Below are 57,671 nucleotides of genomic sequence, written 5' to 3'. Positions count from 1 at the left end.
TGTATCTCCACGTAGACCATTGCTTTGTGCCCAACCTGTGATTCCAGGACGTACATGATGCTTGATCATATACTTTGGAATTTCATCACGAAATTGTTCTACAAAGTATGGACGTTCTGGACGAGGTCCAACTACACTCATATCTCCAAATAATACGTTAAAAAATTGAGGAAGTTCATCTAAGCTTGTTTTACGTATAAAAGCACCAAATTTGGTTTTACGTGGATCATCGGCTGTAGTCCAGCCTGTATCAATCTGCCCTTCAGGAATAATACGCATCGAGCGGAATTTGTACATCGTAAAGTTACGACGATTCAGTCCTACACGTTCCTGCTTAAAGATGACAGACCCCGGTGAAGTCATTCGTACGCCAATCGCTACAATAATCATGATTGGTGATGTAATAATAATCGCTATTAATGCAAAGATAATATCGAATAATCGTTTAAAAATACGATTCGCTGCAATATCGAGTGGAATATCACGTACATTAATCATAGGCATACCCGCAAAGTTATCAAAGTATGGACGGGCAGGTAGATAATCAAAGAAATCTGGAATAATTAAAGTCCGGACGCCTGCTTTTTCACATTCAGCAATAATGCTTGGATATTTATGATGTGCATCTAACGGTAAAGCTAAAATGACTTCATCGATCATCATCGTATGCAAAATCTCACCGAGTTTATCCATTTTACCTAAAATCGGTTTGTACTTATTCGGTTCAGCTTCATTATCTTCTAAATAATCATCTAAAAATCCAACAATTTCATAACCCATTTCTGGATACTGCTCTAGGTTATTGCAAAATCGTTTACCGAGTGAACCTGCTCCAAGAATCAAAACAAACTGTTTATTAAATCCGCGTTGTCTCGCACGTTTTAGACCTTTTTTAATCACGTAGCGATAAGCCATAATAAGCATCAACGTTAGAATCACATAAATAAACAAATAAGAACGAGAAATATTGACTTCTTTTACAAAAAATAAGGCACCTAATAGTACAAAAATACTCACAAGATGCGTTTGGAAAATTTTCAGTAATTCATCAGCAAAACGTTTTTTACGTTTCGGTGAATACAGTGTGCTCATTCCGCCAATCAAGATCGCTATACCACCATATACTATACTCCATAAAGCATATGTCTCGATCGGTAAAGCTCCAAATTCAATAGGAGTATCATAAGCAAACCAGCCACTTTCAAACTTTATAAACCAGGCAAGTAGAAAAGAAAACTGAATGATCAAAAAATCAGCTAAAATATACAGACGAGTTAAAAACCGTTGATTTTTACGAATCATATTTACGTTCTCCTTTCTGCTTCTGTCGATAAAGTAGGTTTAGCAGGTAATAATTTATTTTTTATCAGTGACAACATTAATTTGACTCCAATACCGATAAATACAATACTGTTCGTAATCAAAGAGTACTTTTGCCGATAGTGTTTACGATGAAAGAGCCACATTGCTCGATGAAACTCATAAATGATTTTGAAAGGTTTACGACGACTGCTTGCACCTTTATAATGAATAATTTGTGTATTTCCCCGATAATGAATTTCCCAACCCGCTTCTTTGATGCGGTAACACCAATCAATATCTTCTCCGTACATAAAAAAGGATTCGTCCAGTCCACCGATCTGTTCGATGACTTCACGTCGAACTAACATAAATGCACCGACCAATGAATCAATCGGGTAAGACTCATCTGGATTCAAATATCCGAGTTGGTAACCATTAAAGCGTGGATTATCTGGAAACCATTTCGAAAATCCAAATGCATAATAAAATGACGCTGCCGGTGTAGGGAATCCTCGTTTGCATGCTTTATCAAGTGATCCATCAGGTAATACAATTTTACAGCCTGAAGCTCCTGCCCGTGGATAAGCATCCATAAAAGACACCATCGTCTCTAAAGTATCAGACTGAACGATGGTGTCGGAATTAAGTAGTAGTATATATCGTCCTTGCGCAATCTTCATTCCCTGATTATTCCCTTTAGCAAATCCAACATTATCGGTATTAGCGATAAAACTGAGTTCTGGATAGGCAGCAGGAATCGCTGTTGCGGAACCATCGCTAGAAGCATTATCGATAACAATGATCTCATATGCATATTGAGTCTGCGATTGGTACACAGACTGAATACAATCAAGTGTAAGCTGGCAAGTATTATAATTTAAAATTAAAATGCTAACGTCCATGGTAACGCTCCTGACTAAAATATAAATCTACTGGCATTATAGCATATCTATATCTCAAAAAGATAAATCTGCATAGATTCTATCGTCCTTCTTAAATATAGCCTACCAAAATTAAAAAGCGGAATAATAGTTGCTCCATTAAAGATTGTCTATACAATTTCGATTTTCTTAAATATCCTATTCTACTGATTATATTTTTTCGAGGTTCAATAAACAAATCTAGTTGAATACGTATTTCTGGATTGACAATTTCACTACCATAAAGACGTTTAAATTCCTTCGCTTGTTGCACTAACAGATTTTTATTTCCTTTATGTTTTAAAAAGCTATTCCATTTCTTTTTCAACTTTTGCAAAATAGTCCATTCCCCACCAACCGCATTTCCTCCATGCTGACGATAATAAATAGATGGGGTATGTTCAAAATGAAATTTACCAAAACAAGATACAACTAAATATGCCCACCAATCATGCATTTGAATATCTGCTATATTAACGTTCTTTTTTTTATGCATTAATAATTCTAAAGTAGCACGATTAAAAGTTACGGTTGCTCCTACAGCAATATTTTGAATCAGAGCATTGTAAAAAGAAGGTTTTAAGTGTGGCATTCCTGGCCATATCGCTGTTGGATTTAACTCCCCATCTGTAAGCTGAGTATCTGTACAGATCATAGCTGGAATATTACTTTTAAAGGTTTCATCTTCTTTTTCCATCTCTGCTAGTAGTTGCACTGCACGTTGAGCTTTATGAGGCATCCATACATCATCTTGATCACAAAAACAAAAATAATCTGCTGAAAGATCTGCATGTTGCATAAGTGTCCAAAAACTAGGGACTACCCCTATATTTTTTCCTTCGATAAGACGGATACGCTCTGGATAATTCTGTTTATATTGATTGATGATTATAGGAGTATTATCACTAGATCCATCATCACGAATTAAAATTTGAATCGATTGATAAGGTTGAGATAATATACTGTTCAGCTGTTCTGAAATATATTTTTCTCCATTGTATGTAGACATTAATACTTGCAATAATCCTTGTGCACTCATTATTTTACCTCATTTATTTATAAAAATAATTAATCTTATCTCCAATATAGCAAATTTAACCGATTAATAATAATCTATTCTGTAATACATCACAAATTTATTTCCTAAGTTATTTGAAATACATATCGCTTTACGTCTATTAAACAATATATATAAAAAGCTGAATAATGACCCTATAAAAGATCAAATCCAGCTTTTTACGTAGCTATTTAATTTGAGTTACTTATCATTTTGAGATTCTTGCAAAAAAGCAGTTAAACCTTCTTGCCAAGAACGGATATCTGTAAATCCATTCGTCCGTATAGATAGATGCTCCATCACAGAATTAGCAGGCCTTGGAGCTGGTCTTGGAAATTCATTAGTGGCACATGGTTCTAGTATAGCTTGCATATCTACACCCAGAATATCAACAGCTTGCTTGAATATTTCTTGTGTAAATTCATACCATGTACATGATTCACTATTAGAAGCATGGTAGACACCATATTTCTCAGTTTCCATCAATTCTGTCAAAAATGATGCTAAGTCCACTGTGTAAGTTGGTGAACCTTTTTGGTCATGAACAACTTTAAGCTGTGGCTTTTCCTGACCTAATTTCAGCATCGTTTTGACAAAGTTATTACCATGTAGCCCGTATACCCATGAAGTACGCACAATAAAATAACGTGAGGATAAAGATTGAGTTAACACTTCACCCGCACGTTTAGATTTACCGTAAATACTTTGAGGATCTGTATTATCATATTCGTGATAAGGATGTATACCTTGTCCATCAAATACATAATCTGTACTGATATAGATCACTTTAGCTTGTACTGCTTCTGCTGCTATAACAATATTCCGTGTACCTACAGCATTCACTAGATAAGCTCCATCAATATCCGTTTCAGCTGCATCTACTGCCGTATATGCTGCACAATGAATAATAACTTCTGGCCCAAAAGAAGTGATAACTTGCTGACACTGTTCTAAATTTGTAATATCTAATGTCTGGCGATCACAACCTAATACTTCATGTCCTTTAGCTTGGATGACTTTTACAATATCCACTCCAAGTTGTCCCGAAGCACCCGTTACTAATACTTTCATTGACTAGCTCCTAGACGATCACCATACTGCTGTTGGTAATATTCTTGATACGCTCCAGAAGCAATACGTGTCCACCAGTCTTTGTTATCCAAATACCATTGAATCGTTTCTTTAATCCCTGTTTCGAAATTATGCTTAGGCTTCCATCCCAGTTCATTCATAATTTTAGTAGGATCAATACCATAACGACGATCATGACCCAAACGATCTTCTACATATTTGATCAACGATTCTGGTTTATCCAGTTGTTCCAAAATTGTTTTGACGATATGGATATTTGTACGTTCATTGTTACCACCAATATTGTAGACTTCTCCATTTTTGCCTTCATGAATAACTAGATCGATCGCGCTGCAATGGTCTTCTACATACAACCAATCGCGGATATTAAGTCCATCCCCATATACAGGCAATGCTTCATCTGCCAAAGAACGAGAAATAATCAATGGAATCAACTTCTCAGGGAATTGGAAAGGACCATAGTTATTAGAGCAACGTGTAATATTAACCGGCAAACCAAATGTTTCATGGTATGCGCGTACTAATAAGTCTCCACCTGCTTTACTTGCTGAATACGGGCTATTTGGTGTAATCGGTGTCTCTTCGGTAAAGAGCCCTGTTTCGCCTAAAGAACCGTATACTTCATCTGTAGATACTTGTACAAACTTGGTGATGTTATATTTTTTAGCCACATCCAGAAGGGCTTGAGTACCTACAACATTTGTTTTCACAAAAATTTCAGGTTCCAAAATACTACGATCTACATGCGATTCTGCTGCAAAGTTAACAATGATATCTACACCATCTGCAACTAAGCGATCCATGGTTGCTGTATCTGCAATATCGGCTTTCACAAATGTATGGTTAGGATTGCCTTCAATCGATTTTAAATTTTCAAGATTTCCTGCATAAGTAAGAGCATCTACGTTAACGATCTGGTATTCAGGGTGTTCGCGTAGCATATATAAAACGAAGTTACTACCAATAAAACCGGCTCCGCCAGTAACAAGTAATTTCATAGTTTGCCTCCTGTAAGAATCCAATTTAGATTCTAACTATTTGTTTATCATATTAAAAATTAAGTTCTGCATCTTTGAGTAAAGGATGACGCGTATCTTTATCAGATAATACTGGACTTGATATAGGCCAATCAATATTTAAAGATGGATCATCCCAAGCAATTCCTCGGTCATGCTCAGGTGAGTAATATTCATCTACTTTATAGATGACTTGGGTATTCGCTGCTAATGTGCAGAATCCATGTGCGAATCCTTGCGGAACTAGCAATTGACGTTTATTCGCATCACTTAGAATAAACCCTTGCCATTGCCCGAATGTAGGCGAATCTTTACGAATATCCAAAATCACATCATAAATCGAACCTGAAATTACACGAATCAATTTAGTTTGTGCTTTGGGATTAAGCTGATAATGCATCCCTCTAAGCACACCAGGCTCAGCAGAAAGAGAATGATTATCTTGAATAAAGTTATGCATAATACCATTCTCATGCATTAATTTTTCATTATAACTTTCCATAAAAAATCCACGATGATCGCCATGTACTACAGGTTCTATAAGTTTAGCGCCTTCTAATGTTAAAGATGTGACTTTCATGATGATCCTCCTTACAGTTTGAGCTTACCGAACTCTTCACCAAACACAATTTCTTGTGCTAATTCATTTGCTTTGGCTAAAGAGGCATGTGTCCCCGCATCTGTCCACCAACCTGTAAGGATATCAAATGTTAACTCACCACGTTCAATATACGCATTGTTTACATCTGTAATTTCTAATTCACCACGTTCAGATGGTTTTAATGTTTTAACAATATCGAATACATTGTTGTCAAACATATAAATACCGGTTACAGCAAAATCGCTTTTAGGTGCTTTCGGCTTTTCTTCAATTGAAATAATGCGCTCGCCATCCATTTCAGCTACACCATAACGCTGAGGATCATGTACCTGTTGTAGTAACAATTTAGCACCTTGTTTTTGCTCACGGAAATTTTGTACAAATGGAGCAATATCATCAGCGAATACATTATCGCCTAGAATAACAATCATTTGATCATCCGCTACAAAGTGTTCTGCTAGATCCAAAGCTTGTGCGATACCACCTGCTTCATCCTGCACTTTGTATGTAAATGTAACGCCCATATCACTACCGCTACCTAGTAAGTTCACTACATCGCCCATATGGTCTTTACCTGTAACGATTAAAATATCTGTAATATCAGCTTGTTTTAATTTGTATACGGAATGGAAAATCATTGGATATTTACCAACCGGTAAAAGATGTTTATTGGTTACTTTCGTTAATGGGTACAAGCGCGAGCCTGTACCTCCTGCTAAAATAATGCCTTTCATAATAGAAATCTCCATTCTAAAATTATTTTCTTTAGATTAATTAAGAGTTTAAACACATAGGGTTAATAAGATTACTCAAAAAAATTAAATAATAATCGAACAACTTCATTGATATGTGAATCTTCCATTCTAAAATACAACGGCAACCTTATTAGCCGTTCGCTTTCAAGTGTTGTGTATTTATCTTCGCCAGACATTCGTCCGTATTTTTTACCAGCTTTTGCACTATGAAGAGGCACATAATGGAACACAGCTCCTACTTCATTACTTTTCAAGTAATCTAGTAATGATGTCCTAACTTTCAAATCTTTAACTTTAATATAGAACATATGACCATTATGAGTACAATCATTAGGTACATTACCAAATTCAATATATCCTTCTTCTTTTAATTTCGCTAAATCATTATTATATTTATTCCAAATACGTAATCTATCGTTGTTTATAGTATCTGCTTCTTCTAACTGAGCATACAAAAAGGCTGCGTTCAACTCACTTGGAAGATAAGAAGATCCAAGATCTACCCAAGAATATTTATCAACCTGTCCTCTAAAGAATCTTGATCTATCTGTTCCCTTCTCACGTATGATCTCTGCTCTTTCAACTAGTTCAGGATCATTAATCAGTAGGGCTCCACCTTCCCCACAATTATAATTTTTTGTTTCATGAAAACTGTAACAACCTAGATGACCGATTGTTCCTAAATACTTCTGATTATACTTACTCATAACTCCTTGAGCTGCATCTTCTACTACTTTTAAATTATATTTTTTAGAAATATCCATAATTTTATTCATATCACAAGATACTCCAGCATAATGAACAACTACAATAGCTTTAGTCTTTTCTGTAATGGCTTGCTCAATTAAATTTTCATCCATATTCATTGTATCAGGTCTAATATCTATAAATACAATTTTGGCACCTCTTAAAACAAAAGCATTTGCTGAAGATACAAATGTATAAGAAGGCACGATCACTTCATCGCCTTCTTGAATATCTAACAATATTGCTGCCATCTCCAAGGCATGTGTGCAAGAAGTAGTTAATAATACTTTTTCAACACCAAAATTAGATTCAAACCACTTACTACACTTTTTGGTGAATTCTCCGTCGCCGGATAAATGGCCATTTTTAGCAGCTTGCTGAATATAGTCATATTCTTTACCTGTTACTGCAGGTATATTAAAAGGTATCATACATGTAGACTCCCTATTCCTAATTTTATTTCAAATTATATACAATGACTCCTATAACTATAATAGCAGTACCAATTAATTTTTTAAAAGTAAATTGTTCTTTCAAAAAAATTATGGCCATTATATAAGCTACCAGATAATTACAAGAGATCACAATAGTGAATTCTTTTATATCAATAAATTTAAGTAAAAAAACAGATAAAATAGTGATAACAATAAAAAAAGTATATCCTAAAATAATAAATCTATTTAAAAATTTATTATTTTTATGAGATAAATCAGCACCTTTTTTCAGCAAAATTTGCGAGTAACTATTTAGAAAAATAATAAATACCATACTTAAATATATCATTTATTTCTCCCTTATCGGAATATTAATAATAATTATTCCTATAAGAATGATTATTATCCCGACTATTTCATTCATATATATATGATTGCCAAAAATATAATAACTCCAAAATAGCAAAAATAAATTTACTAATGTCATAGAAGGATAAACACTTGATATTGCATTAACACGTAAAACTTTTTGCCAAAAAAAGCTTGTATTGCTAAAAAGAATATTGAAAGGATATAGAACTTATCAAAAACTAAAAATAACAAAGATTGATTTGAAATTGCTGCTAACTTTGAAAAGACAACAGATATAGATTGACTTAAAATACAAATTAATAAAAAAAAGTAATTTTTGAAACTTTCTGTTTTATTTATATTATACATTGTCTTTTTTCATCCAATAATACCAAGTTTGAATACTCTCCATATAGAAATCATTTTTTATATACAGATTTTGAGCGCTGATATTTTTGCCTTGCGTAGATACCTCAAGTATGGCTACGTTTTTTTGTTTCAAATGAGTTTTAGCCTGTTGAATCAAAGCAGTAGCAATCTTTTGTCCTCTAAAATCTGGATGTACTCCTATAAGACCTATTCGAGCTGAATTATTTTCCAATAATTGTTTAATAGTAATGAAGCCAATAATATGGTCTTCAAACTTATATATTAAACAGTAATCATCCATCAATCCGATAACTGATTTACTTATCCATGTTCGATAAAGTTCTTCAATTTTTTCTAAAGAAAAAAAATGTCTATATGCGTAATACCTACTATCCTTAAATATACCGTGTGCCATTTCTAAAATACTTAAAGTATCTTCTTCAGTAGCCAAAGTAATAAAATCATTGATTGGTAATACACTACTTATACTGCCCCTATAATTCACCTTAAGATCAGCTAATTGGAAACTATTTTTTTCTAAATGATTAATAAATTTCAAGTCATTAATATCACATTTTGCTTGTAAAAAATCAATATTATTATTTAAAACAAAATTTTCAAAAGATATATCATCAAATATTGTTTGTTCTTTTACGTTACCTATTCTTTTTTTAAAAAAGTTTGTATCCCAATCAAGTAATTCAAACATCCTCATTACTCCTCCTAAGTATTCTCGGTTCTTTCATGAGTACAGATCTCTCTTATAATATAAACAGGTCTTTTTTTGGTTTCATCGAATATTTTGCTTATATATACTCCTATTATTCCTGAGACAAACATTAAAATGCCTCCAACTAACCAGATAGATGTAATTAAACTAGGCCATCCTTCAATTCCTTTTATTCCCAAAAGTGCTCTTATAATAATATATAGTGCATAAATAAAAGAAAGCAAAGATATCGTAAATCCTACTTTTACAGTTAGTATCAGTGGTTTATCAGAATAAGAAATAATAGTGTCTAAAGAAAGATCAAGTAATTTCTTTAAAGAATAACTAGATTTACCATGTTGCCTAGAATCGTGTTGAATATCTACAGAAGTAGATTTGTATCCTACCCATTGAGACATTATAGGAAAAAATCTTAATCTTTCTTTCATACTTACTATAGATAAAATAACTTTCCGGTGATAAATACCAAAATTACCTACACTAGCATCCTGTTTAGTATCAGTTAAATAGCTAAATATTTTATAAAAAAGAGTAGAACTTAAACGTTTAAGATAGCTATCTTGTCTCTCTGTTCTTCTCGCTAAAACCATATCATAACCTTCAAGAGCTTTATCTAAAAGTGTAGTTATTTCTTCAGGTCTATCTTGAAGATCACAATCCATTACGACTACCCATTCGTATTGACTTTTGTCTAAACCTGCACTTATAGCATAATGCTGACCAAAATTTCTAGAAAGATCTATTCCTATAACTTTATCATCTTGTTTGACTAACTGCTGAATAATATCCCAAGAGTTGTCTGGGCTAGAATCATTCACAAAAATAATTTCAAATTCATTTACTAAATTGCTAAGATTTTTACATAATCGATCATATAATTCTTGCAGAAAAAATTCACCTTTGTAGACAGGAATGACGATGGACAAACTTGTAGTAGAATTATAATTTTTTATCATTATTCCTCCAACTTTTATTTTTCATTTTTTTCATAAAATATATAAACAATATGATCATTATACTTACTGCTGTTATAAATAATCCTAAATATAAATAAGGAGGCGTATATTTCATCTCTAATTCATACTTTCCTGCTGGCAATGGCAGCGCCATAAATCCAATATTTGCTTTAATTGCTTGAATCTGTTTGCCGTTTGCATAAAAACTCCATCCTTGCTCTGATGGAATAGAGAAATAGGCAATCCCATTTTGTTTGACATTAATTTTTGCAGTCAATTTGTCACCATCGATTTGCTGAATGTCTATATTATTGCGACTCAAAGTATTTAATTTTTGTTGATCCATTTGAAAGTTATTTTCAACGTGGAAATTAATATTATTAATTTCATAATTTCCAGCAGTCTCACCAATATCCATTCGCAAGTGATTAAAATTAATATAATCTAGCGGAAGTTTGTATTCGTGTTTTCCTATATCAATTTGAAATCTAGTCGATTTTTCTTCAGAGAATGTATCCTTAGTTTCTGACCAAAAAAGTTGTCCCATCGTTTTTTCACTACTTTTAAGAGTAAATGAAATTTCAACTTGAGCGCGAGTTTGAACAAATGGAATAACAATTTGGGGATCGGCTCCAGTTGCTTGGAATATCACTTTTTTCGGAAATTTATTTTCAATAATTCTCACATCTGAAAAATTAATGTTTTTACTCGATGGTTGTAAAAATTTAGAATTATTTTTATTTTGTGATAACCACTTTTTGATATTTATTTCTGGAATTCCAAGCTTCTCTATAGAATCTATTTCATCTTGATCAACTACTACCGTATCTAGCAATAATTGTTGCTTTTGTTCCGTGTTTAGCGATTCAAAAGACTTTTTATTAATAACCTGTTGATATACGTATCCCAATGTAAGATACTTTTGATTCTTATAAATATAAACATCGCCTATTTGTTTTAAAAATTTATAACCTGACGGAGTATCACCTTGTTCTTTGGATAAAATATATTTAACTCCAAAAAGATTTTGCAATGTAAGATTAGAATCAAAACCATTTATAAAATTAATGTAAGAGCTACTATCTGGAGGAAGCGCAAAAGGAATATTCATTGTTTTTAAAAATTCTATATATGAAGCTGAATTCAAAGAAGTATAGGCTTTGAGTCCGTTGTAATGCTGAAAAACAGAATCGTTTAGAAAAACAGAATTGTAATTTTTCTGTATTCTATATAGTGAAGGATCAATACTATTTAAATATTTTATAGCAGCAGATGTATGATCAAAATAATAAGTTCCTGCTTCAACAGTTGACTTTTGTAATCGAACACGATGATTTTCTGTAGCATAAGAAGAAAAGAATACATCTACTATAACTAAGATTAACATACAAATTTTTAATGTTTCCAAACTCATTTTGTTTCTGGCTAAAAGCAATAACGTATAACCAATTAAAATAATCCATGAGAATGTTAAAACTTTTGTGGTATTAACAATATTTCCTCTGTCCCATAAAGATTTAAAATCTAGAATAAATATACTGCTCCATAAACATATAGTAATGATACAAAAAGTCCCTATCAAAACTTTATTATTTATTTTCAGTTGATCCACATTTATAGATTGATGTGCTACAAACAAAATGAACAAAATAATGACAAAACTCCACCGATAAGAAGTACCACTAAAACCATTTAGTGCACTGACAAAAAATGGTGACAGAGAGCCAACTGCAAGAAAAACACCTATAAAGGTTACTATATATTTATTTTTTTTAGAAAATGAAGTCCAATATTGACTAAAAATAAGAACACTTAGTAAACCAGAATATAATACGATAAGTTCATAATAATTTTGCGAACCATAAAAGTAATTCCCTGTACCTAATGCATCATTGGAGAACAATCTCAAAACCATTGAAAGGACATCTTGCCAATTAAGAGTGCTGAATATTGGATTATTAAACTGCTCACCTGTTACACGGGGATTAGATAATACAAGATATAAGGAGGGTAAAAATAAAACTGCTCCAAGTCCAAGCCCAAGCACATAATAAGAAGCAAATTTGATGATATACTGACTAGCAGATTTGAAATTAAAAGAATGAAGCATAAAGAAACGTATAATAATATATAACCCTAAGTAAAAACTGAGCATATACAACATATAATAACTATTGATAATGGCACAACCAATAGCGATCGAAAACCATACCCATTGATTTTTTCTTAAACCTCTTTCCAATGTATACATGATCAAAGCAATAAACACTGAAAAAGTAGCAAATTGATAATGCTGTCCCCATAAAATAAAGAAGCCATTAAAAGAATAAAAAATAGCAAATAGCATATTCGTAAATCCTTGTTGAGGTTTAAGCAAATTGAGATACTTTTGGAAAATTATTCCTCCAGTAATAATTTTTATTATAGCAATATATACTAATCCTGATGGTAAACTTTGTTGATTAAAAAAAGAAGAAAAATATTGAAAGGATCGAACAATAACATGTTTACAGCAAAAATGCTATTACCAGTACCCATTTCAAAAGACCAAAAGGAAAAATTTTTATTATGTAGCATATCTGAAAAGAAATTTAAATAAGGAAAATATTGATTAAGTGAGTCTGCTCCAATATCTACAAATATATATAAATTCTCACCAAAAATAAAATCAAAAAAGAGAAAAAATGATATAATCATTAAAATTATTGCTAGTTGAACAGAGCGATTTCTAAAAATACTTTCAAAAGACATTTCCTACTATTCTCCTCCCAATATTTTATTACTTATGTTCAAAATAAATATTTGATATACATAAATTGCAAAATATTTCATATTAATAAAAACTCAACTATCATATTATACTTTTAATCAGTAATTATCACTTACTATTTGGATTAAAAATTAATACAATAGTTGATATTATTTAATGAGAATTCATTTTATATACTTATCTTCTTTTAACTTTTAAAAATAGATGAATACATTTTTTTCCTATATTAAGAAGCCAGTTATTTTCTGATCTTAATTTATTAAGGACTTTCCAACCGATTGAATTACGCATGTTATTCAATTCCTGCTCCATATAATACATTTGATTGTTATAATCCTCCACTGTTAAATTATTATTCACAGGCATATAATAACTAATAGCTTTAATTATTTGTCTGTTCTCAAATTCATTAGCTATACCTGCTAATTTATGTTCTAAAAAAATTGCCTTTTCATTATATATCTCAATATACTGCTGTGCCATTTCTTTTTTAGTTTTAAACCTGTGATTTTTAATATTATCTTTAATTGTATTCCATTCTGATATATCGCTATTCATCACTTCAGTCAGTTTATTAATAATATCTTGTAATTCAACAGAATCAGTTATCCAACCGCCATCTACATCGATTACACGTTCTTTTAAAGCTCCCATCGGAGTAACTAAAGCTGGAATATCATGTAACCATGCTTCAGAGAGAGTGTAAGAGAAAGTTTCGGGCCAAGGAGATAGAAGACACACAAGATCAAGATCAAGGTTTTCTAATATATTACTAAGTTCTTCTCTTTTGTATTCTCCATATTTGATAACATTATTTTGATTTAATATGTTAAGCCTATGATCGCCTAATCCTCCAACAAGATGCCATTTAACATTATTTTTTCGATATTTTGTAATTAACTCATAAATAATATTACTTCCTTTGTTTGGAGCTAATCCACCAAGAAACCCAATATTCCATTCTTTAATTTCTGTTTTTTCCGATTTTACATACGGGATTCTAGAACCAGTCAAATTACTTTCTATCGTCACACCATGTGGGATAGCAGAAATTTTACCTTCTATACTTGAATAACGACTTTCAAAAAATTGTTTTGTGAATGTACAAGGTGTAAGAAAGAAATCTACTTTTTCAATCATTTCTTCTACTTTTTCTCGCCATTTCTTTATAAATTCTGTGTTAAACCCGTATGTTTTTCTTAAACTTTCACTTATTTTTTGATCAGCCACTTCATCGCTATTCTCATCTTTATAAATATATTCGTTATTTTCATCCAGTAAATTTACTCCAGGAGTAAATAAATAATAATCATGAAGTGTGAATAAAACAGGGATATTATTTTGAGCAGCGACATGTGGAATATCAAAAGAATGCCTTATTAAATGATGGATATGAACTAACGAAATATCAAAAGTATTCAAAATTTTCTCTATCAAATCACTATATTCTTGATGATGGAAATGTTGAATTGAGATTGGATCACGCAAAGGAAAATGGTACTTAGCAACAAACTCTCCTTCAAGATACTGCTTTAATACAATTTCTGTTCCATTAGTAACAAGTATGAAAGCATAGTACTCTTTCAATTCAGTCACTATATCTTTAACATGATATTCTGTACCACCAATTGGTTGCGTATAGTTCTCATCAAAAAAATTATGCAATACATATAAAATATTACCTTTAGTTTTACACTGATTAAAAAAATGAGGTAATCGAAGTTGAACATTGTTATGAATAGATTTCAAGGGATTACGAACGATAAAATCATGAACATTTTTATCATAATAAGGATATCTTTCATTTAATATTTTAAGATTTTTATTAAGAAGATTTAATTTTTCTCCTTGAAATGACATAGATCCTTTATGATAAATAAAGGTATGATCATCTATTACGTTACGATATCCATGCTCTATAACTCTACAACAAAAATCATTTTCTTCTGCATAACCTTTACCAAATGTTTCATCATCAAAAAAGCCAATTTCTTCAATAACAGAACGTTTAATATACATACAAAATCCTACGGCAGTCGGAACTTCAGGATACAACTTCAAAGAAATTTTTTCTACAAAGTATGCAAAAGAATCTACAGTATACCCATCTGGAATAGGATTATCTTCTAAAAACAAAGGAATTGAACATATACTACCGTTATTTGTCAGTGGTGTTACAGTAGCTATACTTGTGTCTGAATATGCAACTTCTCTTAATTTTTCCATCCAACGTTTTGTAACTACAGTATCACTATTTAAAAGCACTACATCATTTAAAGAGTACCTCATTCCTTTGTTTACAGTACCTACGAAGCCAAGATTATTTTCATTTTGTAAAACAATGATATTCTTGTGCTTTTCCATAGACATCAAGTATTCATTAACACTAGGGTCAGGACTTTTATCATCAATAATAATGATTCGGTTGTTTTCTAAATCTGTGTGTCTTAACAAAGATGCTACACATTCTTCTAACTCTTCTCTGGCATTGTAGACTGGAATAACAATATCGCATATTTTTTTTGATTCATCAGAAATTGATACTCCTTATTTATGATTTTAAATTACTAAAAAGCTTACGGAAAATAGCCGTTAAGCGCCAAGATTTAGAATTCAATAGTTCATTTAATGTTTTTTCAGTTAAATTATATTTTTTTTCTATTAATTTATATTTTTCTTCCAAGTTCTCCAGATCTATTTTTTTTCTAGAGATTTCAACTTCGAAATCAATAATATTTTTCTCAAGTTCTTTAATAGTAAGTTGATTTATAGAAATAACATTTTCTTTTTCCACAATGATCTTTTTGTTAACATTTACCTCTTGTTTAGCATTATTAATTTTTTCTGTTAAAACGTTTAAAATATATTCCATATTGTTAGTCATTTTCATTTCAATTTCAAGTTTCAATTCATTCTTATAAGTATTTCCTATTTCCTTAAGTATAAGGTTAGGATCTTGATTTAGACTCAGTACTGTTAGCACAGCTGACTTATCAAACTTATATAAATGATTAAGTTCAGTAATTCCGGAAAAATCATTTTGAGGGTTGCTCTCAAAATAGACATTTCCATCATTCTTTAAAAGGCGTATACTTTTTATATCAATAATAGCCATATCATTACACGGATCGATTCTAATATTACCTTCATGTTCAGAAGGTATTAAAAATGTATATGTTTTATATTGATTATCCATTTTTATGGAATGAAGCAAAGAATGTTCTTCTTTATATTCTCCTTGCTGTTCTAAATAGACTTGGCAATGATCCATATCGAGATAGTTACCATTATTTTCCTCGTCATAGTTTACGACTTGCTCAACACTAACTGATTCAGTCTTTTGAGATATTGTTATATATTGATAAACATCCCCGTCTTTTCTTGATTTTAAATAATTTGATAATGCTATAGGGAAATGATCGTAAGATTGTTCAAACTCTGTACTATCTGGTTTACGCATAGTACTAAGCCACTCTACAACCTTTAGATCACATGATTCTAACATTTCAAATACACTTTTACGTGTAAAAAAATGTACATGTGTATCATCTAGTAAACCTGTTGGTTGATAATCAAATTTACCATGTAAAAGCTCCATAATAATTGCATTATGTGAAATGTTAGGGACGGATGTCATGACTATCCCGTCCGTTTCTAAAAAACTTACTGCTGTTTCTAGAACTTTTTTCGGATTTCTTAAATGTTCCAGTACATCTGCAAAAAGAATATAATCATACTTACCTTCTAATTTACCGACCCAATTTTCTAACATTTCAAGGTCGGCTACTATCATAAGATGAGCATAAACTTCTGCTTTTTGAGCAGCTTCTTTATCGATTTCGACACAGGTCACTTCACATTCCAACTCTTCTTTTAAATAACGTGTCATATAACCAGAAGCTGAACCGAACTCTAAGACGCGCGATCTTTTTTTTATACGTTGCAACATTAAAGCATGGGAAGTATTGATATTAATATCCAGTTCAAGATCGTATTTCATATCTGCTACCTCATTTCCCAAGTATGTTTTAAATAAGAAATTCCCTCAGCTATATATTGATCAGAATGAACAGAAAAAGAAGCCACTTTATTTTTATAAGCATACCGTGCCAAACCAGACTTTTCGAAAAACCCAGCATCTATATGATATGTGCCAGGTAAAAGACTTAAATTCTCATAATTACATATCAATTGATGAGATCCTAAAGTATCATTGATTGAAAATTCATCTAACTTAGTATTTAATCCACAAACGTAAGTATCGCGTTGATCAATAATAGCAATTCCCCCGATTAGATGATCAATTTTTTTATGGATTGTATAATTCACTTCAATTTTTAAATTTTCTCCAAAATAAATATCTTTAGTTTTAACATTTTCACTATTTTTAACATTAACGCTATCAATCGTTAACGTCATATCTTTTTCTTGTTGTTCCTCAACAGATGTGTCTTCAACAATTTTGGATTTCATAAAGTCTTCGTATTCATTAGTAATTGCTAGTACATCACCTTGCCGATATACTTCACCATCTTTTAGCCAAACTACTTCATCGCAAAAGTTTTTTACAGAATACGTATCATGACTAACAAATAAAATCGTTTTACCACTTTCTTTAAACTTCCTCATTTTATCCATACATTTCAATTGAAATTGCATATCTCCAACAGCCAATGCTTCATCTACGATAAGAATGTCAGGGTCTACATTAACTGCACATGCGAATGCTAACCTTACGTACATACCTGAAGAGTATAATTTTACAGGTTGATCAATAAATTCTCCTATTTCAGCAAAATCCTCTATTGTCTGCATCCGTTCATTCATTTCTTTTCTAGTCAGACCCATGATACTACCATTTAAATATACATTTTCTCTACCCGTAAACTCAGGGTTAAAGCCACTACCTAACTCTAAAAGTGCAGCTATTCGGCCTTTTATATTTAAAGTACCAGAAGATGGCTTAAGTGTACCCGTTATAATTTGTAAAAGTGTGCTTTTACCAGAACCATTTTTACCAATAATACCTACTGTTTTTCCATTTTTCACTTCAAAAGATACATTTTTCAAAGCTGAGAACTCTTTATGATATGCACGATTTTTAAATATGAATTGTTTTAGTCTATCTTGAGGACTGTTATACATTTTATACACTTTTGAAATATTTTGTACTGAAATCGAACTATTATTATAATACATCAGCGAATCCACCTCTTGTCTTTTTAAACCAATAATATCCTAAGATTGAAGTAATTATTCCAATAACAGTGCCTATTATTATCCAAGAAAAATCAGGAACACGTCCCCAAATAATAATGTTTCGCATATCCTCTACGGTATGACTTAAAGGATTAAGATCATAAAGACCCTTTAATTTTTCTGGTACAGAATCTACAGAATAAAAGATAGGACTTAAAAACATTAATGCACTTGTCATTACACCAATAATATGATTAATATCTCGTATATATACACCTAGTGATGATAAGAACCAGCTTGCGCCCAATGTAATAAGCACAATTGGTAATAGAACTAGCGGTAAAAAGATTATTGTATAATGTATACCTTGACCAAAGAAAATTAAACCCATAAGTAATATTGCAAAACTAATCGCTGCATGTACCATTGCCGTTAATATGGCAGAGACTGACAGTAACTCTAATGGAAAAACAATTTTCTTCACATAGTTACTATTTCCAATAATTAAAGAAGGAGAACGGTTGATGACTTCTGAAAAAAAGTTGAACACTGTAATACCTGAAAATATAATCATAGCAAACTCTAGATGATTATCTGATTGTGCACTCCAACGACCTTTAAATACGACACTAAATACAAATGTATAGACAACTAGCATTAATACAGGAATAATAAACGACCACATTATACCTAAAAAAGATCCTTTATATCTTGAAGCAATATCCCGTTTCACTAATTGTTTCAATAAATAATAATATTGAGATTTCATTTCAACTAACACTCCTGTCTTAATAATAAGTATATCCTAGATTTTCTTTGGTAGAAGCATCAAACTGAATATGATAAAATAATAAAAGCAAAAAAAAGGAGTTTAAAACATTGGCTAATCCAGTATACGGCAAACATTTTAAAGCGTCCACCGAGGACGAAAAACGTGGAAGTATGTTTTGGGTCCTTAATATCTGTATGATTTTGTTTTTATTATGGGCCCCGTTTCAAATTGCATTATTTAATGGTCTAGGCATAAGTTTTGAGAAGCCGCTCTTTTGGGCAATCATGTTGGTATGTATCCTTATGATTCTAGGACTTATTCAGTTCAACAAAAAGGTCCAATTGAATGATCAACGTGATATGGTCGCATTATTAATCATTTTGCTTCCTCTCTCGTATATGATCTCTATGTTTTCGGCTGCCTCTTGGCATTATGCCGTAAATATGGTGCTAATTCAATGGATGTACGCATTTATTTTTGTAATTGGCATCTATCTGTTACGTGATCGTGTCTCCAATAAGATTATTCAGATTACATTGATGGGTTCAGCTTATCTTATTGTCTTCTTTGGATATATCAGTTGGTTCGGTCAAGGTTATCTAGGTGGGCACTTAGTATCCTGGTTCTCTAATGGAGTAACTAACGGCGTCTACACTGATGCTATCATGCAAGATTCCAACGGTTGGCGTTTAACTTCTGTATTCCAATATGCGAATACATATGCAGCTTTCTTGATGGCTATTATGTTTGCGGGGCTGTTTAATGCCAGTCGCCTTAGAACATGGTATGACCAGTTGATTCACGGATTTATGTTAGTTCCTGTTATTTTAGCTTTAATTCTTACTCTTTCTCGTGGTGGTTTAGTTGTTTTACCATTTGTATTACTTATTTTACTTCTATTACTTCGCCCTGCTCAACAGATACTATGGTTTATTAATCTGGTAATTGCAGGTATTGCAACAGCAGTCATTTTGAATCCAGTAACAGCTATTGGACTACAAGTGATCGCTAAGTATGATGGGGCTGTTGCTGCTAAAGGTTGGGCTTATCTATTAATCGCTTCCTTAATCGCAGGCGTACTGATTATGCTTGTTGGACGCTACATTGCACCTAAGCTTGAAGTCGGTGTAGAAGGATGGACAGCACGTCGTGGAGCAAGTCTATGGATTCCTATTGGTTCTGCTCTACTCGGTATCCTTATGCTTGTTTTACTAATTGCGACGAATCTGCGTAATCTATTGCCAGCTAATATTCGTGTGCGTTTTGAGAATATTAACTTCCAGCAAAGTAGTGTACTAGAACGTTTTACTTTTTATCGTGATGCTATGAAATTATTACGTGATTATCCATTGTTCGGCGCAGGTGGCGGAGCTTGGGGTGCTTCTTATGAAGCGTACCAGAATAACCCGTATGTCAGCCGTCAAGCACATAACTTCTTCGTTCAGTATTTAGTTGAAGTTGGTGTGATTGGTTTTATTATCTTTATCTTGTTTGTTGGGTTTATTTTCTACAAATATATTCGTGGTTATTTCAAAACAGATCGTGCCGGTAAAGAATCTCACTTTATTTACTTTATTATCGTTGTATCGATCTTAATGCATAGTTTGCTTGATTTTAACTTAAGTTATGCTTATATGAGCATTTTAGTCTTTCTAGGTCTAGGTGGTATGGCTTCGGCAATGGATTTAACGCCACTCAAACGATTGAAAGCTCCTGCTGGTATGATTCGGGGGATCTATGTATCTTTGATCGGTGTCGTTGCGATTATCGTTGCTTTTACTTCACTTCGCTTCTCAGTCGCTTCTGGAGATGTTATGGATGCTCAGAAAGCTTCTCAAGTGGCAAGTCCAAGCTATGAGGGTATTCGTGCTCCACTCGATAAAGCACTTGCTATACGTAGTACATTCCCTGATGCAGTTGTATTTATGGGTTCCTTATTGACTCAGGTATTACAACAGACTAAAGATGAACAATATTACAACGAAGATATTGCTCTTCTTAATAAAGCACAGGAAAAAGAACCATTTAATAAAAATATTGTGAAACAATTAGTCACCGCTTACCAATTGGGTGGGAAATCAGATGTAGCTTTTGATCTACTTGTAAACAGTATTCCGAAATACAAATGGGATATTGAGTGGTATGAGGGTGTAATCACTCAAGCTTATGCACTGGGTAATCAAGCTTATGAGAAAAAAGATACGGCTGCTCAAGAGAAATATTTCAATGCCGGTCTAAACGCTTATAAAGAAGTACAAGCTGGTGTAGAGTACTTGAAAACATTACCTACAGGACAGTTACAAGGTCGTGCTTTTGCTGTTACACCTACAATTGCTTTGAATATTGGTAAAATTCAATTAATGCAAGGTAAAACAGCTGATGCAGCATCCACATTCAAATTAGGATTAGCTGACGATCTGAATGATCAAACCAATCGTGAAGTTGCTCGTTATTATCTAGCTGCTTTGAAAAAGGACAAACAAAATGATCAAGCCATCTATGATAAGTTAATCAAAATAGATGCAAAAGAAAAAGAACAAATTAATACGATTGCAAATACGGATTATAGCGGTAAATAATAGTAGTTTTGATTTGAATAAAAAAGACTTTCTCTTAATTAGAGAAAGTCTTTTTTTGTTCTTCTTGAAGGAATATGGCTTTTAAGTAACGCAGGGTTTCTTCTCGCAACTCAGGATGCTGTAAGGCATAATGAATCGTTGTTTGGACAAAACCGCTTTTCTCACCAACATCATGACGTAATCCTTCAAATTGATAAGCTAGAATTCTTTCTTTTAATGCCAATTGAGAAATGGCATCTGTCAGCTGAATTTCTCCACCTACGCCAACTTGTTGTTCGCCTAAAATATTAAAAATCTCTGGCGTTAAAATATATCTTCCCATGATCGCAAGATTAGAAGGAGCATCTTCTCTGGCTGGCTTTTCAACCAACCCTTTAGCTTGATACAAGCGATCTGACAAAGGTGAAGAATCGACAATGCCATAACGAGATACATGTTCCCATGGTACTTCTTTGACACCTACAACAGATGATTCGTACTCTTCATAGACATCCATCATCTGCTTCAAGCAAGGTGTATTAGACTCCACAATATCGTCTCCAAGTAAAACAGCAAAAGGTTCATTGCCGATAAATTTACGAGCACACCAGATCGCATGGCCTAAGCCTTTGGGTTCTTTTTGACGAATATAATGAATATCTGCCATTTCAGAAGGCTTACGTACAGCCTCAAGTAATGCCCACTTCTCTTTTTCTGCTAGATTATATTCTAATTCAAATGAAGAATCGAAATGATCTTCGATGGCACGCTTGCCTTTACCGGTAACGATAATAATATCTTCGATACCCGAAGCTACAGCTTCTTCGATAATATATTGAATGGTTGGTTTATCTACAATCGGTAACATTTCTTTGGGCATCGCTTTGGTTGCAGGTAAAAAACGTGTTCCTAGTCCTGCTGCTGGAATAATCGCTTTACGGATTTTCAATGTAATTCTCCTCTATATCTATGATTAGATATAATATACTTCATTCCCCTTATATAAACCAATATACAAAACAAAAGACTTTCTCTTTAGTAGAGAAAGTCTTTTGTTTATTATTTATTTTCTTCTTTTGCCATAATTTCATGCAAATATTCTAATGTAGATTCACGTAGTTCAGGATGCTGTAATGCATAATGGATCGTTGTTTGAACAAATCCACTTTTCTCACCAACATCATGGCGTAATCCTTCGAATTGATAAGCAAAGATATCTTGCTGTTCACCCAATTTGGAAATCGCATCCGTTAACTGGATTTCTCCACCTGCACCTGCATCTTGATTACCTAAAATATCAAAGATTTCTGGAGTCAAAATGTAACGACCCATAATTGCCAGGTTAGAAGGTGCTTCTTCACGTGGTGGTTTCTCTACCAGTCCGTTTGTTTTGTACAAACGATCTGATTCGGTTGTCGGTTCAGCATCAACAAGTCCATAACGAGATACATGTTCCCATGGTACTTCTTTCACACCGACTACAGAAGACTCATGCTTCTCGTAGACATCCATCATCTGCTTCAGGCAAGGAACATCGGATTCTACAATATCATCGCCTAGAAGCACTGCAAACGGCTCATCCCCGATAAATTTACGAGCACACCAGATGGCATGTCCCAAACCTTTCGGTTCTTTTTGACGAATATAGTGAATATCTGCCATCTCTGAAGACTCACGTACAGCATCAAGTAATTTCCACTTTTCTTTTTCTTCTAAATTCTGTTCCAATTCAAACGAATAATCGAAATGATCTTCGATCGCACGCTTGCCTTTACCGGTAACGATAATAATATCTTCGATACCCGAAGCTACAGCTTCTTCAATAATGTATTGGATCGTTGGTTTATCTACGATCGGTAACATTTCTTTAGGCATTGCTTTGGTTGCAGGTAAGAAACGTGTCCCTAGTCCTGCCGCTGGGATAATCGCTTTACGAATTTTCATGATTCAAACTCCTTTTTCTATGCTGTTTTGCATCTATAGATTATATATTATACTTCTTGTTTATTCTGTGTCACTAATCGTTTAAGCAATAAGCGCATATCTTTGACTGATTTCAAACGATAATTGGCATGTGTGTTACCTGTTCCAATTTTAACCGAATATGAATCTTTAGGAAGCGCTGAGAACAAATCTTCATCGGTTGTATCATCGCCTACACCTAAAATAAAGTCATATTCCTGATCACGTAGCAATAAATGTGCTCCATGACCTTTGTTAATACGGTTATCTTTCACTTCTAGCACTTTATTACCTTCGAGTACACCGATAGTCATCGAATTCGTAATCGACAATAATGCTTCTTTCAGCTCATCGCGTTTGAGTCCGATCATATCAGGTTCGCACTGTCTGTAATGCCATGCTAACGAGTATTCTTTTTCTTCAATCAACGAACCTGGCGTACGATCTGTATATTTCTCTAAAATATGACGAATCGTATCTTTCCAATCGTTGTCTACGTTAACGGTCATCATCCAATCTTCGTCTGCTCCTGGCTTACGGAACCATAATCCATGAGAAGCAATAATATGAAGATCCAAATCGCCTAACCATTTTTCCATTACAAAACGATCTCGTCCTGTAATAATAACTACGGTATTACGAGGATCTGCACACAGACCAGCAAGCAACTGCTTCAATTCTTCGTCTGGCTTCGCTTGTTCTGGAGTCGGCTTAAATCCTACCAGTGTACCATCGTAATCTAAGAATAGTAGACGTTTTTCAGAATCACTATATACTTTTTCCATATCTGAATATCCAGATTTAAGATTCAGAAGTGGACGAGTCGGTGTCTGTTCTTCTGTTGTATTTTTAAGGGCTTCTAGGAATTCATCTGCCCAGAATTTCACATTATAACGGGAAAGGCGAACATGTAACATTTTGTTGCGTTCGATTTTCTCATGATCTGGCATATCTAATGCTGTTTTGATACCGGCAGCGATCTCACCATAATCATTCGGATTTACAATAACACCTTCACCTAGTTCACTAGCCGCTCCTGCTGTTTCACTAAGAACGATCATACCTTTGTAGTCTGTGCGAGAAGCAATATACTCTTTCGCTACTAGATTCATTCCATCCCGTAGAGGAGTTACTAATAACACATCACTGTTACGGTAGAAAGCAATCAGATCATCTTGCGTAAATGTACGGAAAAAGAACCATACAGGCATCCAACTGAGTGTACCGTATTTACCATTAACCTCACTAACCAACTCTTCGATTTCACGTTTAAGTGAATCGTAAGCTTCTACACCGACGCGAGAAGGGGCTACGATAAGGTTTAAGCGTACTTTTTCATGATATTCCGGGTATTGCGCCAAAAATTGTTTGAACGCTTTAATACGATCTGGAATCCCTTTAGTGTAATCTAAGCGATCGACCGAGATAATATTTTGTACACTCTTCGTACTTTCGATAAATTCTTGCGCTTCCGAAGACAAGTTTTGGGATTGAGTCGGTGCTGCAAAATAATCATAGTCAATTCCCATTGGGAAGGCATCGACTTGAGTGGTATGTGTTTCTCCATTGATTTTGTACAAATTATGTTCTTTGCCTAAAAGTCTACGTACACTACTTAAAAAGTGACGTACATAATCATAAGTATGGAATCCGATCAGATTTGCACCAAGCAATCCTTGTAAAATCTCTTCACGCCAAATGAGCAAGCGATAAATTTCGAAAGAAGGGAATGGAATATGCAGAAAAAACCCAATTTGAGTATCGGGATATTTTTCTCTGATCATCTGTGGAAGTAACATCAATTGATAATCATGTATCCAGATTGTATCATTTGGTCCAATCTCAGGTTCTAACGCATCAAAAAACTTTTGATTGACATTTTTATAAGCATCCCATGTATCTGTTGTGTATTCCGCTTTGTCGTTGAAATAGTGGAATAACGGCCAGATCGTTTCGTTACAGAATCCATGATAATATTGCTCTATTTCTTGTTCAGACAAAAAGATAGGCAAACAGTTATAGGATTCTTGCAATTCATTACTGATCGTTTGTGTTTCTTCTTCGTTAAGATCGTCTTTAGCTACACCAGGCCATCCAGCCCATAGACTATCCGATTGTTCGTGGTAGCTTTTAAGACCTGTAGCTAGTCCACCTATACTCTTACTATATTCAATCTCTGTTTCACTTTTTTTTACAGTTACAGGTAAACGGTTGGATACAAAAATAATTTTACTCATTGAATCCCCTCTCCTAAACAATAATTGAATAGTTATGTGATTGGTTTACTCTTTACTATGTGTAAATCGCCTGAATAACAAGACAATTTCTTTCATTTGACTTCACCGGCAGTAAAGTCATTGCTTATGCAAATTACCCTTAATTGATATGTACGACTCAACATTCTTAGCGACCCAACACCATGAGAACCTTTTCATCCGCTCCCTATCTGGAAAAATAATCACTACAAAAAGGATGCTCTACGTCCTGAATTTGTCTCTAAATAGACACTTTATCGAATATAAAAAAAGAGAATGCACGAGGCATTCTCTTAAGATTGAATCTGTATTTTTTATAATTATTTGACCAATTGTCCGCGGGTTACGCCTAATTGGTTGGTTGCTTTTAGCGTACGCCATACTTGAGTCCCGTTGATTTCACCACGTAATGCTTTGGTGTACAATTCGATGACTTCTATCACTTGCTCTGGCGTTTCTTCCAAAAACTCAATGCGATAACTAGGTACGCCCAAGTTCAAGAAGTCACTTAGATATTCTGCACCTGATTGCTCGATCGCATTATAAACGGTATTCCGACATCCTTCATCTACACGTACAGGATGAGACATCCCAATGCGGTCTTGCAACGAAACACGTTTCTCTTCACAAGGACGACCACAGTTGGTATAGTCTGTCCCTTCACTCAAGAACGTACAGTATACACAATGCTCTGTATGGAACATCGGCATATGTTGATGAATAACCACTTCTAATTGAGAAGTCTTCGTGCGACTTAATAAATCAACCATTTGTTGAATATTCAAATCGTATGAAGGGGTAATCCGGTCTACACCTGCTTCTAAGAATAGATCCACTGTTTTGTGATTGGCTACATTCAATGAGAAATCGCCGATCAATTCAGGATGGTTCTCTTCTGGGTGTGTCTGACGACGGCTTAAATAGTAATATAATGCTCCTGTATTACGCACCAATACCGCATCGGGTTGTAAACGCAAAATATTCGCATGATATCCATTTTCACCAGGCATATGAATACGAGGTGTAGCTAAAGCAATTTTTTTGCCAGCTGCACGTACAGCTGCCACAGCTGCTGGAAATTGCTTGATAAATTCAAAGTCTGCATAGATCATTTCGATTCCAGCTTGTAGTGCTGCTTCGACTTGCTCTACACTACGACATAATGCTGTTAATGTAGCAGCCGTTCCTTGTACAGGTGCAGATGCCGCCACAGCATCGCTGTAGACTTCGATATCACGTTGAATATATACCGGAGGCTTCGGACGCTCTCCTGCAAGTTGTTCTACCGCCTGACGACGAATATTGTTAAGCTCACGCATCGGGATAATAATATCGCCATGCAATTGAACTTCTAATTGATCCAATTGGAACACAGTTCCTCCCAAACGACCGAATTGTTCTTCCAATAATTCAGAAGTCATCGGACGCTTAGCAGCAATCTCCAGTTCCATTTCAGAGTCGACACGTACTGTGACTCCTTTTTGTACATCAGTCCACCATGTTACTAAAGGCTGACCTACATGACCAACAGCTTTGACATGAACAGGGAATACACGGTAAGGCTTCTCAGTATCAAAACTTTGTCTCATCCGTTTATCCAGTGCAGGATCGTTGGTTTTCCAAACTTTATCGCCTACATGTACACGATGTAGATTGACATCGTTACGTCCTGGAACAATATCGACCATCCATGTCTCATCAGCTTCGCCTTCGATTTTTACGCCTTTACGACGTAGATCATAGACGCGTCCACCCTGCTCTTTTTGCGTAGGATCTCCAGCATCAAATACGATACCATCTCCACGTTTAAGCGGAGCTTCTAAGCGACAGACTACGCCATCACGCAAGACTTGCTCGACACGTCCCATATAAACACCACGGCTTTTCGGGAATGTACCGTCTACTAACTTCTTATTGTTCGTTCCATCTAAGAAACCATGAGTGAATCCACGGGAAAAGCTTTGTTCCAATTCACGAATATCTTCACGTGTAATCGAATCCCGATCACCTTCAAAATAGCGATCGATCGCTTTACGGTATTTACTCACAACGTTGGCTACATATTCAGGTGTTTTGAGACGGCCTTCAATTTTGAAAGAAGTTACTCCTGCTTCGATCAGTTCAGCCATAATATCGATAGCTGCCAGATCTTTAGGAGAAAGCAAATACGTTACATCTCCCATAATCTTCTGCGTGCCATCAACCATTAGATCGTATGGCAAACGACAAGCTTGTGCACATTCGCCACGGTTTGCTGAACGTCCACCCCACATTTCAGAAGTTAGACACTGACCGGAGTAAGATACACATAGTGCTCCATGAACAAATACTTCCATCGGCAGACGTGCTTGCTCACCAATTTTTTTGATTTGTTTAAGGTTATTTTCACGTCCTAGAACGACACGTTCGATATCAAATGGCTTCGTAAATTCAACCGCTTCTGGTGATGTAATTGTCATCTGCGTCGAACCATGAATCGGGAAATCCGGTGAAATTTCACGGATCATTTTAACCAATCCCAAATCCTGTACGATAACTGCATCCACACCTGCCACTACGCAAGCGTCAATCAATTCACGCGCATCGGCTAATTCATTTTCAAATACCAGTATATTAAAGGTTAAAAACCCTTTGACTCCATAACTATGCAAAAAAGACATAATCTCAGGCAACTCATCCATTCGGAAATTATTCGCCCGCGCCCGTGCATTGAACTTCTCCACGCCAAAAAAGACTGCGTCTGCCCCATTGGCTACCGCCGCCCGCATGCAGTCCCAGTCACCCGCAGGTGCTAAAAGCTCCACGTCTTCTCTTCGTAACCCTGTATCACTCATGTAGAATTTATATCCTCCTAGATTGCCTTAGTTCTGGCAATACTTTTTTAATAGTTATCATCATCGTTGTTATCAACAGATCATATGATTTAAATTTATTCTAATTTCAGTGTAACAGACCTAAGAGCGTCTATCTACCTTATTGCTTGAATTTTCAATGAAAATCATGATCTTTTTTCACATTTATTCATAAGAAAAAAGCTACCCGTTAAGGTAGCTCTATTCTTGCTTACATATTTTAAGAGGTTAATTGAAAAGAAGCTAAGACTTTAGCTAAATCTGCTTGATGCACAGGTGTATTGTTAGTATTGTTTACTTCATCACCTAAGATATACGTCATTTTCCCTTTGGTAAATATCGTATACGTGCCTGTATATGGATGAGTAGCATCTGGATAATTAGCTGTAAAGGTATAAGCAGGAACACCTGCAAACGTTGTTGACGTGCCTTCAGATAGTTCTACACCATATACATTATTATCACCTGAACCCTCAAATGTCGCTTTCCATTGAGTGACTGCTTTTTCCAAAGAACTGGTTGTCTTGGTCGAAATATTGAAAGATCCACCGGTATGAGAGAAATACACATAAGAAGATTCGTAATCATTGTCTGTGCTTGTCCAATGACGAGGAACTTGCACACTGTAATGATTCGCTTCCGATGTATGTGTCGCTACTTTGCTACGATCTTGTGAATAGTAGTCAACAGGTAATGAACCAAAGTTCTCTTCCAGTGTAGGGAAATCAATTTCCAACGAATCGATCATTACCTGGAAATCAGCATCTTTCGATGCTTTATCGGATGGCGTACTGTATTCCATATAATAACGATATCCGTCTTTTTGGAATAAGACTTCATATTCAGTCATCCATGTATCACCAAATGTATATTCTAACTTATTCACAGTCGCAGTCTGTCCTGCAATTTCTTTTTGCTCGCTACCCAAGTTACGGTAAGCATCGCTATTGAAATTATCTGCAAACCAGCCTTGAATCTTCTGTAACCATTCTGCTAGCGTACTCCCTGCTGGTGCGCTATAAACATTAACAGCAACGTAAGATCCATCTTTTGCAGAAGCATCTACACTGCTCTCACTAGCTTCAAAATCAGCCGGAAGTTCCATATAAACACCATATTCACTAGCTTCTAACGTTTTGCCTGTGCCTGTATCTTCTTCTTTACTAGCAAGATCTTCCATTGCTTTGTCAGCACTATTGAATGACGTTTTGAACGAATTTAATAATGAAGTTACTTTGGCTTTAGTAAAGTCTTTGTAACTGGTAGCTTCTGAATCAGCATACATCACATAATAAACATGTCCATTCCCTGTATACACACGAGTTTGAGACAAAATGCCATCTGAATCTTTAGAAGTAATATAAGCATAGTTGCCTTTACTGCTATTGACTACTTTTTGATCGACGATCATTTCTCCAGCATCTTGAGCAGAAGAAACCAATTCATCTAATAAATCTTGTAGATCACTCTCACTACCTTGACCTACCATGGCGATCTCAGGATCTACAAAAATTTGCAGATAGTATTTGGCTTCATTGTCCATAAATGCTGCATTTTTGCCGTCCTGTAAACCAAGGTTCGTCAGATCACTTGGATAGTTTATCGACCATTGATATTTACTACTGCCTATTTTCGTTTTACCGACATGTGTAGATTTATCTGTACCACTATCTGTTGTGGCTGGAGCTACCGTGATAATCATTTGACCGGATACTACTTTGAACTTAGCACCGATACTTTTGGCTACAGAGCGAACAGGAACCATTAAGATACCTGACTTCATCACAGGAGCTGCATCCAATGTAAATGTAGAACCATTGAGATAGGCTTTTTTGCTACCGATTGTCATCGAAAGCGTACGTTTGCCATACATCAACTTGATTGAATCATTTTCTTGCAACTTCACTTGTGCTTTGAATGCACGTGTGAATAGACCTAATTGCACCATCGTGATTCCATTACTTTCGTAAGGTTTGACGATCGTTTGCTTTTGACCATTGATCGTTGCAGATGTACTGCCTTTTTTGATCTTCAATTCCAATAGTGCTGCTGCCGATGCTGTTCCTGTTGTTGCATACATGGTGGTCAACACGAGCACAATAGCCAGTAGACTTGAAGCGGTAATCCGCAACCACTTACTCATTCAAGCTCCTCATTTCTGTATCCAAGCTTGCTGGAAATTCCAACAGCGATGTCTGATCTTTACTTTTTGAATGGTACTATTAGATCTAAAAGTATCTTATTCTTTACTTAATTTCACTTGACGATTCACGATATCACCATTCGATTGCATCACAAGTTTGACCTTTTGTCCGGGTACATAAGATTTGAGAATTTCGTTCAAATCGACAACAGTGTGTACTTTTTTACCATTTACACTGTAGAGAATATCGCCTTTTTTGATCCCTGCTTTGCTAGCAATCGTCGAGTTCACTTTTCCTACAGTCAATGCATCGTCTGTAGGCATACCGCTAAGAGCATCTTCACTTTCTTCAAAATCTAGCCCCAGCGAAGCCCGATGAACTTCTCCGTATTTGAATAACTGTCCAATAATATATTGAACGGTATCTGCTGGGATCGTAAATCCAAGATTGTCTACGCCCAATGCTTCATATTTCATAGTGTTGATCCCGATCACTTTACCATCCATATTCACTAAAGGACCGCCGCTATTTCCCGGATTGATTGCTGCATCCGTTTGAAGCAATTTGTACGAAGCATCAACTGCACGATTAACCCCGCTAATAATTCCGGATGTTGCTGAATTGCGTAGTGAAAGAGACAACGGTGTTCCAATCGCTACTACTTGCTCGCCGACAACAGGTTGTTCTTTACTAGACACAAAAGAAGCAACTTTTAGTGATGTAGCATTGATTTTGATAATGGCTAGATCACTTACCGTATCGCTATAAATTTCTTTAACCAAATACGTTTTGCTATTTCCTTTGGCTTCCGATGTAATAACTTTAGCTCCAGGTTCCATACTATCGATCACATGGGCATTGGTTACAATCCATCCATCTGATGAAATGATAACGCCTGAACCGAAAGCAATACCTGTTCCGCCGGGTTCTTCGTCTCCTGAACCGCCTTCAGCAGCAATCGCTTCCGCACTGGCTGTGCCTACAATACCGACAACAGAAGGAGAGATACGTGCAATAATTTTGGAAATATTACTTGTGGTAGAAGCTGCATACTTAGGAGATGAATATGTATAACTTGAAGCGTCGCTTGTATCCGATGCCCATACCGATGGTTGTGCCGGTAACATCAACACAGAAGTTAATAATACAAGTGCAGGTAATTTGGATCGGAATAATTTCAAATTCATCCAGCCTTTCTATAGTTGCGTATACGTTCCTGTAAAATCATCATGTTGTAGGAACAATAGTCTGATTCCAATGTAGCATATGCACAGGTATGACACAATTGCCATGAAGAACTATCTTTCGGTAATCATTGATAAATATAAGCATATTTGGACAAAAATAAGCCAGTACATCTGAATGCGTATCCTTATTCAACATGTACTAGCTATGATTACTTTATTTCATTGTTTAAACCTGACTGCTTTCAAGTTCACGACTACGCTGTGTATCTCGTTCCAAAATAGGTTTGAGATAGTGCCCTGTGTATGAATTCTTCACTTTGACTAATTGTTCAGGGCTACCCGATGCCAGAATCGTACCTCCACCGCTACCGCCTTCTGGACCAAGATCGATCAAATAATCGGCTGTTTTGATTACATCCAGATTATGCTCAATCACCAGTACAGAATCACCAGAATCGACTAGACGATGAAGTACTGTTAATAGACGATCAATATCATCTACATGTAGTCCTGTTGTCGGCTCATCCAAAATGTAGATCGTTTTACCTGTGCTACGACGATGTAATTCAGAAGCCAATTTCACACGTTGCGCTTCACCACCAGATAATGTAGTAGCAGGTTGTCCAAGCTTCACATAACCCAGACCTACATCGAATAATGTTTGCATTTTACGCTGAATACGAGGAATGTTTTGGAAGAAATCTACGCCATCCTCCACCGTCATTTCAAGCACATCCGAGATACTTTTGTTTTTGTATTTCACTTCAAGTGTCTCACGGTTATAACGTTTTCCTTTGCAGATTTCGCAAGGTACATATACGTCTGGCAAAAAGTGCATTTCGATCTTGATAATACCGTCTCCGCGACAAGCTTCACAGCGTCCACCTTTAACATTAAAGCTAAAGCGACCTTTTTTGTAACCACGTACTTTGGCTTCATTGGTCTGTGCGAATAAATCACGAATATCATCGAATACACCTGTATATGTTGCTGGATTAGAACGTGGTGTACGACCGATAGGTGATTGGTCAATATCAACTACTTTATCCACATGCTCTAGTCCACGGATTTCACGATATTCACCCGGACGAACTCTAGCTTTGTTCAGATCACGAGCTAGTGTTTTGTACAGGATTTCATTAACGAGTGTTGATTTACCAGAACCCGATACACCCGTTACAGCTGTAAACAATCCAATAGGGAATTTAACATTTACATTTTTAAGATTGTTTTCTTTGGCTCCACGAATCTCTAACCAACGATCGCTTGCTTCACGGCGCTTCGCAGGGACAGGAATAAATTTGCGTCCACTTAGATATTGACCTGTCAACGAATCAGGATGCGCCATAATCTCAGCAGGTGTTCCTTCTGCGATCACGTGCCCACCATGGATTCCTGCACCCGGTCCGATATCAATAATATGATCAGCCGCCATCATCGTGTCTTCATCATGCTCAACTACGATCAATGTATTTCCTAGATCACGCATATGCTCTAACGTATGAATCAGACGATCATTATCCCGTTGATGTAGCCCAATACTAGGCTCATCCAGAATATAAAGTACACCGGTCAGACTAGAACCGATCTGTGTCGCTAAGCGAATACGCTGTGCTTCACCACCGGATAATGTTCCTGCCGCACGTGCCATCGTCAAATATTCTAGACCTACATTAACAAGGAATCCTAGACGACTACCGATTTCTTTCAAAATTAAGCGAGCAATACTTTGTTCTTTTTCACTCAATACTAGATTTTCAAAAAAAGTAGTTGCATCGCCAATAGGCATCGCTGTCACTTCTGAAATATTCACTTGATTAACGGTAACTGAAAGAATTTCTTTTTTGAGACGATTACCTTTACATACCGGACAAGGCTTCGCACTCATAAAGCCTTCGATATATTCACGCATACTATCTGAAGACGTATCTTTATAACGACGTTCCAAATTATGAACAATGCCTTCGAACAGCACTTGAGCTTCTTTTTTCTGTCCAAAGTCACTTTCATAACGGAAACGAATCTTTTGTTCACCTGATCCTTTTAAAATCAGATTAATCTGCTCTTCTTTTAATTCAGATACAGGTACATCAATCGGAATCTTGTAATGCTCACATACTGATTTTAGAAATTGAGGATAATAGTTCGATAATCCACCACTCCATGCTTGAAAAGCACCTTGATCGATCGTTTTACTTTTATCAGGAATCAGTAAATCTGGATCAACAACCATACGTACACCCAGACCATCGCATTCAGTACAAGCTCCAAACGGGCTGTTAAACGAAAACATACGTGGGGATAACTCTTCCATACTGAATCCACAGATCGGACACGCAAAGTTGGAACTAAAGCGAAGTTCTTCTTTGTCGATAATATCTACCAGCAATTGACCGCCAGACATTTTCAAAGCCATCTCAATCGAATCTGCCAGACGAGTAGCTACATCTTCTTTGACTACAATACGGTCAACCACAACTTCGATGGTATGTTTTTTATTTTTTTCCAATTGAATATCTTCAGATACATCTCTAATCTCGCCATTCACACGAGCACGCACAAATCCTTGCTTAGAGATTTCAGAGAAAATACTTTTGTGTTCACCTTTACGTCCAGAAATGACTGGTGCCAAAATTTGCAGACGGGTACGTTCCGGATATTCCATAATACGATCAACCATCTGCTCTACCGTTTGCGACGTAATCTCAACTCCATGCACAGGACAATGAGGATGACCTACTCGTGCAAACAAAAGACGTAAATAGTCATAAATCTCCGTTACTGTACCTACTGTAGAACGAGGGTTACGACTTGTTGTTTTCTGATCGATCGAAATTGCAGGAGACAATCCTTCGATTGAATCTACATCCGGCTTCTCCATTTGTCCCAAAAACTGACGAGCATACGCAGATAATGATTCGACATAACGACGTTGACCTTCTGCATAAATCGTATCAAATGCCAGTGAAGATTTCCCTGATCCACTTAACCCTGTTAATACCACAAAGCTATCGCGCGGGATACTAATATCAATATTTTTGAGGTTATGTGCGCGTGCACCTTTGACCTCGATAAATTTGTTTGCCAAATAATCCAACCTCCAAGTCCGGTGCTTCCGGAGTAATTGCTACATTTCTGTATATCCACATCTCTAATTGAGTATGTTATCCATTTAGCAGTAAGCTATGATAAAGGTTGTCAAACATCACTGGATACAACACAGGATATTTAACAACCTTCATTATTTATCTATTCATAGATGAAGAGTAACAGGTACTCTGTTTTTGTAGAATCTAGATGTTATTCAGCTTTGAGTTCTAGCACAGCATCTCGCAATTCCGCTGCACGCTCAAACTGTAGATTTTTCGCTGCTTCTTTCATTTCCAGTTCAAGACGACTGATCAGTGCTTGACGATCACGTTTGGAAAGTTTCGTTTTACCGATCTCTTCCATATAACTTGCTTTACCTTCAGCCACTTTGGTCGCTTCGATAACATCACGTATTTTTTTACGGATCGTTTGCGGAGTTATACCGTGTTCTTCATTATAAGCGATCTGAATACTACGACGACGCTCGGTTTCTGAAAGAGCTTTCTGCATTGAATCTGTAATGCGATCACCATACATAATGACTCGACCATCCGAGTTACGTGCCGCACGACCAATAGTCTGGATCAATGAACGTTCAGAACGCAAGAATCCTTCTTTGTCCGCATCCAAAATTGCTACCAGAGATACTTCAGGTAAATCAAGTCCTTCTCGTAGCAAGTTAATCCCGACAAGAACATGGAACGTTCCCAGACGAAGATCACGCAAGATCGACATCCGTTCTAACGTCTTGATATCCGAATGCAGATACCTGACTTTGATTCCTATTTCTTTGAGGTAATCGGTAAGGTCTTCCGACATTTTCTTGGTCAATGTCGTTAACAGTACCCGTTCATCTCGCTCAATACGTAAATGAATTTCTCCAATAATATCGTCGATCTGTCCTTTGGTTGGACGAACTTCGATAATAGGATCAAGCAGTCCTGTTGGACGAATAATCTGTTGCGTCATTTCTTGACAATGTTCCAATTCATAAGGACCTGGTGTCGCTGAAACGAACACAATCTGACTAACTTTATCTTCGAACTCTTCGAATTTAAGCGGGCGATTATCCAATGCTGATGGAAGACGGAATCCGTGCTCAACCAGTACACTTTTACGCGCCTGGTCACCATTGTACATCGCTCTAATTTGCGGCAATGTCACATGTGATTCATCGACAACAATCAACATATCATCTGGAAAATAATCCATGAGTGTATACGGAGTATCTCCGCGTTCACGGAAAGTAAGAGGACCGGAATAGTTCTCAATCCCGGAGCAGAAGCCTACTTCTCTCATCATTTCAAGATCATAATTAGTACGTTGCTCTAGACGTTGTGCTTCCAGCAACTTCCCTTGTTCATTTAACACTTTAAGACGTTCTTCTAGTTCACGTTCAATATTTTTAAGCGCTACTTTAAGCGTTTCTTCTTTGGTAACAAAGTGAGATGCCGGGAAAATAGCAATATGTTCGCGTTCACCGACTAATTCGCCTGTCAGTACATCAATTTCAGTAATCCGTTCAATCTCGTCACCGAACAATTCAATACGTACTGCTTGTTCTCCGCGAGAAGCTGGGAAAATCTCAATCACATCACCACGTACACGGAACGTACCGCGTACAAAGTTAATATCATTCCGTTGATACTGAATATCAACGAGACGAGATAAGATCTCATTACGCGACTTCTCCATACCTACACGCAGTGATAATAACAAACCGCCGTAATCTTGAGGTGAACCCAGACCATAGATACAAGATACACTGGCTACAATAATCACATCACGACGTTCAAATAACGAACTGGTCGCTGAGTGACGTAATTTATCGATCTCTTCATTGATACTGGAATCTTTTTCAATATAGGTATCTGAAGACGGAATATAGGCTTCCGGTTGATAATAGTCATAATAACTTACAAAATAATCGACAGAATTGTTAGGGAAAAAGTCTCTAAATTCACCTGCTAATTGCGCCGCTAATGTTTTGTTATGTGCAATAACCAGTGTAGGTCGTTGCACCTTGGCAATCACTTGTGCCATTGTAAATGTTTTACCTGTCCCGGTCGCCCCGAGAAGAGTCTGATACTTTTCTCCTCGTTCTATACCTTTTACCAACTCATCTATCGCTTGAGGCTGATCGCCTTGAGGAGAGAATTCCGACTGTATTTCAAATTTCTTGGAGCTGACAACAATATCATTCATTGCCCTGCATCACCCTATCGTCTAAAATATAATTACACGTGCCCGATAATAACAAAAGAGACCGTTACTCAAAGTGCCGAATACATTATTCTTTACCCAACATGTACAATGGTGGCACACCATGAATTGACGAATCTCATTTTTGGTTAATTATTCTATAATAAGTTGTCTGTAGATCATACCCTCTATAGCACAGCAAAAATATACCGCTATAGGAATGTTTGTTCTTATATTATACTCTTCCTATTGTATTTATGCAATTGAAACAAGACTGAAATTTTAACTTTTTTTATGTAAATCGTTACATTTACGGTTATTCCCCATACCCAGAACAGGAGATGAACGAATGGATTTAACAACGATTATTGGGATTATTGCAGGACTTGCTGCATTGATTGGGGGCTTTTTATGGGAAGGCGGAGATGCTAGCGGGCTGGTTCAAGGTGCTGCTGCATTGATCGTATTTGGAGGAACAGCTGCGGCTGTCGTCATCAGTTTTCCATTAGCACGATTGAAAAAAATTCCACGTGCGATAGCTTTTACTTTTTCATCAGGTGGTACAGATAATGAACAATTGATTGAAGATATTGTGAATATGTCTACGCATGCACGCCGGGCAGGTGTACTTGCACTTGAACCTCAAGCTTCTTCTCATGATAATCCTTTTCTAAGAGAAGGGATTCAGCAAGTGGTTGATGGTACAGATCGTGAAGTCATTCAACAGATTCTAGAACTTGAAATGACCAAAACCGAATTAGAACATGAACAATATGCCAAAGTATTTGATTCTGCGGGTGGTTATGCACCTACGATGGGGATTATTGGTACGGTTATGGGGCTGATTCAAGTATTAGGCAGTCTAAGCGAGCCCACAGGATTAGGTGGATCAATTGCTGTTGCTTTTACAGCGACGTTGTATGGTGTAGCCAGTGCCAATCTCATCTTCCTACCGATTGCTTCCAAGATTCGTTCACGTAGCGAACTGGATATTCAGACGATGGAAATGTTATTAGAAGGTGTATTGTCTATCCAAAATGGTGAGAACCCTCAATTGGTTCGTAAAAAGCTAGAAACCTTTTTGCCGGAAAGTAATGGGAATCTTATTCGCGAAGCTAGAACAGGGGAGGAATAACGATGGCACGTTATTCTCGGCGCAGTAAAAAAGGAAATGGGCATAACCATCAAGATCGCTGGCTGATTACTTATGCGGATCTAATTACACTATTACTCATCTTTTTTGTGGTCATGTATTCGGTGAGTCATGTTGATACAGAAAAGTATCAGGTGCTTACGGACTCGTTACAGCTTACTTTTCAAAGCGACAATTCAATTCTAGATGGTGGTAAAGGCATTACCGGAACAGCAGGTAAAAATACGAGTAACGGTGGTTCTACTTCTACCAGTAATCAAGCAGGTAATGCTGGCGGTAAAGATACACAAAGTGGATCTACTACACTAACCAATCGCGAAGAAGCTTTCCGTAAGCAGGAAAGTGAACTAGCCAATCTTATGAGTGTAATCGAAACCTATGTCAAAACGAACAATCTAGGCAATCAAGTTGTGGTTGCTGATAAGCCTCAAGGGATCTCGATTACACTAAGCGATCAATTTTTATTCAATGAAGGACAAGCCAATCTCAAATCACCTTCTTTAGCCACACTGGCGCAATTGTCTAGCCTTTTCCAATCGATTGATACGACGGTCAGCATTGAAGGGCATACCGATAATCTGCCGATTGTAAATGCTTCACGTTATCAGGATAACTGGGAGTTGTCAGGTGCTCGTGCATTGTCTGTTCTGCGCTATTTTATTGATACTAAAGGGTTAGACAAATCGAAGTTTCAATATGCAGGTTATGGAGATACTCGCCCCACCGCAAATAACTCAACCGCTGCGGGTCGTCAAAAAAACCGCCGTGTTGAAATCATCGTGTTACGTCAATTGCAAGATTAATGGGCTGCATATAAAAGTTGAAATACAAAAAACACTCCAGCGTACTTCTCTATCTATAGATGAGAAGCTACACTGGAGTGTTTTTATGTTCTAAAATTTATTTTTTGCTAACATTTAATGATTGTTTATTAGGTATTGGGTACACCTATTATTTAGCAACATACTATTTTATGCGCTTTATGACTTACGCCGAGGACGCTTGGGTAATCCATGCTTTTCAATATACTCGGGAGTCAATTCAATTGGCTCTTCCGGTACTTCCGGTTCGGTCACTTGCTCACCTTCTGGTAATAACAAAGCAGAATGTTCATGATAGCTACTAGGCAACTTCTGTACACGCGGTTTGGTTAACAAATGCCATGCCGATAGTCGCTGAATATCTGGCGAAACCACCGCTTGATCGTCTGGCGCGAATATCATTCCTAACTGATGATGATCTCCTGCATAGATCGCCCGTTGCAGAAATTTACTTTCGCCTTCTACATTTAATACTTCCAATTTACAAAATGCAGGATTGATTCGCAATGCCGCATGAAGAGATTGAGGATCATGGATAAGCTGTCCGTTCACTTTATACATACTTTCACCTGCGGTAATGCCTAGTTCTGCCGCAGGGCTATACGGAATAATATCTAAAATTTTGATTCCACGTAATCCACGAATAAATAATGGGCTCTGCTCTGTTTCTTCTCGTCGACTGAAGTACATCACACATTCACGTAATATCACAGCAATAATGACTGCCGGTATTGCAATCGGTGCCCACCATAATGCTAGGGCTGCAAATACTACCATAATCAGACCACTTTGTACTAACCGCTTCGCTATTCGCTGTGCTTTCGCTTGTGGCAAATGGGTCTGTGTTAATACACTACAACCGATCATTACAGGCAATGCCGTTAGCGATACACCGTCTATCCATGATTGTGCTCCATGAAGAGGTGTCCACGGTAAAACGATACCACTTACAGAAGGAATAAATAACCACAGTGGAACAGGCCAGAAAGCTTCCATTGCATATGCACCTACAGGCTTACCACGCTTGCCTTCGATCACTACAGGTGAAGAAAAACGTAACGCTTGCATACGGAATAATAACGCTTCGATCAATTGCAACAATACCGATATCGCTAATAATCCAGGCAAGTCAATATGACGAATACTCGAAATAAATGACCCTATCCCACCGGTCGGTTGCCATGACGGAAATGAAAGTAACACCATATAGATAATCGTAAGTACAGCCAAAGCCATCGTCAAATGAGCGTAACGTAGACGGAATAAGGATAATAGGATCAAAATAATGCCTATACACCAGATTATTTCTGTCTCTATATGTATACCAATAAAAGCCATAACGATCGAGATCAGTAGCCCTGCAATGATCCCGGTAACGACGGTTCGTAACACTCGACCTGCATAGACATAAATACGGATATTAAATAATTTACGTTCAAGAATACCTTGTCTTCTATAGTGCAACAATACACCGATTAGAAATATATAGTAAAAAGGCTGCGTTAATAGCGCCCCTAATGCCCCGCCTATCATACGGAGTGCCTCACCCAATACGTTCAACGGTTGCCACTCTCCTTTGCCATCTATCTTTGCTTCACTATCAGCGTATCATTCATTCGCATATAGACTCAACTCTCTCTATTCTACATAAAAAAAGAAGGCTATAACAGCCTTCTTTTTGGAAATACTTATGAATAAGCGCATTACAGTTTCAAATTACGGGGTCTTCGTGGTAGAAATCTGCTTTTCAACGCCTGCAATCGCTTTGTTGATCTGAACATCATATTGTGGATCTTGGATATGCTCCACTAATGCTACTTCAAGTGCTGTTGCTGTTTTCTCATCAATCGCACCCGTTACTTTTAGCTTTTGCTTGGTCTGGAATGATTTCACTGCTGTTTCGGTATCACGGTCAAAATAACCATCTTTACGATCTACCGTGTAACCAAGACCATCTAACATAATTTGAGCACTCTTAATATCACTATTATTCATATCATATTTGAGTGTTTTCTCTTTGTTGATTGGAGTTACTGTAAAGTAATCCGGTGGAGCAATTTTAACATCTGGTTTGATTCCTTTTTTGTGAATCCAATCTCCATTTGGTGTTAACCATTTGGCAATCGTAATTTTAATTAGACTGCCATCGTTAAAGATATTATCCATACTCGTCTGAACGGTACCTTTACCATACGTCGTCTCACCGTATAAAGTCGCACCAGCAGATTGCTTCAAGGCACCTGCTAGAATCTCAGAAGCACTTGCGCTACCACCATTCGTCACTACAGCAATCGGATATTTAACACCTTTACCTTTGGACTTAGTCTCATCACGTTTACCTGCTTTGTCTTCGACCTGTACAATCAATTTGCCATTCGGAACAAATTGTTCAGCCATATCAATTACAACAGATAGAACACCGCCTGGATTGTTACGAACATCAATCACAAGACCTTTCATACCTTCGCCTTCAAGCTTTTTCACTTCAGCATCAAAACGTTCGGCTGTATTCATCGAGAACTGCGTTACAGTGATTACGCCGATTTTGTCATCCGTCATTCTCGAAGTAACCGTCTCTACATCAATATCATCACGTACAATTTTGAAATCTAACGTATTTGAACTACCAGAACGTTTGATTTCAAGAGTAGCTGTTGTGCCTTTTTTACCACGAATCTTGTTAACCGCGTCATTCAAGTCTACGCCCGCTAACGATTCGCCATTAATCGATACAATAATGTCTTTAGGACGTAATCCTGCTTTTTCCGCAGGCGACCCTTTGATTGGAGAAACAATCACTACATTACCATCTTCTTGCGACACTTCTGCACCAATTCCAGTAAATGATCCTGCGATTGATTCGGAAAATTGAGTCGCTGTCTCAGGAGCCATATAACTGGAATAAGGATCACCTAATGCTTCCATCATTCCATTGATCGCACCATCTACTAGCTTGTTGCTATCTACATCTTGATAATAATTACTTTCAATCAATTTGGCAGCTGTACTTAATTTACTTTGCTGTTGGTCGCTTAGACCACCACCGCTAAGTGCTGCGAGCAATCCTTGTCCGTTGACAGCGTTACGAGCGATTCCTGGCAGACTGGTAAAAGCCAGTGTAAGCACGCTACTCAGCACCATCATGGCAATCACAAGTAGTGCTACGGTGCGTTTTCTCATCATGTGTTACCGCCTCTCTGAGCTTAACGCTATTACAGATAACCCATCGGATCGACAGGTGTATTATTCACACGTACTTCAAAGTGACAGTGAGGGCCTGTAGAGTTTCCTGTAGAACCTACTTCTGCAATCTTCTGTCCCTGACTCACTGTAGCCCCTACAGAAACAGCAATACCGCCATCACGAATATGTCCATATAAGGTTCTGATTCCATTTCCATGATCAATAATCACAGTATTACCGTATCCATTTTGCCATTGAGCGACAATGACTGTACCGCCTTGAGCGGCATGAATATCAGTTCCTTGAGGAGCTGCAAAATCAACACCTGTGTGCATTTTGTATACCCCTTGAATCGGGTGATTACGGTATCCGAATGGAGAAGAAATACGTGCACCATTTACAGGTAGACCCATACTACCATTACCGCTACCTTGATACCCACCTGTACTTGGTGGTGTATAGCTTCCACCTCCACCGGATGATGGTGGATTGTTCGCTGCTGCTTCTGCTCTGGCTTGAGCTTCAGCTGCTGCACGAGCCGCCGCTGCTGCTCTTTCTTGTGCTTCTAGTGCTGTTTTCTCTTGATACAGAGAAGCACGTTTATCAGCTAGATCCCACAACGCTTGTTCTTGCTCGGATGTGATATCATCTGCATTTTCAATCTGTGTATTGTATTTAGAAATAAGTACTTGTTTTTCGCTTTCTTTGGCATCTAATTCGCCTTTACGCTCTGCTTTTTCAGCATATAGACTTTTCGCTTTTGCATACGAAGCAGTCAATTTTTTTTGCGTTACGATTACGAATTGTTTGTCTTTCTCATGTTGAGCCAAAATGTCCTGATCTTGATCTACAATCATACGTAATGAATCGGCACGTTCTACAAAATCAGAAAAATTGGTTGATGCCATTAACACATCCATATAAGAGATTAATCCATCGGTATACATCATACGTACACGAGTATCAATCATACCTTCACGAGCATGAATACGTTCTTTGGTTTCAGCCAGATCTTTTTTCGCTTGACGCAGACCTGATTCGGTTTGTGAAATATCACTAGAAACGCGAGCCAACTGACTGCTCACTTCATTGATCGCTTGCAATACTTTACCTAGATCTTTTTGTGTTCTAGCTTTCAGTACTTGCGATTTTTTCTTTTGAGCAGCAGCTTTTTTCTTCTGTTGGGCTGCTTCCTGTGCTTTTTTCTCCACAGCATTTAATTGACTTTGGATATCACTAACCGATTTGGCGGCGTGTACATGTTGTGGTTGTATCACAGAGACTGCCAATAAAATAACAGCCATAACTGATGCGACTTTTTTCAACTTTTTCTCCCCATCCTTTTACCGTTTGTAGGTTTTTGAAACAGTCGTTTTCCGGCGTTCAGCACTTGCATCAAGTATGATTATCGGCAATATTTTGCAGATATCTTAGCTTTTTTTGCATATTTACGAAAATAATTTATTTTATACTTTAAGGAAGCGACGAATCGAGAGTGTACTACCCCATATTCCGATCAATACTCCAAGTCCAAGCAATAGACTGCCTAATAATGGCCAGATCTGCTGTAACGGAATCAAAGTGATCACAGACGCTATTCCAAATGATCGAACAGAAGCGGCTACCAATTGCTGATATCCGATAAATAAAATTCCAATTGTTACCAGTGAACCAATACCGCCTAATAGTGCACCTTCAATAAAGAACGGCCAACGGATAAATTGATTGGTGGCTCCAACAAGCTTCATAATGCTAATTTCACGACGACGTGCAAGTATAGTGACTCGAATCGTATTGGCAATCAAGAACATCGCCATCAGTCCAAGCGCAGCGACTAAGATCAGACCAATATTACGAATCAATGCAGTAACTTTGAATAACGTCTGTACAGTGTCTCCACCATAACGAACTTTGAGAATAGGTTTCTCAGGATGTTCTGTATTCAGTGCTTCAATCTTCTGAGCGACAAAAGGAACAGTTGTTGGTTCTATCACTTGGATACGTAAAGCATCAGGTAATGGATTGTTATCTTGTGCATATCCTTGTAAAAAGGACTCTCCACCTTCACCCAGACGATCACGTAATTCTTTCAATCCTTGTGCTTTGGGAACAAAAGTGACCGTGCTTACTTCTGTCATTGCACTGATTTCTTGTTGTAGTTCTTGTCGTAACGACTGATCTACGTTGAGTTCTAGAAAGACATTAATTTCAACTTCACTGTCTGCCTGATCAGCTAGTTGATTCACATTTAATACTAACAAAATAAATACACCCAAAATAAACAGAGACACAATAATGGAAGTAATGGATGCGATCGACATCCATCCATTGCGGAATACGCTTCTAAAACCTTCCCGCAAGTGTCGCAAGAAGGTATTAAAATTCATAACCGTACTCCCCTCTAATCTGATCTCTGACGATCATGCCGTCTTCAATCGCTAATACACGACGACGCATCGAATTCACAATATCTCTATTATGAGTTGCCATAATAATTGTGGTACCACGGAAATTAATCTCATCTAGCAATTGCATAATGCCATATGACGTCTCAGGATCAAGGTTACCTGTCGGTTCATCCGCAATAATAACAGCTGGATTATTGACGATTGCGCGTGCAATAGCGATCCGCTGTTGCTCACCACCGGACATTTGTTCAGGGTAACGCCCTGCTTTACTTTGAAGTCCTACTAGATCCAATACTTCCATTACTCTTTTTTTCATTAATTTTCTCGGCGTTTCAATAACTTCCATTGCAAAAGCAACATTATCGTACGCTGTTAACTTCGGAAGCAAACGAAAATCTTGAAAAATAACTCCGATATTACGACGTAATAATGGAATCTTACGTTGTTTTAATTTGCCTAAATTGAATCCATTTACTGAAATTTGACCTTTAGTTGGTGTTTCTTCACGATACATTAGCTTCATAAAGGTAGACTTACCCGCACCCGAAGGACCGACCACATATACAAATTCGTTGCGATCAATCTTCACAGAGATCCCTTGTAGAGCATGTGCTCCATTGGGATAAGTTTTCCATACGTCCTGCATTTCTATCAAATCATCACTTCCTAATAACAAGATCATTCATCTGTACACTATTCGTGTGGCAAGATGAAGTCTGAATTCTTTTATTCGTTACTGCTATTCTTCACATTTCAACAACACTAAGTATAGGTAGGTTGGTTCTTATCAAGTAAACCAATATACGATGAGGTACTTTGTACAGAATGTATCAAAACACCATATGTTTGAAAGACTGATTCAATAATCTCTATTGTAACAAATTCGTTACCATTTGAGTACTATAATAACTCGAAAATCACTCAGTAATCAAAAAAGCCTGAAATCAGCATCATGCTGAAATCAGACTTTCTTCTGCTAACGACCTTAAAAAGCGTCTATATTTAAAAAACATACTGTAACATCACTTTTGATTAGGCTTGTTGGTTTGTAGAGCACGTTCTTTACCCATACACGAAACAGCGATTAATGCCCCGATGGCGGGTAGAACTGCCCACATAAATGTACCGGCGATCGAACTGGTCAAAGCCACTTGAATCATCTCAATAACTTGGGCAGGTAGATTAGCTTTGATATCATCCGATAATAATGCACGTGGATCTAACTGTGTCAGATCAAGTCCCGGAGGTAATGAACTTCCACTACCACTTTGATCGACACCTGCTTGCAATTGATTGCTAAGGATACTGCGCTGAATCAATCCAAATATGGTTACACCCAGTGCCATCCCTAGTGAACGAACAAATGTTAACGTAGAGGTTGCAGCTCCACGTTGGCGGAAATCAAAGTTCTGAATCCCACTGATATTAAGTACAGAGAATGAGAAGCCAATACCGAATCCTGCTGTAGCTAGATATAGATACAATAATAGTGCAGGGGTCTCCGGTGTAATCCTGCTTAACAGTGCCATGCCTAATACAAATAAAAATCCAGAAATCATCATAATACGACGGAAGGTTAATTTGTTAACCAGTATGCCGCCAAGCATCGCAGCAATTACTGATCCGATCGTCATCGGCATCAAAGTCAGCCCTGAATTGACTGCTGTTCCACCGCTAACCCCTTGAATATAGATCGGAATATATAGAGCGACTGTAATAAACGCAGCTCCATAGAAGAAAGCCGCTAATGTACTACTAGTAAACAGACGATCTTTGAACATTGGAAATGAAATAATAGGTTCTGCTGCTTTCTTTTCCGCAAAAATAAAAGCGATCAGTAAGATCACAAAGCTCACAAATAATCCTAAGATCACGCCTGAATTCCACGGATACGTATCTCCGCCTAATTCTAGAGCGAACATTAATGAAACGACAGCACCAATAAGCAGACCTGCGCCCCACCAATCGATTTTTTGTTTCGAACGTTCCATCGATTCATGATAAAAGATCATAATCAATAGAAATGAAATAATACCAAACGGAACATTGATATAAAACACCCAGCGCCAATTCATATACTGAGTAATATAAGCGCCTAATAATGGACCAAACAAACTGGACATTCCGAATACAGCACCCAGCAAGCCTGTCATTTTACCACGCTTTTCCGGTGGAAACGTATCGAACACAATTGTAAAAGCGATCGGTACAAGTGCACCGCCACCTATTCCTTGAATCGCTCGATAAATACTAAGTTGTACAATCGAATCGGCTGTTCCACATAAAATAGAACCGAGCATAAACACAACAACACCAAAAATAAAAAATCGCTTACGACCATACATATCCGAAAGCTTGCCGAAAATAGGGGTTCCTGCGAGAGAAGCAACCAAATAGGCTGAAGTTACCCAGACAAATTGATCAAATCCTCCAAGGTCGCCTACGATTGTAGCAATCGCTGTAGCCACAATCGTATTATCTATCGCTGCAATAAAAATACCGAGCAACAATCCTGCGACGATCCAGCCTGTTTTCGAAGCTCCTTTGCTTTTTTCAGCAACAGATGCCGACATATACTCACTCCTTTTTCGTAATCATAACATGATCCTTCTGAGAAGCATCTGTTTGTTACTGACCCATTGGTCACAATGGAATGAGTATAGCATATTATTGAATTGAAGACGACAAACGCCTATTTACAAAGTAACTCCACTTTTAAATATCGCCAATTCACGGAACTTATTTTTTTCATTATTGACCCAGCGTCCACTGGCGACTTCGATAATATACTCGATAAAATCACGCAATCCATCTTCCATCGTTACACCTTCTACTAAAGTGCCTGCATTATAATCAATCCAGTGTGGTTTATTAGCAAATAAAGGTGAATTGGTTGATACTTTCATAGTGGGTACAAACGAACCGAAAGGCGTACCCCGTCCTGTGGTGAAAATGACCAACTGACAACCTGCTGCTGCTAATGCAGATGAAGCCACTAGATCGTTACCCGGTGCACTCAGCAGATTTAATCCGCGTGTCTGTAATCGTTCTCCATATAATAGAACATCTTGTACAGGAGAAATTCCTGATTTTTGCGTACAACCCAGTGATTTATCTTCTAACGTAGTAATTCCGCCCGCTTTATTACCCGGAGACGGATTCTCATATACAGGCTGTTTGTAATCCATAAAATACTGCTTGAAGTCATTGATTAGATGAACAATTTTGCCAAATACCTGTTCATCTGCTGCACGCTCCATTAAGATCTGTTCAGCACCAAACATTTCCGGTACTTCTGTTAATACTGTGGTTCCACCCTGTGCCGCCATATAATCAGACAGTTGACCTAATAGGGGGTTAGCTGTAATCCCTGATAATCCGTCAGAACCACCACATTTAAGTCCGATTTTGAGATCAGCTAACGGTATTTCTTCCCGATGGTCACCTTGTACATGTTCAAAGATTTCTTTAAGCAATTGCACACCTGCTTCGACTTCGTCAGATACCATTTGCGAGACAAGGAATTTGACCCGTTGTTCATCATGTTCACCGATCGCAAGCTTAAATTGATCCATTTCATTATTTTCACAGCCAAGCCCAAGTACCAGTACAGCGCCTACATTTGGATGCTTCACCGCGTCTGCCAGAATCGTACGTGTATATTGATGATCATCTCCAAGCTGAGAACAACCGTAACTGTGCTTAAGCACCAATGTATTTTCAAAAGGAGCGATATCGCCTACTTCACGCTCGAACTCACTTAAGATCAATTCAGCGATTCCGTTGACACAGCCCACTGTCGGTACGATCCATAGTTCATTACGGATACCCACATCTCCATTGCTACGTCGATACCCTTGAAATGTACGATTTTCGAGCGTATATGGATTGAATAATGTTTTGGGATCATAATGATATTCTTCAATACCAGTTAAATTGGTTTTGGCATTATGAGTATGAATATGACTACCGACGGCAATCGGCTGAATCGCATGTCCAATCGGATAGCCGTATTTGATAATATGTTGATGGATTTCTATCGGTTGTAGTGCAATCTTATGTCCTCTTGCAATATCTTCAGTTAACGTAATTGATTGTGCCGTAGCTGTTGTGGTATCTAGTGTAATCACTTCACCTTGCTGATAATCACGTAGCGCCACAGCCACATTATCTTGCGGATGAATCTGTATATATTCCAACATGATTCGGTATGCCTCCTTATAAAAGGTCTCTTTATCGTAAATAATGCTTATAGTCGATTACACAGTAGGTGTTACCGATGGAGCCATCAACTCTTGCAAAGCAACAACCATTCCTTGGTGTTGAATATGGTACAAATTAGTCGTCACTTGCTCAGTTAAACCTGCATAAGAATTTAAGTTCATTCCCCAGAATGAAACTTCACCGAGTACAGCAGTCACCAACTGATACAGGCTTGATTGACTGTTATCACAGTTTTTCCATAGTTCAGCTAATTGTTGTAACACAGCTTCATCATCATTTAATAAGATACGTTCTCCGCTACGATCGCCTTTATAGAAAGCAATCAAAGCCGCAAGCGAAAATACTAATTTGGCTGGTAATTGATGTTGTTGTTCGATATAAGAAGTAAGCGTAGGTAGATCACGGGTTTTGAATTTGGAAATACTATTAAGTGAAATACTCATTAGAAAATGCTCTACATATGGATTGCGGAAACGTTCCATCACAGCAGCAGCGAATTGCTCTAGTTCATCAGCAGGCAGATCCAAAGTCGGTATAATCTCATCCTGAATAAGAGACTGGACAAAAGCACCTGTGATCGGATGTTCTACTGCTTCTGCTACTGTATTGAGACCATATAGATACGCAACAGGAGTCATTGCGGTATGAGCGCCATTCAAGATACGTACTTTACGAGTGCGATAAGGCGCCATATCTGACACCACTTTGATATGCAAATGAGCTTGAGCAAAAGGTAATTCTTGTTCGATCCATGCGGGGCCTTCAATCACAAGCAAGTGAAATGGTTCACCTACTACAACAAACTGATCTTCATATCCAAGCTCAGCTGTAATCTCAGGCATACGCTGTTTAGGATAACCCGGTACAATTCGATCCACCAGAGTGCTACAAAATGTATTCGCTTGATGTACCCACGCACCAAATTCAGGCTCCAAGTTCCACAACTCTGCATATTGCAAAACAATTCGTTTCAACTCATCTCCGTTATGATCAATCAACTCACAAGGAAGAATAATAAACCCTTTGCTCTCTTCTCCATGAAAATGACGGAAACGGCGATACAATAATGATGTTAATTTACCAGGATAACTTTGCTGTGGACGATCTGCTAATTGATCTGTGCTGTTAAAAGCAATGCCAGCTTCAGTCGTATTAGAAATAATCCAACGTAATTCAGGTTGATACGCCAAAGCTTCATATTGTTCGTAATGCTCATAAGGATTGATTCCGCGTGTGACGCACTCAATTACTTCATGAGTTCGAGAAGGTTGTCCTTCTTGAATCCCTTCGAGATACACCGTATATAATCCATCTTGTTCATTCAGTCGTTCAGCCATCCCTGTAGCTAGTGGTTGTACGATGACCACTCCTGCATCAAAATTCGATTTTTGGTTCATCTGATGAATCTGCCAATCGGTAAATGCTCGCAAAAAATTGCCTTCCCCAAATTGCAGTACTTTTTCAGTATAGGTTGAAGCTGGATAAGTGGTTCGGTTAAGTGCTGGCATGATCATATCCTCCTGATCTTTATTTTAAAATAGGAATAGCTAACTTATGTTCTGGATACTATTTGTGTTCTTATCAATAATTATAATTTTATGCACACGTTAACAAAGTGAATTAGATCACAATCTTATCATTTATTAAAAAGAGAATTCCTGCGCATAGTAGTAAGCTCTGGAATCCTCAATCTATAACGATCTTATTTAGCAACTTGAACAATTGGTGGCTTCAATAAATTACTCTGAATAAACAGCTGTTGATTTACGCTGAATCAATTCAGTTTCAACAAAGATCAATTCTTGTTGTGTTTCTTTTTCACGAATCTGTTCTAATATTTTTTCTGCCCCGCGCGCACTGATGTCTTCGATCGGACGCTTCACTGTCGTTAATGCAGGATTGGTATACATGGAGAAATTAATATCATCAAACCCGACAATCGACAGGTCTTGTGGCACTTTGAGCCCTTGTTCAAATGCGGCATTCATCGCACCTATCGCCATATCATCATTGGAGCAAAATACAGCGGTTGGTGGTGTTGATAAAGCTAGCAATTGTTGCATCGCTTGATAACCACTTTCTGTATCATACTCTCCGCCTACAACATATTGGGATGGGATCGATAATCCATTTTCCTCCATCGCTTGAACAAACCCTAATCGGCGTTGTTCTGTAGACTTAAAGCTTTTGATCCCTTCGATAATAGCAATCTGTGTATGCCCTTGCTCAATCAGAAATTGTCCAGCATGATAAGATCCTTCTTTATCGTTAGAGACAATATTGACTAGATTTGCACCGGGAAGAAGACGATTCAACACCACAATCGGAATTTCTTGCTCTAATGCATGATGAATAAAATCATTATCCGCTTCACTTTGACTCATCAAAATAATGCCATCAAACCGTTTACGATGAATCGAACTGTAATCTAGATAATCGTCAATGCCACGTACAAATAAATTGTATTCGATCCCGATTACACGATTGACCCCGCGAATCGTAGCGGCAAAAAAGCTACTACTGGTACCATTGGAAATACTGGTAAAAAACAAACCTATCGTATGCGAACGCTGTAATACCAGACTTTTAGCATTATAATTCGGAATATAATTCACTTCTTGCGCAATCTGCATAATTTTACGTTTGGTGACTTCTTTAATAAGCGGACTATTATTCAGTGCACGAGAAACGGTTGTATGAGAAACATTCGCTAGCTTGGCGATATCTTTGATAGTGGCTGCCATATGCATACCTTCCTTTATTCCAGCTTGTTCGATTCATCGACTCGGAGGAATCATATGACTCCTCTTCTCCTAAGAATAACATATTATGTTCCACTCACCATAATACGGACGGTTGCTGAGCGCTATGCGATTGTTCTCATTCTTTCTACTCTAAGGGTTGATGACGCAATTGTAGTTCTTCAACGATTTGTTCATGCTTTTTATCTGTTAATTTGTACATTAATCCGATAATTAACATCGCAATAGCCAGAGCAATCGCTGGATACAGACACAATAACGCTTTGATCCCGATCTGAGTGCCGACCGTCTGCACCACATTCGGTACATAACCAACAACAGCAAGACCTACACCTGATAAGAAACCAGATAACGATTGTGCTAATTTACGAGAAAAGTTAAACAACGAATAGGTCGTTCCTTCTTTACGTTCACCTGATGTCCATTCGCCATAATCGATAATATCAGATACAAAAGCCCATGTGACACCATTAGGGATACTAATACCGATAAATGCAATACTGGCTAAGATTGTGAAAAGATACACATTCGATGGTGCAATAAAGTTGATCGTATCTGCAACCACACTAATTCCAAGTCCGATCATCGCTGTTTTACGTTTACCGAATCTTTTCACCAATTTAGGTAAAAACAAGACGCCGATAAATGAAGACCCGATAATAATAAAGTTCATATACGCCATCAGTTCTACATTACCTAAATTATACTGTGCAAAATAAATCAACATCGCTGATTTGATATTGTACGCTGAAATCGTAAATACAGTCATTAAAACCAGTACTAATAGCGGTTTGTTACTGACAAATGTTTTGACAACACTGCCGACCGATAATTTTTCAGAAGGAGCGGCTTGACTAATAATCCGTTCTTTCGTTCCGCGAAAACACACAATAAAAGCAAGCACACCGATGATAGACATAATCCCCATCACCACAGGGAAACCTACAGATGGATTAGCGAAATGCACAATTAAAGGCATTACGATTACACTTGTTACAAATAAAGCTCCAAGTGAACCGGCTTGACGGAATGACGATAACGATGCCCGTTCAATCGTATTCTGAGTAATCGATGCACCCAGTGAACCGTAAGGAATATTTACAAATGAATATCCAATCCCCCAGATCATATAAGAAGCATACGCATAAATTAATTTACCTGTTACTGATAGATTAGGTGAGATAAACGTAAACACTGTCAGGATCGCAAGAATAAGACTTCCGTAGATCAAATACGGTCTAAATTTACCGTTCTTTCCGATATTTTTGCGATAATCAATCGAAGAACCAACAATCGGATCACAGATCGCTGCAAATAATTTACTGACTAGAAATATACCTGCTGCTGCAATCGCTGGAATCCCTGCTACATCTGTAAAAAACTTTAACAGATACAATTGCCCCAGATCAAACATAAATCCGTTCCCAAAGTCCCCCATACCGTACGAAATCTTTTCTTTCAAACTGATCTTGCCGTCAATCACATTTTCTTCCGCTTTGACCCCTTTTAATGTAGCAACTCCCATGTGACACACCCCTTGATTTGATAAAATCAACCGCTTACAATATCGACAATCATGCGATACTGTTTTGAGCATTTCTACGTTTCTTGCTGCTTGAATGGATTGGATAAGGCATTATTTATTTTGTGAAATTAATCACATAATACTCAGAAGTAAATATCGCTTTGACTGCATCTGTTAGAACATCACTGTCTCCATACTCTATGTTCTATATCAGCCAAAGCGATACTTCTACCTGATTACTGTACAGAAACGACTGCTGGGAAATTAAAATATTGCTCTGCATTGGTATAACAAATGCCTTCTACAATACCGCTTAACAATTCCATATCATCAGGTGCTTCCCCTTGTTCTACCCATGTACCCAACAGATCACACAACAGACGGCGGAAATATTCATGACGGGTATATGATAAAAAGCTACGTGAGTCGGTCAACATCCCTACAAAACGAGCTAACACACCCATATTGGCTAACAATTTCATCTGCTCATGCATACCATCACGATGATCGTTGTACCACCACGCTGTACCGAACTGAATTTTACCAGCGATACCACCGCTCTGGAAGCTACCTGCTGCACTTGCTAGAACAGGATAATCATTCGGATTGAGTGAGTACAAAATCGTTTTTGGTAAGGCACCTGCTGATTCCATAGCATCTAGTAGCGACACTAACGGTTTCGCAATCAATCCATCATTTACGGAATCATAACCGGTATCCGGTCCTAATTGACGGAACATTGATGTACTATTGTTGCGTAACGCATGAATATGGAACTGCATCGCCCAATCTAGCTCTGCATACAATTGACTCAAAAATACAAGTGTATACGATTTGTGCTTCGCTTCTTCTTCACTACTCACTTGTCCTTGCTCTAACGCTTTGGCAAAAATCTGATTAACTTCTGCTTGAGTCGCCTCTGCAAAAACAACCGTATCTAGCGCATGATCGGATACTCGTCCTCCTGCGGCATGGAAAAAGCGAACTCTTTGCTCAAGCGCTTTCAAAAAGTCGTCATAGGTACGAATCTCTGATCCATACACATCCACTAATTGTTCTAACCATGGACGGAATGTAGCACGATTAATCTCTAATGCTTTGTCTGGTCGAAAGCTTGGCAAGACAGCTGTCGAGAAACCGTTTAACTCACGAATCTGTGCATGATAACCAAGATCATCGACAGGATCATCTGTCGTACACACGACAGTTACTTTCGACTTGGTAATCAGATCGCGCGCTCCGAATCCTTCACCCTGTAGTTGTTCATTTACTTTTTGCCAGATCTGCGGAGCTGTCTTTTCACTTAATAATTCGTCTACTCCGAAAAAGCGTTGTAATTCGAGATGTGTCCAGTGATACAGTGGATTACCGATCAATTGTGGTACAGTTCTTGCCCACGCCAGAAATTTATCATAATCATCGGCATCGCCTGTAATATATTTTTCTTCGATTCCATTAGCACGCATCACACGCCATTTGTAATGATCTCCATATAACCATGCTTCTGTAATATTTTTAAACGTTTTGTTCTCCAAGATTTCTTGTGGACTCAAATGACAATGGTAATCAATAATCGGCATATCTTTTGCTACTTGGTGGTACAGTTGGATCGCTGTATCACTATGTAGCATAAAGTTTTGATCCAAAAATTTAACAGTCATTGTATTCCTTCCTTTCCTTGATTCAGCTATGTTTATTCATTTTGTTAACGTGAACATTTACAGTCTTATTGTATCTCTTTTTGCAGAATACGCAATAGGATTTCGCTATTTTTATTGTTACAGTTATATGAACTAAGAAGTGCTGTTATTGTAACAGATATCATAGCAAATTCATATTCTAGGCATAGAGTCATACAATCACAGCAGATCCTTGCGATATAATGATCATAATCCCAAAGATGGAGGTACTACTACATATGTCTATCCCAATCGAAGCTCCCAAAATTCCGCAACAGTTAGAGCAGTTAAAGGAACCTTTATACTCTTTGCAAGCCAAAGACGAGTTCAGTCGTGTCCAAATACAACAACTCACGATCGATCGTCAGGAAGCGCAGCGGGTATCTTTTGAGAAAACAATATTTGAAAAAGTAGATATCATCGAGTCGAATTTAGCTGAAATCGAACTGACCGATGTGATATTTGATCAATGCGATCTTTCGAATATTCCATTTCCTCATTCGTTTGTTCATCGTACAGAATTTCGGCAGTGCAAATTAATCGGTACTGATTTTGCTCAAAGTCGCTTGCAAAATGTTCGTTTTATCGACTGTGTCGCTGATTACTCTGTATTTCGCTTTTCTAATTTCAAAAATGTCTCTTTCGAACATTGCTCATTGATCGGGGCGGATTACTGCTCTTCTACCTTCAAATCTGTTATGTTCGATCATTGTCAGTTAGACACCGCTATGATGTCAGGCACTTCGTTACAGGAAGTGGATCTCAGTACCTGTGATTTTACAAGCTTACAGATTGAAATTGAAGATTTGCGAGGATGTATCATTTCGCCGTATCAAGCTTCTTCATTTGTTGGACTGATGGGACTTGTCATCAAATCTTAATACACAAAGAAGGACAACCGCGATAATAAGGTTGTCCTTTTTTGCATCACTCTAGCCTCTTTATTCTACTGCACATGACCTTCTAGCCATGTCACAGTATGTGTTAATTTATCTTCAGCACGCTCAATAGCCGCAGCGACCTGTACAGTTGCTGTACCGCCATACACATTACGTGCATTGACTACAGCTTCTGGTTGCAATACAGCATAGATACTGTCATCGAACAACGGGGAGAAGTTTTGGAATTCTTCCAGTGTTAGATCCAGTAAGTATTTACCTTCTTGGATACAGTACAGTACCGTTTTACCAATCACTTCATGAGCTTGACGGAAAGGAAGACCTTTACCAACCAAGAAGTCTGCAATATCAGTCGCATTGGAAAAGTCTTTGTTGACTGCTTCACGCATACGTCCTGTATTTACTTTCATCGTAGCGATCATTGGTGCGAACAATTGAAGTGCACCTTCCAACGTAGCCACCGTATCGAACATACCTTCTTTGTCTTCTTGCATATCTTTGTTATACGCAAGTGGCAACGATTTGAGTACAGTCAGTAATCCGATCAGATTACCGTATACACGACCTGTTTTACCACGTACCAATTCTGCTACATCCGGATTTTTTTTCTGTGGCATAATACTGCTGCCTGTACAGAATGCATCATCCAATTCAATAAAGCTAAATTCAGTACTGCTCCATAACACCAATTCTTCGCAAAGACGAGAAAGATGGGTCATGATCAGAGACGCACCTGCTAAAAATTCCACGATAAAGTCACGATCGCTAACCGCATCCAGGCTGTTCTCATATACACCATCGAATCCTAATTGTTCTGCTACATAATGACGATCAATCGGGAATGTGGTTCCAGCTAACGCACCTGCACCCAGTGGCAATACATTAATCCGTTTATAGCTGTCTTTCAGACGATCAATGTCACGTTCAAACATCGAGACGTACGCCATCAGATGATGAGGGAAAAGAATCGGTTGAGCACGTTGTAGATGCGTATAGCCCGGGATAATCGTATCCATATTGCTTTTCGCTTGTGTAATCAATGATTCTTGTAATCCATGAAGTAGACCTGTAAGTTCTACAACACGTTTACGTAAATATAAATGCATATCTGTCGCTACCTGATCATTACGACTACGTCCAGTGTGTAATTTACCACCTACAGCACCGATTTCTTCGATCAGATGCTTTTCAATATTCATATGAATATCTTCATCCGACACCGAAAATTGAATCTCGCCTGCACGGATTTTATCGAGTACTTTGTTTAGACCCTTTTTGATGATTTCTACATCTTCAGCAGGTACAATCCCGCATTTGCCTAACATACTGACATGTGCCAGACTGCCTTGAATATCTTCTTCTGCCAAAGCTTTATCAAAGTGGATTGAAGCTGTATATTCTTCAACCAGATGATTGGTTTGTTTGGTAAAACGTCCGCCCCATAATTTACTCATAGCTGTGGTTCACTCTCCTTTATCCGCTTGCGCTGCTTGACGCACACCTGCGCCTACACGTAGACGAAGAGCATTCAATTGGATAAAGCCTGCTGCATCCCCTTGATCATAAGCATTGGTTGGATCAGCTTCCATCGTTGCAATTTCAGGGTTATACAGACTGTAAGGACTGCTTAGACCTGCTGCAATAATATTACCTTTGTATAATTTCACACGTACTGTACCTGTAACATTTTTTTGGC

The 57,671-nt window shown here is 37.3% G+C and carries 42 protein-coding genes (2 of these 42 only partly in view); 4 read left to right on the top strand and 38 right to left on the bottom strand.

The window, feature by feature from the left end:
* From RCP16_RS22055 to RCP16_RS21975, 17 genes are all read right to left on the bottom strand, one after another.
* On the bottom strand, positions 1-1,302 hold the 5' portion of the coding sequence (locus tag RCP16_RS22055; RefSeq protein WP_308641362.1) for an undecaprenyl-phosphate glucose phosphotransferase. The gene continues 120 nt to the left of window position 1, outside the view; 1,302 of the gene's 1,422 nt are visible here — the first part of the coding sequence; the start codon lies at positions 1,300-1,302; its stop codon lies off the left edge, out of view.
* Between the two features lie 2 nt (positions 1,303-1,304).
* Positions 1,305-2,204, bottom strand: a complete 900-nt coding sequence (locus tag RCP16_RS22050; RefSeq protein ID WP_308641361.1) for a glycosyltransferase family 2 protein — start codon at positions 2,202-2,204, stop codon at positions 1,305-1,307.
* A gap of 91 nt (positions 2,205-2,295) precedes the next feature.
* Positions 2,296-3,261 (bottom strand): glycosyltransferase family 2 protein, encoded by a 966-nt coding sequence (locus RCP16_RS22045; RefSeq protein WP_308641360.1) that lies wholly within the window; start codon positions 3,259-3,261, stop codon positions 2,296-2,298.
* Positions 3,262-3,480: 219 nt separating this feature from the next.
* On the bottom strand, positions 3,481-4,350 hold the full coding sequence (gene rfbD / locus RCP16_RS22040; RefSeq protein WP_308641359.1) for a dTDP-4-dehydrorhamnose reductase: 870 nt from the start codon (positions 4,348-4,350) through the stop codon (positions 3,481-3,483).
* Positions 4,347-5,369, bottom strand: coding sequence for a dTDP-glucose 4,6-dehydratase (rfbB, locus tag RCP16_RS22035; RefSeq protein WP_308641358.1), 1,023 nt, complete (start codon positions 5,367-5,369; stop codon positions 4,347-4,349). The genes rfbD and rfbB overlap by 4 nt, the downstream gene beginning before the upstream one ends.
* Before the next feature lie 52 nt (positions 5,370-5,421).
* Positions 5,422-5,967 carry a dTDP-4-dehydrorhamnose 3,5-epimerase gene (gene rfbC / locus RCP16_RS22030; RefSeq protein ID WP_308641357.1) on the bottom strand — a complete coding sequence of 182 codons (546 nt, stop codon included), beginning with the start codon at positions 5,965-5,967 and terminating at the stop codon, positions 5,422-5,424.
* Positions 5,968-5,978: 11 nt separating this feature from the next.
* Entirely contained in the window at positions 5,979-6,722 is a 744-nt protein-coding gene (locus RCP16_RS22025) for a sugar phosphate nucleotidyltransferase (protein ID WP_308641356.1), read from the bottom strand.
* Positions 6,723-6,793: 71 nt separating this feature from the next.
* Entirely contained in the window at positions 6,794-7,921 is a 1,128-nt protein-coding gene (rffA, locus tag RCP16_RS22020) for a dTDP-4-amino-4,6-dideoxygalactose transaminase (protein ID WP_308641355.1), read from the bottom strand.
* Between the two features lie 25 nt (positions 7,922-7,946).
* On the bottom strand, positions 7,947-8,273 hold the full coding sequence (locus RCP16_RS22015) for an EamA family transporter (protein WP_308641354.1): 327 nt from the start codon (positions 8,271-8,273) through the stop codon (positions 7,947-7,949).
* Between the two features lie 363 nt (positions 8,274-8,636).
* On the bottom strand, positions 8,637-9,353 hold the full coding sequence (locus RCP16_RS22010) for a GNAT family N-acetyltransferase (protein WP_308641353.1): 717 nt from the start codon (positions 9,351-9,353) through the stop codon (positions 8,637-8,639).
* A 14-nt stretch (positions 9,354-9,367) separates the two neighbouring features.
* Positions 9,368-10,330 carry a glycosyltransferase family 2 protein gene (locus RCP16_RS22005; protein WP_308641352.1) on the bottom strand — a complete coding sequence of 321 codons (963 nt, stop codon included), beginning with the start codon at positions 10,328-10,330 and terminating at the stop codon, positions 9,368-9,370.
* Positions 10,314-12,761: a YfhO family protein gene (locus RCP16_RS22000; protein ID WP_308642530.1), complete on the bottom strand. Its 2,448-nt coding sequence runs from the start codon at positions 12,759-12,761 to the stop codon at positions 10,314-10,316. The genes RCP16_RS22005 and RCP16_RS22000 overlap by 17 nt, the downstream gene beginning before the upstream one ends.
* Positions 12,762-12,766: 5 nt before the next feature.
* Positions 12,767-13,081, bottom strand: a complete 315-nt coding sequence (locus tag RCP16_RS21995; RefSeq protein WP_308641351.1) for a hypothetical protein — start codon at positions 13,079-13,081, stop codon at positions 12,767-12,769.
* A gap of 196 nt (positions 13,082-13,277) precedes the next feature.
* Positions 13,278-15,602 carry a glycosyltransferase gene (locus RCP16_RS21990; RefSeq protein ID WP_308642529.1) on the bottom strand — a complete coding sequence of 775 codons (2,325 nt, stop codon included), beginning with the start codon at positions 15,600-15,602 and terminating at the stop codon, positions 13,278-13,280.
* 49 nt (positions 15,603-15,651) lie between these two features.
* Positions 15,652-17,100 carry a class I SAM-dependent methyltransferase gene (locus RCP16_RS21985; protein WP_308641350.1) on the bottom strand — a complete coding sequence of 483 codons (1,449 nt, stop codon included), beginning with the start codon at positions 17,098-17,100 and terminating at the stop codon, positions 15,652-15,654.
* Between the two features lie 5 nt (positions 17,101-17,105).
* Positions 17,106-18,299, bottom strand: a complete 1,194-nt coding sequence (locus tag RCP16_RS21980; protein WP_308641349.1) for an ABC transporter ATP-binding protein — start codon at positions 18,297-18,299, stop codon at positions 17,106-17,108.
* A complete protein-coding gene (locus RCP16_RS21975; RefSeq protein WP_308641348.1) occupies positions 18,289-19,068 on the bottom strand; it encodes an ABC transporter permease in 780 nt (259 codons plus the stop codon). The genes RCP16_RS21980 and RCP16_RS21975 overlap by 11 nt, the downstream gene beginning before the upstream one ends.
* A 110-nt stretch (positions 19,069-19,178) precedes the next feature.
* Between RCP16_RS21975 and RCP16_RS21970 the strand changes: the two genes are divergently transcribed.
* Positions 19,179-21,650, top strand: coding sequence for an O-antigen ligase family protein (locus tag RCP16_RS21970; RefSeq protein ID WP_308641347.1), 2,472 nt, complete (start codon positions 19,179-19,181; stop codon positions 21,648-21,650).
* Between the two features lie 34 nt (positions 21,651-21,684).
* Here the strand turns inward: RCP16_RS21970 and galU (RCP16_RS21965) are convergent, their stop codons facing one another.
* The 8 genes from galU (RCP16_RS21965) to uvrB form a co-directional block, all read right to left on the bottom strand.
* Positions 21,685-22,578 (bottom strand): UTP--glucose-1-phosphate uridylyltransferase GalU, encoded by an 894-nt coding sequence (galU, locus tag RCP16_RS21965; RefSeq protein ID WP_308641346.1) that lies wholly within the window; start codon positions 22,576-22,578, stop codon positions 21,685-21,687.
* A 110-nt stretch (positions 22,579-22,688) separates the two neighbouring features.
* Entirely contained in the window at positions 22,689-23,573 is an 885-nt protein-coding gene (galU, locus tag RCP16_RS21960; protein ID WP_069328502.1) for a UTP--glucose-1-phosphate uridylyltransferase GalU, read from the bottom strand.
* A 47-nt stretch (positions 23,574-23,620) separates the two neighbouring features.
* Complete coding sequence (locus RCP16_RS21955; RefSeq protein WP_308641345.1) at positions 23,621-25,828, bottom strand: bifunctional alpha,alpha-trehalose-phosphate synthase (UDP-forming)/trehalose-phosphatase; 2,208 nt, start codon at positions 25,826-25,828, stop codon at positions 23,621-23,623.
* 338 nt (positions 25,829-26,166) lie between these two features.
* Complete coding sequence (locus RCP16_RS21950) at positions 26,167-28,680, bottom strand: U32 family peptidase (RefSeq protein WP_308641344.1); 2,514 nt, start codon at positions 28,678-28,680, stop codon at positions 26,167-26,169.
* Between the two features lie 238 nt (positions 28,681-28,918).
* A complete protein-coding gene (locus RCP16_RS21945; protein ID WP_308641343.1) occupies positions 28,919-30,841 on the bottom strand; it encodes a stalk domain-containing protein in 1,923 nt (640 codons plus the stop codon).
* Positions 30,842-30,937: 96 nt separating this feature from the next.
* Positions 30,938-32,029: a S1C family serine protease gene (locus tag RCP16_RS21940; protein WP_069328506.1), complete on the bottom strand. Its 1,092-nt coding sequence runs from the start codon at positions 32,027-32,029 to the stop codon at positions 30,938-30,940.
* A gap of 226 nt (positions 32,030-32,255) precedes the next feature.
* Entirely contained in the window at positions 32,256-35,117 is a 2,862-nt protein-coding gene (gene uvrA / locus RCP16_RS21935) for an excinuclease ABC subunit UvrA (RefSeq protein WP_308641342.1), read from the bottom strand.
* Between the two features lie 212 nt (positions 35,118-35,329).
* Positions 35,330-37,324: an excinuclease ABC subunit UvrB gene (uvrB, locus tag RCP16_RS21930; RefSeq protein ID WP_069328508.1), complete on the bottom strand. Its 1,995-nt coding sequence runs from the start codon at positions 37,322-37,324 to the stop codon at positions 35,330-35,332.
* A 346-nt stretch (positions 37,325-37,670) separates the two neighbouring features.
* Between uvrB and RCP16_RS21925 the strand changes: the two genes are divergently transcribed.
* On the top strand, positions 37,671-38,456 hold the full coding sequence (locus tag RCP16_RS21925) for a flagellar motor protein (RefSeq protein ID WP_069328509.1): 786 nt from the start codon (positions 37,671-37,673) through the stop codon (positions 38,454-38,456).
* A gap of 2 nt (positions 38,457-38,458) precedes the next feature.
* Positions 38,459-39,277, top strand: a complete 819-nt coding sequence (locus tag RCP16_RS21920) for a flagellar motor protein MotB (RefSeq protein WP_069328510.1) — start codon at positions 38,459-38,461, stop codon at positions 39,275-39,277.
* Positions 39,278-39,454: 177 nt separating this feature from the next.
* Here the strand turns inward: RCP16_RS21920 and RCP16_RS21915 are convergent, their stop codons facing one another.
* The 11 genes from RCP16_RS21915 to uxaC all read right to left on the bottom strand — a co-directional run bounded on the left by RCP16_RS21915 (position 39,455) and on the right by uxaC (position 55,058).
* Positions 39,455-40,855 carry a PDZ domain-containing protein gene (locus tag RCP16_RS21915; RefSeq protein WP_308641341.1) on the bottom strand — a complete coding sequence of 467 codons (1,401 nt, stop codon included), beginning with the start codon at positions 40,853-40,855 and terminating at the stop codon, positions 39,455-39,457.
* A gap of 156 nt (positions 40,856-41,011) precedes the next feature.
* Entirely contained in the window at positions 41,012-42,478 is a 1,467-nt protein-coding gene (locus RCP16_RS21910; RefSeq protein WP_273592502.1) for a S41 family peptidase, read from the bottom strand.
* 29 nt (positions 42,479-42,507) lie between these two features.
* Positions 42,508-43,803: a murein hydrolase activator EnvC family protein gene (locus RCP16_RS21905; protein WP_308641340.1), complete on the bottom strand. Its 1,296-nt coding sequence runs from the start codon at positions 43,801-43,803 to the stop codon at positions 42,508-42,510.
* 141 nt (positions 43,804-43,944) lie between these two features.
* Positions 43,945-44,865: a permease-like cell division protein FtsX gene (gene ftsX / locus RCP16_RS21900; RefSeq protein ID WP_069328514.1), complete on the bottom strand. Its 921-nt coding sequence runs from the start codon at positions 44,863-44,865 to the stop codon at positions 43,945-43,947.
* Positions 44,855-45,541 (bottom strand): cell division ATP-binding protein FtsE, encoded by a 687-nt coding sequence (gene ftsE, locus RCP16_RS21895; protein ID WP_069328515.1) that lies wholly within the window; start codon positions 45,539-45,541, stop codon positions 44,855-44,857. The genes ftsX and ftsE overlap by 11 nt, the downstream gene beginning before the upstream one ends.
* A 367-nt stretch (positions 45,542-45,908) precedes the next feature.
* Positions 45,909-47,459 carry an MDR family MFS transporter gene (locus RCP16_RS21890; RefSeq protein ID WP_308641339.1) on the bottom strand — a complete coding sequence of 517 codons (1,551 nt, stop codon included), beginning with the start codon at positions 47,457-47,459 and terminating at the stop codon, positions 45,909-45,911.
* A 123-nt stretch (positions 47,460-47,582) separates the two neighbouring features.
* A complete protein-coding gene (locus RCP16_RS21885; protein ID WP_308641338.1) occupies positions 47,583-49,088 on the bottom strand; it encodes a UxaA family hydrolase in 1,506 nt (501 codons plus the stop codon).
* A gap of 57 nt (positions 49,089-49,145) precedes the next feature.
* Complete coding sequence (locus RCP16_RS21880) at positions 49,146-50,618, bottom strand: tagaturonate reductase (RefSeq protein WP_308641337.1); 1,473 nt, start codon at positions 50,616-50,618, stop codon at positions 49,146-49,148.
* Between the two features lie 231 nt (positions 50,619-50,849).
* Entirely contained in the window at positions 50,850-51,854 is a 1,005-nt protein-coding gene (locus tag RCP16_RS21875) for a LacI family DNA-binding transcriptional regulator (protein WP_308641336.1), read from the bottom strand.
* Positions 51,855-51,999: 145 nt separating this feature from the next.
* Entirely contained in the window at positions 52,000-53,397 is a 1,398-nt protein-coding gene (locus RCP16_RS21870) for an MFS transporter (protein ID WP_273592506.1), read from the bottom strand.
* Between the two features lie 236 nt (positions 53,398-53,633).
* A complete protein-coding gene (gene uxaC / locus RCP16_RS21865; protein WP_308641335.1) occupies positions 53,634-55,058 on the bottom strand; it encodes a glucuronate isomerase in 1,425 nt (474 codons plus the stop codon).
* Between the two features lie 239 nt (positions 55,059-55,297).
* Here uxaC and RCP16_RS21860 point away from each other — a divergent pair, with 239 nt between their 5' ends.
* Complete coding sequence (locus RCP16_RS21860) at positions 55,298-55,957, top strand: pentapeptide repeat-containing protein (RefSeq protein WP_308641334.1); 660 nt, start codon at positions 55,298-55,300, stop codon at positions 55,955-55,957.
* 65 nt (positions 55,958-56,022) lie between these two features.
* Here the strand turns inward: RCP16_RS21860 and argH are convergent, their stop codons facing one another.
* Both argH and RCP16_RS21850 read right to left on the bottom strand, forming a co-directional pair.
* Positions 56,023-57,429 (bottom strand): argininosuccinate lyase, encoded by a 1,407-nt coding sequence (argH, locus tag RCP16_RS21855; RefSeq protein ID WP_069328523.1) that lies wholly within the window; start codon positions 57,427-57,429, stop codon positions 56,023-56,025.
* A gap of 9 nt (positions 57,430-57,438) precedes the next feature.
* Positions 57,439-57,671, bottom strand: the 3' portion of a protein-coding gene (locus tag RCP16_RS21850; protein WP_069328524.1) for an argininosuccinate synthase. The gene runs 1,018 nt beyond the window's last position; the window shows 233 of its 1,251 coding nt (coding positions 1,019-1,251); the start codon falls outside the window, past its right edge; the stop codon is at positions 57,439-57,441.

Origin of the sequence: Paenibacillus nuruki, assembly GCF_963311185.1 — a bacterium.
In the GTDB taxonomy this organism is placed as follows: domain Bacteria; phylum Bacillota; class Bacilli; order Paenibacillales; family Paenibacillaceae; genus Saccharibacillus; species Saccharibacillus nuruki.
This window is presented reverse-complemented; position numbering and strand designations above follow the sequence as displayed.

What these genes read in the sequence shown, in the direction of transcription:
- RCP16_RS22050 (WP_308641361.1), bottom strand. Translation starts at nt 2,204, where the DNA reads ATGGACGTTAGCATTTTAATTTTAAATTATAATACTTGCCAGCTTACA.
- RCP16_RS22045 (WP_308641360.1), bottom strand. Translation starts at nt 3,261, where the DNA reads ATGAGTGCACAAGGATTATTGCAAGTATTAATGTCTACATACAATGGA.
- rfbD (WP_308641359.1), bottom strand. Translation starts at nt 4,350, where the DNA reads ATGAAAGTATTAGTAACGGGTGCTTCGGGACAACTTGGAGTGGATATT.
- rfbB (WP_308641358.1), bottom strand. Translation starts at nt 5,369, where the DNA reads ATGAAATTACTTGTTACTGGCGGAGCCGGTTTTATTGGTAGTAACTTC.
- rfbC (WP_308641357.1), bottom strand. Translation starts at nt 5,967, where the DNA reads ATGAAAGTCACATCTTTAACATTAGAAGGCGCTAAACTTATAGAACCT.
- RCP16_RS22025 (WP_308641356.1), bottom strand. Translation starts at nt 6,722, where the DNA reads ATGAAAGGCATTATTTTAGCAGGAGGTACAGGCTCGCGCTTGTACCCA.
- rffA (WP_308641355.1), bottom strand. Translation starts at nt 7,921, where the DNA reads ATGATACCTTTTAATATACCTGCAGTAACAGGTAAAGAATATGACTAT.
- RCP16_RS22015 (WP_308641354.1), bottom strand. Translation starts at nt 8,273, where the DNA reads ATGATATATTTAAGTATGGTATTTATTATTTTTCTAAATAGTTACTCG.
- RCP16_RS22010 (WP_308641353.1), bottom strand. Translation starts at nt 9,353, where the DNA reads ATGTTTGAATTACTTGATTGGGATACAAACTTTTTTAAAAAAAGAATA.
- RCP16_RS22005 (WP_308641352.1), bottom strand. Translation starts at nt 10,330, where the DNA reads ATGATAAAAAATTATAATTCTACTACAAGTTTGTCCATCGTCATTCCT.
- RCP16_RS21995 (WP_308641351.1), bottom strand. Translation starts at nt 13,081, where the DNA reads ATGTCTTTTGAAAGTATTTTTAGAAATCGCTCTGTTCAACTAGCAATA.
- RCP16_RS21985 (WP_308641350.1), bottom strand. Translation starts at nt 17,100, where the DNA reads ATGAAATACGATCTTGAACTGGATATTAATATCAATACTTCCCATGCT.
- RCP16_RS21980 (WP_308641349.1), bottom strand. Translation starts at nt 18,299, where the DNA reads ATGTATTATAATAATAGTTCGATTTCAGTACAAAATATTTCAAAAGTG.
- RCP16_RS21975 (WP_308641348.1), bottom strand. Translation starts at nt 19,068, where the DNA reads ATGAAATCTCAATATTATTATTTATTGAAACAATTAGTGAAACGGGAT.
- galU (WP_069328502.1), bottom strand. Translation starts at nt 23,573, where the DNA reads ATGAAAATTCGTAAAGCGATTATCCCAGCGGCAGGACTAGGGACACGT.
- RCP16_RS21955 (WP_308641345.1), bottom strand. Translation starts at nt 25,828, where the DNA reads ATGAGTAAAATTATTTTTGTATCCAACCGTTTACCTGTAACTGTAAAA.
- RCP16_RS21950 (WP_308641344.1), bottom strand. Translation starts at nt 28,680, where the DNA reads ATGAGTGATACAGGGTTACGAAGAGAAGACGTGGAGCTTTTAGCACCT.
- RCP16_RS21945 (WP_308641343.1), bottom strand. Translation starts at nt 30,841, where the DNA reads ATGAGTAAGTGGTTGCGGATTACCGCTTCAAGTCTACTGGCTATTGTG.
- RCP16_RS21940 (WP_069328506.1), bottom strand. Translation starts at nt 32,029, where the DNA reads ATGAATTTGAAATTATTCCGATCCAAATTACCTGCACTTGTATTATTA.
- uvrB (WP_069328508.1), bottom strand. Translation starts at nt 37,324, where the DNA reads ATGAATGATATTGTTGTCAGCTCCAAGAAATTTGAAATACAGTCGGAA.
- RCP16_RS21925 (WP_069328509.1), top strand. Translation starts at nt 37,671, where the DNA reads ATGGATTTAACAACGATTATTGGGATTATTGCAGGACTTGCTGCATTG.
- RCP16_RS21920 (WP_069328510.1), top strand. Translation starts at nt 38,459, where the DNA reads ATGGCACGTTATTCTCGGCGCAGTAAAAAAGGAAATGGGCATAACCAT.
- RCP16_RS21910 (WP_273592502.1), bottom strand. Translation starts at nt 42,478, where the DNA reads ATGATGAGAAAACGCACCGTAGCACTACTTGTGATTGCCATGATGGTG.
- ftsX (WP_069328514.1), bottom strand. Translation starts at nt 44,865, where the DNA reads ATGAATTTTAATACCTTCTTGCGACACTTGCGGGAAGGTTTTAGAAGC.
- RCP16_RS21890 (WP_308641339.1), bottom strand. Translation starts at nt 47,459, where the DNA reads ATGTCGGCATCTGTTGCTGAAAAAAGCAAAGGAGCTTCGAAAACAGGC.
- RCP16_RS21885 (WP_308641338.1), bottom strand. Translation starts at nt 49,088, where the DNA reads ATGTTGGAATATATACAGATTCATCCGCAAGATAATGTGGCTGTGGCG.
- RCP16_RS21880 (WP_308641337.1), bottom strand. Translation starts at nt 50,618, where the DNA reads ATGCCAGCACTTAACCGAACCACTTATCCAGCTTCAACCTATACTGAA.
- RCP16_RS21875 (WP_308641336.1), bottom strand. Translation starts at nt 51,854, where the DNA reads ATGGCAGCCACTATCAAAGATATCGCCAAGCTAGCGAATGTTTCTCAT.
- RCP16_RS21870 (WP_273592506.1), bottom strand. Translation starts at nt 53,397, where the DNA reads ATGGGAGTTGCTACATTAAAAGGGGTCAAAGCGGAAGAAAATGTGATT.
- uxaC (WP_308641335.1), bottom strand. Translation starts at nt 55,058, where the DNA reads ATGACTGTTAAATTTTTGGATCAAAACTTTATGCTACATAGTGATACA.
- RCP16_RS21860 (WP_308641334.1), top strand. Translation starts at nt 55,298, where the DNA reads ATGGAGGTACTACTACATATGTCTATCCCAATCGAAGCTCCCAAAATT.
- argH (WP_069328523.1), bottom strand. Translation starts at nt 57,429, where the DNA reads ATGAGTAAATTATGGGGCGGACGTTTTACCAAACAAACCAATCATCTG.